A 51,749-nucleotide genomic window follows, 5' to 3' on the forward strand; every position below is an offset into this window, starting at 1 on the left:
GCCACCGCCGCGGCGGAATAGGGGCTGGCCGCAAATGGGCGTCGGCCCTATCCTGCCCGCGACAACCGACGGCAGGAGGAAACCATGACCGACGCCCCCATGCGCATGACCCGGGCCCCATCCCTGCCCGGCCCGCACGAAGGCTACATGCCCGGTTTCGGCAACGATTTCGAAACCGAGGCCCTGTCTGGCGCCCTGCCGCAGGGGATGAACAGCCCGCAGAAATGCAACTATGGCCTTTACGGCGAACAGCTTTCGGGCACTGCCTTCACCGCGCCCAGCCACCAGAACGAACGCACCTGGTGCTATCGCATCCGCCCCTCGGTGAAACATTCCGCCCGCTATCAGAAAATCGACCTGCCGCACTGGAAAACCGCGCCCCACATTCCGCAGGACGTGACCAGCCTCGGCCAGTACCGCTGGAGCCCGCTGCCGCACGCCGATCAGCCGCTGACCTGGGTCACGGGCATGCGCACCATGACGACGGCGGGCGATGTGAACACCCAGGTGGGCATGGCCAGCCATGTCTACCTGGTGACGCAAAGCATGGTGGACGAGTATTTCTATTCGGCCGACAGCGAATTGCTTGTCGTGCCGCAGGAAGGGCGGCTGCGGTTCCTGACCGAACTGGGCATCATCGACCTTGCGCCCCAGGAAATCGCCATCCTGCCCCGTGGCCTGGTCTACCGTGTCGAGGTGGTCGAGGGGCCGTGCCGCGGTTTCGTCTGCGAAAACTACGGACAGAAATTCGCGCTGCCCGGGCGCGGGCCCATCGGCGCCAACTGCCTGGCGAACCGGCGCGATTTCAAATCCCCCGTCGCGGCGTTTGAAGACCGCGAGGCCGACAGCACCGTGACGATCAAATGGTGCGGCCAGTTCCACCGGACCCGCATCGGCCACTCACCGCTGGATGTGGTGGCCTGGCACGGCAATTATGCTCCGGTGAAATACGATCTGAACACCTATTGCCCGGTGGGGGCGGTTCTGTTCGATCATCCCGATCCGTCGATCTTTACCGTGCTGACCGCGCCTTCGGGGGTGGAGGGGACGGCCAACATCGACTTCGTGCTGTTCCGCGACCGCTGGATGGTGGCCGAGGATACCTTCCGCCCGCCCTGGTATCACAAGAACGTTATGTCCGAGCTGATGGGCAACATTCATGGCCAATACGATGCGAAACCCAAGGGCTTCGTGCCCGGCGGGATGAGCCTGCACAACATGATGCTGCCCCATGGCCCCGATCGCACCGCCTTTGAAGGGGCGTCGAACGCCGAACTGAAACCCCACAAGCTGGAGGATACCATGTCGTTCATGTTCGAAACCCGCTTCCCCCAACACCTCACCCGCTTTGCCGCGCAAGAGGCACCGCTTCAGGACGATTACATTGATTGCTGGGAGAGCCTGGAAAAGAAGTTCGACGGCACGCCGGGGAAGAAGTGAGGGGCGGCGTGCCGCGTTTCTTCAGGCGCCTGGGTTGTCCGATGCCAGCGCCGCGAGATTGGCAAGCGAGGCCGACCAGCCGTTGGAAAAGTCCTTGAACATCTCGGGCCCGACCAGGCTGGTGATCTGCAAGGTCAGTCGCAGCAGGCTCCCTGTCGCCGTCGCCGATATCTCGTGACTGCACAGCGAGATCGACATTGTCTCTCCGCCGACGGCAAGTGTTTCGGTCAAACAGAAGAATTCGGGCGTGACCACGTGGAACTGACCCAAGGTGTTGAAGTCGGGTGAGTCCTTTGGGCCACACCGGATTTTCTCGTGACCGCCGGGGCGAAGGTCGTATTCGTCGATGATGAGAACGCTGTCGTTGTCGGGGGCGCTCCATTTCTGCCGGGTGTCGCGGTCGGTGATCAGGTGGAACAGGCGTTCGGGAGAACAGGGAATTTCCCGTTCCAGCGTCAGGGTTTCGAAATCAGCCATCTTTGGGTTCCTTTTCAAGGTGTTCAGCAAGAGCGGAAAGGCGGTCGAGGCGGCCCTCCCAGAGGGTGCGGTGGTGGGTAAGCCAATCCACCGCCCGGGCGATGGGCGCCGCCTCCAGGTGGACCGTCCGAACCCGGCCCGCCTTTGCCGTATGGATCAGCCCGGCGGATTCGAGCTTTCCGAGATGCTTCAGGAACGATGGCATGGCCATGTCGTGCCCCAGGTGCAGCTCGGACACCGGGGCGGGGCCGGTCGTGAGACGTTCGATCACCGCACGGCGGGTCGGATCGGCAAGGGCCGAGAAGATGTCGTTCAGATTGTTATCCATATGGCTAAGTAATCAGGTGCGCGAACGCGGGTCAAGAGATACTTAGCCTTTGGGGAAAGTTTTCGGGGTGCGGCAGGCAACAGCGACCACCGAACGGCCAAGCGGCGCTTCGGTGGTCGGGCCGTTTTACACAGGGATCAGGCCAGCCGCCCTTGCCGCGCCTCGGGCATCAGGCCCCGCGCCATTTCCGGGCCAAGGGGAGCGGGGCGGTTGCAACTGGTGGTCATGGCCACGAAGGCGCCGGTTTCGCCCGATTGCAGGATGCCGGTCATCACCTCGGTCACGTGCACCGCCATGTCCAGCGCACAGCGGTGGGGCCGGTCGGCGGCGATGGCGGCGGCCATGTCGGCCAGCCCGGCGGTGCGGTAATTGGCCTGCGGATTGGTGTCGAGTTCGAAGTTGGGGGTCAGGAAGAGGTGATCCCACATCGTCACCTCATGCAGGTCGCAGTCGACGCCCGCACGCGACAGGGTGCCACCAAAGAAGTTGGGGTCGGGCAGGAACAGCGACCCCTCGGTGCCGTAGATCTCCATCGGTGAGTGTTCATGGGCCATCACGTCCCAACTGGCCGAAAAGGTGATGGTGGCGCCCTGTTCGAACTCCAGCAGGGCGTGGATGGTGGTGGGGGTTTCCACTGGGATCGTTTCGCCCCGGCGCGGTTCCGACAGGATGGTGCGCCGATCATGGGCGGCGCTGGTCAGGGCGGCCACGCGGGTGACGGGGCCCAGAAGCTGCACCAGGTTGGTGATGTAGTAGGGCCCGAGATCCAGCACCGGCCCGGCGCCGGGCAGGAAGAAGAAATCGGGGTTGGGGTGCCAATGCTCCATGCCCCGGCTCATCACATGGGCGGTGCCCGAAACGACGCGCCCGATGGCGCCCGCGTCGATCAGGGCGCGGGCCTGCTGGTGGGTGCCCCCCAGGAAGGTGTCGGGCGCCGATCCGATGCGCAGCCCGGTTCGTTCGGACAGCGCCACCAGCGACCGGGCCTGCTCAAGGGTCAGCGCCAGGGGCTTTTCGCTATAGGCGTGCTTGCCCGCCGACAGGATGGCATGGGTGACGTCATAATGGGCGGCAGGCACCGTCAGGTTCACGATCACGTCGATATCGTCGCTGGTCAGCAGGGTTTCGACGCTGCGCGCCTCCACGCTGTACTCCTGCGCCCGCTTGCGCGCGGCGGCGGGGGCCAGGTCGGCCACTGCGACGATCCTCAGCCCGGGAAACAGCGGGGCGAAGCCCAGGTAGGTGGTCGAGATATTGCCACAGCCGATCAGGCCGACGTTTACGGGTCTGTCACTCATGGCCCCGGCCCCCCTGCACGAAGGCAAGCGAACGGCGGGCGAAGCGGGCGTCGTCGGCGGGGCGGTCATGCTCCATCACCAGGTTGGTGCAGCCCGCCGCGCGCAGATCGCCCAAAAGCGCCGGCCAGTCCAGTGTGCCATGCCCCACGTCGGTCCAGCCGTCCTCGTCCGTGTTCTCGCCCTCGGGGGCGCGGTCCTTGACATGGGCGGCGGCCAGGCGGGGGCCGTGGCGGGCGATCAGCGCCCTCGGGTCCTGCCCGGCGACGACGGCCCAGGCCACGTCAAGCTCAAGCGTCAGGTCGGGGGCCTTGTCCAGCAGGATGTCCATGGGCAGGGTGCCGTCGGGCAGGGGGTGAAATTCGAAGTCGTGGTTGTGCCAGCCAAAGGTCAGCCCGGCGTCGCGCAGGGGCGCACCCATTTGCACCAGCCGGGCGGCAAGCGCGGCCCAGCCCTCGGCGTCTGCCGGCCGGTCGGCGGGCTGGATGTAGGGCGCGAAGACCTGAGAAACCCCAAGGGCACGCGCCATGGCGATCACGCCGGACGGGTCGCTGGCAAGCCGCTCCAGCCCCATGTGGGTCGAGCGCATGGCAAGCCCGGCCGCATCCAGCCTGTCGCGCAGGGGCGCCGGATCGTCGAGATCGTCAAAAAGCGCGCCATAGCCTTCGACGGAGTCATACCCCAGATCGCCCAGCATGGTGAGCGTGTCGGACAGCGGCCCGAAATCGCGCGAACTGTAGAGCTGGTAGGAAAAGCCGGTCATGGTCAGTCTCTCGTCATGGTTGTGTTGCCGCCATCCCGCCCGACGGAAGGCGAAAACGCAAGGCCCCCGGCCCCCGATCGGCGGAAAACGGGCGCAGCTTTCCCCGCGGCAAGGCGCAAGACGTGTTGTCACGGCCCGCCGATCTTTCTAGGTTGCCCAGCAATCGCAGTTGCAGGAGGGCAGGATGGCGGAGCGTAAGGAAATTCACGGACTTCAGGTCGCAACCGAACTGGCCGACTTCATCGACACCCGGGCGCTGCCGGAAACCGGTGTCGACAGGGATGCCTTCTGGTCCGCCTTTTCGGCGCTGCTGCACGATCTTGCCCCTGAAAACCGCGCCCTTCTGGAAAAGCGCGAAGAGATCCAGAAGCAGATCGACGACTGGCACATCGCCCGGCGCAACCAGCCCCACGATCACGGCGCCTATGTCGATTTCCTGCGCCAGATCGGCTATCTCCTGCCCGAGGGCGGCGATTTCCAGATCGAGACCGCCAATACCGACCCCGAGATCGCATCGGTCCCCGGCCCGCAACTTGTGGTGCCGATCACCAACGCCCGCTATGCGCTGAACGCCGCCAATGCCCGCTGGGGCAGCCTTTACGACGGGCTTTATGGCACCGACGCCATGGGCAGCGCGCCGCCCAAGGGCCCCTTCGACCGTGGCCGCGGCGCGCGTGTCGTGGCCCGCGCACGGGTCTTCCTGGACGAGGCATTTCCGATCAAGGGGGCCAGCCATGTCGATGCCCGCCGCTATCATGTGCAGGATGGCGCGCTTCTGGTCGATGACATGCCCCTGGCCAACCCCGAGAAATTCGCCGGCTATCGCGGCCACCCCCGCGCGCCCGAGGCGGTTCTGCTGGTCAACAACGGCCTGCACGTCGAACTGGTGTTCGACCGCACCCACATGATCGGTGCGCGCGATCAGGCCGGTCTGGCCGACGTGAAACTGGAAAGCGCGATTTCGGCGATCATGGATTGCGAGGATTCGGTTGCCTGCGTCGATGCCGAGGACAAGGTGACGGCCTATGCCAACTGGCTGGGCCTGATGAAGGGCGATCTGACCGACACCTTCGAGAAGGGCGGCAAGACGGTGACGCGCCGCCTGGCCGAAGACCGCACCTATACCGGCCCCGATGGCAGTGACGTGACGGTGAAGGGCCGCGCCCTGATGCTGGTGCGCAATGTCGGCCACCTGATGACCAACCCCGCCATCCTTGACCGTGACGGAAACGAGGTGTTCGAGGGCCTGATGGACGCCATGATCACCACCCTGATCGCCAAGCACGACCTGCAACGCGAGGGCGGCAATTCGGTGCACGGGTCGATGTATGTCGTGAAGCCCAAGATGCACGGCCCCGAAGAGGTGGCCTTTGCGGTCAAGACCTTCGATATCGTCGAAAAGGCTTTGGGCCTGCCCGCCAATACCGTGAAGATCGGCATCATGGACGAGGAACGGCGCACCACGGTCAACCTCAAGGAATGCATCCGCGCCGCCAGGTCGCGGGTGGCCTTCATCAACACCGGTTTCCTTGACCGCACGGGTGACGAGATTCACACCTCGATGGAGGCAGGGGCCTTTTCGCGCAAGGATTTCATCAAGCGCAAGGCCTGGATCGGCGCCTATGAAAACCAGAACGTCGATATCGGGCTGGAATGCGGGCTTTCGGGCAAGGCGCAGATCGGCAAGGGCATGTGGGCCATGCCCGACCAGATGGCGGCGATGCTGGATCAGAAGATCGAACACCCCCGTTCCGGCGCGAACTGTGCCTGGGTGCCGTCGCCCACCGCCGCCACCCTGCATGCGTTGCACTATCACAAGGTGGATGTCTTTGCCGTGCAGGAAAAGCTGATGAAGGGCGGGCGGCGGGCCTATGTCGATACCGTGCTGGATATCCCGCTGGCCACCTACCAGAAATGGACCGAGGCGCAGAAGATGCGCGAGGTGGAGAACAACGCCCAGGGCATCCTTGGCTATGTCGTGCGCTGGATCGACCAGGGGGTCGGCTGCTCCAAGGTGCCCGACCTGAACGATGTCGGCCTGATGGAAGACCGCGCCACCTGCCGCATTTCGGCCCAGCATATCGCCAACTGGATGCACCACGGCATCGTGTCGCGCGACCAGGTGCAGGCCGCCATGGAGAAGATGGCCGCCGTTGTCGACAAGCAGAACGCCGACGATCCGGCCTATCGGCCCATGGCCCCGGATTTCGACGGCATCGCATGGCAGGCCGCCCATGACCTGGTGTTCAAGGGGCGCGAACAGCCCTCGGGATACACCGAGCCGGTGCTGCACGCCCGGCGGCTTGAACTGAAGGCACAGTGACATGGCGGCCGATGTGCTGAAACTGTGCATGGCGCAGATGACATCGGCCGACAGTCACGGCCCGAACATCGCCTTCCTGCGCGATGCCGCCGCCCGCGCGGCCGACGCGGGGTGCCACATGCTGGCCCTGCCCGAGGTGGCAGGCCTGTGCAACCGCAACGCCGAAAAGGCGCGCGCCCAGGTCGTGGCCGCCAAGGACGACCCCTTCATCGCCGCCGCGTGCGAGGCGGCCGCGCGGCAGGGGCTGTGGATCAACACCGGTTCCACCCCCGTCGCCGGGCCGGAGGGCAAGTTCCTGAACCACGGCAGCCTGATCGACAGCCAGGGCGAAATCGTGGCGGACTATGACAAGATCCACATGTTCGACGTGCACCTTGATGGGCAGGACAGGATCGGTGAATCCGATACCTACGCCGGCGGCACGCGCGCGGTGCTGACCGATACCCCCTGGGGGCGCGTGGGCCTGTCGATCTGTTACGATCTGCGTTTTCCCGCGCTGTTCCGGGGCCTTGCCCAGCGGGGGGCGGGGATCCTGTTCATCCCGGCGGCCTTTACCGTGCCCACCGGGCAGGCGCACTGGCATGTCCTGTTGCGGGCGCGGGCCATCGAGACGGGCAGTTTCGTGGTGGCCCCGGCCCAGGTGGGCAAGCACGATGACGGGCGGCGCACCTATGGCCATTCGCTGGTGGTGTCGCCCTGGGGCGAGGTGATCTGCGATATGGGTGGCGAAGACCCCGGCCTTGCCATGGTCGAGCTCGAGCTTGAGCAGATCGCGCGCGCCCGCCGCCAGATCCCGTCGCTGACGCTGGAGCGGTCCTTCGATTTCGTGACACCCGCCGATGATTGAAAGCCGCCCTCTTTGGGTGGCCCTGGGCGCGCTGGTGCTGGTGTTTCACCTGGGCCTCGTGGCCTGGGGGCTGGTGCCCAACCTTGTCGCGCGGCCGCTGCACATGGCGGTGATCCTGCCCTTTGTCTTCGTTGCGGGCGCGGCGGGCTGGCGGCTGTGGTCGGGGCTGGTGCTGGCCGGTCTGGGCATCGCGCTTTGCGGCTGGATCGCGCTGTCCCATGGCGATCTGCGCGACCAGTACGGGTTTCTTGAAGGGCCGGGGCAGGTGGCCATGGCCCTTGCCCTGCTGGTGATCGCCATGGAGGGCGCGCGCCGCGCCATTGGCTGGCCGCTGCCGCTGGTGGCGCTGGCGGCGCTGCTTTACGGGCTGTTCGGGCAGTATATCCCGGGCGAATTCGGCCACTCCGGCACGCCGCTCCCCAGCTTCCTTGGCACGTTGACCATCGCCGAGGGCGGGCTTTGGGGCAGCCTGACAGGCGTTTCGGTCGGCGTGGTGGCGATTTTCGTGATTTTCGGCGCGGTGCTGAACGCGGGCGAGGCGGGGCAGGGGTTCATGAACGTGGCTGCCGCCGCTGCCGGGCGGCTGAACGGCGGGGCGGCCAAGGTTTCGGTCCTGTCCTCGGCGCTGTTCGGGTCGATCTCGGGCAGTGCATCGGCAAACGTCGCCAGCACCGGTGCCATCACCCTGCCTGCGATGACCAAGCTGGGATACCCCCGGCGCCTTTCGGGCGCGGTCGAGGCGGTGGCATCGTCCGGCGGGCAGATCATGCCGCCGTTGATGGGGGCCGGGGCCTTCGTGATGGTGGAACTGACGGGCGTTCCATACACCCAGATCATGCTGGCCGCGATCCTGCCCGCCGTGCTTTATTTCCTGGCGGTCTGGGTGGGCATCAACGCCTATGCCCAACGATACGAGCTGAAGGGCGTGCCAGAGGATCAGCGCCCGAGCCGGCGCGCCGTCTGGATCACCTCGGCCTTTTTCGCGGTGCCCTTCACCGTTCTGTTGGGGGCGATGTTCGGCGCCGGCTTCACGCCGCAATATGCCGCCTGTCTGGCCATCCTCACCGGCATGGCGGCGTTGTTCTTCGATGTGCGCCCGGGGATGAACCTGCGCCAGGGGCTGGTGCGGCTGGGGGATGCCTGCATCGCGGTGGGCCGCCAGGTGGCGATGATCGGGGCGATCATCATCTGCGCCTCGATCGTGATCGGGGTGCTGGGGATCACGGGGCTGGGGGTCAAGCTGACCTCGGTGATCCTGTCGGGCGCGGGCGGGATGCTTTGGCCGGCCTTGTTGCTGACAGCGCTGGCCTGTCTGCTGCTGGGCATGGAGGTGCCGACAACCGCCGCCTATGTGATCTGCGTGTCGGTCGCCGGGCCGGCCCTGACGCAACTGGGGCTGGAGCCGTTGCAGGCGCATCTCTTCGTCTTCTGGTTCGCGCTTCTGTCGACCATCACGCCGCCGGTCTGCGGCGCAGTGTTCATCGCCGCCGGGATGGTGGGCGAGAACTGGCTGAAGGTGGCCATGACGGCCATGGCGCTGGGGGTCGGGCTGTACCTGATTCCGCTGGGTATGATCGCGAATGAGAACCTGATCCGCCTTGGCACCTCGCCCTTCTGGGCGCTTTGGGCCTTCGTGCGGGTCGGGGTCGGGCTTTCGCTCATCTCCTACGGGCTCATCGGTCGCGGCGGCGCGCTGCGCCGCGTCTCCCTCATCGCGGCGGGGCTGGTGGCGGTCTTCGTGAAGGGTGTGATTTAGCGCCCCACGGCATAGGCCTGCATCAGGCGCGGGGTGGCGGCGCCCTTCATCATCCCGTCGGGGCGGTGGGACACTGCGGTCAGTCGCCCCACGGTCCAGGGGTCGGCCACATCCAGGCGGTGGCCACGGGCGCGCAGATCGTCCAGCACCCCGGCCCCCACGCCCGGTTCGATCATCAGATGCCCCGGATCGGCATTGCGCGGATAGAAGGACGCGGTGGCATGGACGGTGTGGAACAGCGGCGCATCGATGGCCTGTTGCAGGTTTTGCCCGCCGTGGATCAGGCGCAGCAGGAAGATCAGCTGCCACTGGTCCTGCTGATCGCCGCCGGGGGTGCCAAAGGCCAGGCGCGTTCCATCGGGGTGACGCGCGAACGATGGCGAAAGCGTGGTGCGCGGACGCTGCCCCGGGGCAAGCGAGGTGGCAAGCCCGGCATCGAGCCAGAACATCTGCGCCCGCGAATTCAACGGCATCCCGAGGCCGGGAATGCAGGGCGAGGATTGCAGCCAGCCGCCCGAAGGCGTGGCCGACACCATGTTGCCCCAACGATCGGCCACATCGACATGCACGGTATCGCCGCGCTTTTCGGTCAGGTGGGCCATGGTGGGTTCGCCCGCGCCGACGCCCGGGGCATCGTGGTGGCGGGCGGCGCGGGCCACCACCGCTTCGGCCCAGTGTTCAAGGCCCGCAATGGCGCCGGGGCGTTGTTCAAGCGACGCGGTGTCACCGATCTGCGCCCGGCGTGCGGCGGCGTAGTCGCCCGACAGCAGGGTATCGGCGGGAATGGCGTGATGGGCCGGGTCGCCATAATAGGCCTCGCGGTCGGCAAAGCCCAGTTTCAGGGTTTCCGTCACCGCATGGACGAAAGCGGCACTGCCGGGATCGGGCGTGATGCCCGAGAGGACATTCAGGTTCTGCAGAAGCGTCGGCCCCTGCGTCCAGAATCCGGGCTTGAACACCTGTGTGCCGTGGTGATCGACCGACAGGGCGGGTTCGTATGTGGCCTGCCAGCGGGCCATGTCCTCACCGCTCAGCACGCCCTTGCGACGGCTGCCTTCGGCATCCATCACGCAGGCCTCGCGCAGGTAGCTGTCGATGGCTTCGGCGATGAACCCCTGGGAAAAGGCGCGGCGGGCGGCGTCGATGCGGGCGGTGCGGCTGGCGCCCTTCGCCTCGACCAGAAGGCGCTCCCATGTGTCGGCCAGCGCGGGGTTCTTCATCAGGCCGCCCGCCTTCGGCCCGCCATCGCGCAACCAGACCTCGGCCGAGGTGGGCCATTCGTCGCGGAAGAACCCGGACAGATCCTGAATGGTCGCGGCGACACGGGGCAGCACCGGGTGGCCGTGGCGGGCATAGTGGATGGCGGGCGCCAGCACATCGGCCAGGCCCATCGTGCCGTGATCGCGCAGCATCAGCATCCAGGCATCGAAGGCGCCGGGAATGACAGTGGCCAGCAGGCCGGACCCGGGGATCATCGCCAGCCCTTCGGCCCGGTAGTGGGCGATGGTGGCCCCGGCCGGTGCGGTGCCCTGGCCGCAGATCACGCTGGGGGCGTCGGCGCCGGCGGGCCAGATCATCGCGGGCATGTCGCCCAGGGGGCCGTTCAGGTGCGGTTCGATCACATGCAGGGTGAACCCCATGGCGACGGCGGCATCAAAGGCATTGCCTCCCGCCTCAAGCATCTTCATGCCCACGGCGGATGCGATCCAGTGGGTGCTGGCGACCATGCCGAAGGTGCCCGAAAGCTCGGGGCGGGTGGTGAATGTCATGCCGTGTCTTTCGCGATCAGGTCTTTGTAGAGCTTCTGGATGCGTGCGGTGACGGGGCGGGTGCCGTCGCCCACCGGCTTGCCGTCGATCTCGGCCACCGGGGTCTGGGCGCCGAAGCTTCCCGTCAGGAATGCCTCGGAGGCGCCATGCGCCTCGAAGAGGGAAAAATTCTTTTCGAACACCGGGATGCCGTCGGCGCGGCAGAGGTCGATCACCTTCTGCCGGGTCACGCCGTTCATGCAGTAATCGCCCGTGCTGGTCCAAACCTCGCCCCGGCGCACGATGAAGAAGTTGCAGGCGTTGGTGGTGTTCACGAAACCATGGGGATCAAGCATCAGCGCCTCGTCCGCGCCGGCCTGTTCGGCCTGAAGGCAGGCGATGACGCAGTTCAGCTTGGAATGGCTGTTCAGCTTGGCATCCTGCGAGTGGGGCAGGCCGCGCACCTGGGGCACGGTGGCCAGGCGGATGCCGGCGGATTGCAACCGGTCGACCGGTTTGGAATGTTCCATGATGATCACCAGCGTCGGCCCCGAGCGCGACAGCGAAGGGTGCTGGAACGGCTTGGCCTTGACGCCGCGTGTCAGCATCAGGCGGCAATGCACATCGTTGTGCATGTCGTTGGCCCGGGCCGTGGCGGTGAGCGCGTCGAGGATGCCCGCGCGGTCCATGCCGGGGTCGAGGCTGACCGTCTTGCAGGCATCGAAGAAGCGATCCATGTGATCGTCGAAGAAGGCCCATTTGCCGTTGTAAAGGCGCATCCCCTCCCACATGCCGTCGCCCAGCATGAAGCCGCTGTCATAGACCGACACCTTGGCATCGTCGCGGTGCACGATATCGCCGTTCACATAGATGCGGATGTCGCGGTTGCGGGTGTCTTCGTCGGCGTCGTGGGTCGTGGTGGCCATGGTGTGTCCTGTTCAGTCTGAGCGTTTGAGGAGGGGGCGGACCGGGGCTCTGCCCCGGACCCCGGGATATTTCGGGACCAAAGATGGGTTACGGCGTTTCCCGCGCGGGGCGGATGCGGCCGCTGCATTCACCGAACCCGATGCCGTAGCCATCGCCATGGGCGGCGCCGGTCAGGGTGATGGTATCGCCGTCGTGCAGGAAGCTGCGGCGGGTGCCGTCCCGGAAGGCCAGAGGTTCGGCGCCGTTCCAGGTGCGTTCCAGAAGGCAGCCGCGCTGGTGCGGTTCAGCGCCGGAGACGGCGCCGGACCCCAGCAGGTCGCCCGGCGTCATCGCGCAGCCCGAGCTGGAGTGATGGGCCAGCATCTGCGCTGGGGACCAGTACATTTCGGCAAAGTTGGTTTCGCAGATCGTTTCGGTTGTCCCGTTCTCGGGGGTCAGGCTGGCACAGAGAGTGATGTCGAAAAGCGCCGGTCCGGTGTCGGCCAGGTGCGGCAGAAGCGGCACCGCGCGCGGTGGCGTGGGGCAGCGGAACGGCGCGAGGGCGGCGGCGGTGACGATCCAGGGGCTGATCGTGGTGGCAAAGGCCTTGGCCTGGAAGGGGCCGAGGGGTTGGTATTCCCAGGCCTGGATGTCACGGGCGGACCAGTCGTTCAGAAGGACATAGCCAAAGATCATCGCATCGGCCTGGTCGACGGTGACACCTTGCCCCATGGAAGAGCCGGTTCCGACCACGGCGCCCAGCTCGAGTTCGTAATCCAGTTTCCGCGATGCCCCGAAGGCGGGGGCGGTCGCGCCGGGGGGCATCAGTTGCCCGCGCGGGCGGATCACCTCGGTGCCGCTGACCACCACCGTGCTGGCGCGGCCGTTATAGCCGATGGGCATGTGCGGCCAGTTGGGCGGCAGGGCATTTTCGGCGCCGCGGAACATGGTGCCCACGTTGGTGGCATGGTGGCGCGAGGCGTAGAAATCGGTGAATTCGCTGATGGTGAAGGGCAGGTGAAGCCGCGCATCGGCCATGGGAACGAGGCAGGGTTCCAGGATGGCGCGGTCTTCGGCATCTTCGGCCAGAAGCGCCGTCAGCAGCCGCCGCAGGCTGTGCCAGGCATCGGGGCCAAGGGCCATGACCCCGTTCCAGCGCGGCTGATCGAAAAGGCCCTCGCCCAGCCCGATCATCCCGGCGGCATCGGCGGCTGCAAGATCGAGGATCATGTCGCCGATCGCAACCCCGCAGCGGGGCGGGCTGTCGGCGGTGGAAAACACCCCGTAGGGCAGGTTGTTGAGCGGAAAGGGCGTGTCGGGCCGATTGGCCGAGGCGACCCAGCTGGGCAAAAGGGGCATGTCGCGGCTCAGACCGGGGGGCGGGTTTCGCCGACCCCGAGGGGGACGGGACGACCGCTTGCCATGGGCGACTCTGTCGTTCGCGCCTGGAACAGGGCCGACATTCCGGCGCATTCGGTCCTGCGGGCGGGGCCGGGCGGCGCGACCATGGGTTCGATGGGCATCGGCGTTCTCCTGCTGGTGATGGCGCGAGGTTCGGCGGATGGGGCGCCAGCGTCAAACCCTTTCTGGCGGCACTGCGGGGCGATCAATCCTTGTAGCGGCGCAGGGTATCGCCCGGTTGCAGTTTTGGGGTCAGCTCGATCCGCTGACCGCCTTCGCTGACCCGCCCCGAGGCCCGGTCGGCGATGATGCGGGCCGCGGCGCGCCCGATCTCGGCCCGGCCAGCATCCATGGTCGCCAGTTGCTTGGGCAGCCCCTGCAGGAATTCGACCCCGTTGAAACCGGCCATGCCCAGCCTGCCCGGCACGTCGATCCCGGCTTCGAGACAGTAGAGAAGCCCCCCCGCGCCGATCATGTCGTTCGAGAAATAGAGGAAATCGAGGTCGGGATCGCGGGCAAGGATGGCCTGGGTCATCTCGCGCCCCTTCACCAGCGCCGAGCCGCCATCGTAGAACTCCTGCTCGATCACTTCGAGCCCGGTCTTGGCCAGCGCCTCGGTAAAGCCTTCAAAGCGTTTGCGGGCGCGGAAATCCAGCGGCATCTTGGTGCCGAGAAAGCCGATCCTCTCGAACCCCTGCTTGACGATGGCCTTGGCCATTTCGCGCCCGGCCCGGCGATGCGAGATGCCGACAACGGCATCCACCGCCTCGCCGTCCACGTCCATGATCTCGACCACGGGAATGCCGCTGGCACGCAGCATCGCCATGCTGGCCTCGGAATGCTCCAGCCCGGCGATGATGACGCCGGAAGGCCGCCAGGACAGCATCTCGTAAAGGACCTGTTCTTCCCGTTCGGGGCGATAGTTCGTGACCCCCACGACCGGCTGAAGCTCGGTATCGTCCAGAACCTCGGAAATCCCGGTCATCACCTCGGGAAAGACCATGTTGCTGAGGCTGGGGATGATGACCGCGACCAGGTTGACCTGGGACGAGGCCAGGGCGCCCGCGATCTTGTTGGGCACGTATCCCATGCGCTTGGCGGTCTCCAGAACCTTGGTGCGTGTCGCTGCGCTCACGTCGCCGCGATTGCGCAGGACCCGGCTGACCGTCATCTCGCTGACCCCGGATTCCTCGGACACGTCCCGCAGGGTCAGTTGACGGCGGGGGGGTGGCAGGTCAGATGGCACGGGCGCGGTCCTTTGTGGTTCGGGCTAGGTTAACTGGTATCCGTTCCTTACGCCAAGCGCTTTGGTGTATGAAGCCTGCAAAGAGGATGGGGGTGCCATGAATATCCTGATGATCGGTCACGGCGCCTTGGCGGCGCATGTCGCGGCGCATCTGCCCGCGCCCTGGCGGATCACCCATGTCCTGTGCCGCCCGGGGCGCGAGGATGCCGCGCGGGTGGTTCTTGGCCCGGTGAAGGTGCTGACTTCGGCCGAGGGGCTGGTCCAGGGTGTCGATCTGGCGGTGGAACTGGCCGGGCAGGGGGCGCTGGCCCGGCATGGTCCGCGCCTTCTGGCGCGGGGGCTGGATGTGCTGGCGGTCTCTACCGGTGCCCTGGCCGATCCGGCGGTCGAGGCGGCGCTGACGGCGCCCGCGCCGGGGCGGCTTGAACTGGCCTCGGGGGCCATCGGCGCGCTGGACGCCCTCGCGGCGGCCCGCTGCGGTGGTCTGGACGAGGTGACCTACCGCGGGCGCAAACCGCCCCGCGGCTGGGCCGGGTCGCCGGCCGAGCAGGTGCTGGACCTGGCCGCGCTGCGCGGCCCGACGCCCCATTTCAGTGGAACCGCACGCGAGGCGGCGCGGCTTTACCCGAAGAACGCCAATGTCGCCGCCTCGGTCGCGCTGGCCGGAATCGGGTTCGACCGCACCACGGTTGAACTGATCGCCGACCCGGACATCGCCGAGAACATCCACGAACTGACGTTTTCGGGGGGCTTCGGAACGGCCAGCTTCCGCATCGCGGCGCGCGGCCTGCCCGACAACCCGCGATCCTCGGCCCTGACGGCGATGAGCGTGCTTGCCGCCCTCACCCGCATCGCAGCCCACAAAGACGCGGTTTCGGGATGACAGGCGGAACGCGCAACTGTAAGAAACCCCCACCGCAGGTCACAAGACCCGGCCCCGTGGCTCAACTGGATAGAGCAGCCCCCTCCTAAGGGGCAGGTTGCAGGTTCGAATCCTGCCGGGGTCGCCATCTTTATCAAAGTAAATCAACATCATGGCTTTCCGTCTAGGGTTTTCTCTTTGGTTCGTTGGACCGAACAGGCGGGAACAACTCAAGCGCGTTCGCCGCCTTCCGAAGGTGATCCGGCGAGAATTTAGCATAGGTTGACCGGGTAATGTTCGGGTTAGTGTGGCCCAGGTACTGTGCGATTTCCTCAATCGGCACTCCCGCCTCTGCCATGAAACGGCCAGCGGTTCGGCGCAGGTCGTGCGGTGTGCAGTGGTCTATCCCGGCACGGGTGACAGCGGCATTGAACCCGGTCTTTATTGAGCCAACCTTGCGCCCGCCCCATTCCACGACAAAATTGGACAGCGCGGCAGCCTTCGCTGTTTGCAAGGCCCCGATCAGGCTGTCGTTGATCGGCACAGTGGCGCGTCCTTTGCGCGGGCCAATGTCGTTCGCTGCCAGCCGGATCACGCGGCGTTCAAGGTCAACCCGGTCCCATGTCAGTTCAAGGATGGCCCCGGTGCGCCCTGCCGTGGTCACCATCAACAGCATGGCCAGCTTGATATGCGGTTCACTGGCGGCATCCAACAGCACTGCCAATTCGGCTCTGGTCAGGTAGCGTTCGCGGGGCGGTGGCGTGGACGGCATATCAATCGCTGGAACGGTGTGTACCAGTTTCGCCTTGCGCGCCCAGATCATTGCCGACCGAAGGCACCCCAACTCCGTGCGGATCGTGGCATCCTTACGCCCATGCTTGCGGCGGGTGGCAATGTACCCACGGCAATCGTCTGCCGTGATGCTTTCGGCGGTCATGTGGCCAAAGACAGGAAGAACATTTCTGCCAACCTGCGCCAACTTCGCGGCCTGCCTGCGCTCCCCCATTTCCACCTGATAAGCCTCCCATATCTGCTTGACCGTCACCCCGCTGGCCGGGGCGGAAACCTGGATGATCAGGTCGCGGGCTTCGCGCTCTGCCTCTTTGACCGTGTGTGCCGCAAGACGATAGCGCCGCCGGGTTCCGGCCTCGTCCCACATGACGACAAATCGGCCCTTGAGCCTTCCGATCCTGTAGTCCCGCATTCGTATGCCTCCACTGCCTGCGATGTAATCCGCATCATGCGCCCGACGCGAAAGGCAGGCAATCGCCGTTCCCTGACCATCTGCCGAACAGTCTCGGCACTGCACCCCCAGCGGTCAGCAAGCATTTCAGCGGTGTAAACCGGCGCGGCCATGGTCACTCTCCCCCTTGATAGGCATCAACAACAGCGCGGGCCGTTTTCCCCAAAGCGGATGGGTCAAGGGCAAGCACGATGATGATAACCATCAAGATAAGCGCAATGGTTTCCCCCAAATACTTCATGGTCACCCCTCCTCCCCACGCAGGCCGAATGCAGCCATGATGGTTGCGCGGTGGTGGGCATCGGCGGCGGCTTTGGCGGCTTCAAAACCAAGCCACATGGATATGTCGCTAAATCCGGCGCCCTCAAGTTTGTAGGGCATGGCCATCCCTGAATACTTGGTTATTCTATATGGCCCGGACACCCAGAAGGTGCTGTGCCTCTCGCTCCACACCAGCGGCTTGATCGCCCCAGGCAGCGCCCGCACGATGGCATCGGCCATATCGGCGTCGTCAAGCCATTTGCGGCGGTGGAGCACGTCAATGATCGTTTCGCGAAGGTCAGTCATGGTATCCCCAATTCACCTTCTTCCGCATGGCTTTCATTTCTCGCCTGTTGCGGGCCGATTTTTTTATCCATTGATCCGCTTGCCCTATCTCGGCTGCGTCTCCGGCTGATTTCACGGCATTTCTGACCACGCCCTGAATGCTGCGCTTCGCGCTAGACCACGCAACAGCCCTCGCTGCGTCTGGATACATCGCCTCGATATGATCGCTGACCAACGCCGCAACTTCTTTTGCGATCCTGTCGGTTATGTCGTCAGACATGGCCGGTATGGGAAGGTCGGCAGTCATGGTCACTCCCCCCTCTGCTGCGCCAGGTAGCGCCGGTAATCGGGGTCGTGGTGCGCGGGCAGCAAAGCGGCGCTGGCGATCCTCTGGCACTCGGCAAGGCTCTGGTTTAGCCTGATCCTTTCCAGCGCGTCCCGCATCTCGTCACGCTCGGCAGCGATAGCCCCGCACACGGTTTTCACCGCCTCATTGCGCTGCGCCCGAAGGCGCGAAACCTCGGCCATAGCCGCATTGCAGCAATCGTTCGCGTGGTTCCGTTCCGCGATCAGATCAGCAACCATATCATCACGGTAGTCTTTCTTTGCGTCACTCATGGCGGGCCTCCGCTTCCATGGACTTGAGAATGGCTCGACTCTTGATTTCGGATATTTTTCTTTTAGGCCCGCATCCGTGGGGGCATTTCATAAGGGGATGATCCGTTGCGCCGAAAAGTCGGCAAACGGTTGGGCGGGTTTCATATATTGAGCATTTCCCTTGGCGAAGAAAAGGGCAGTCTCCGGTCTCAAGCGCGCGGCGGGCCACCCAATTCTTACCCCCGAATCGCTCCCATTGCTCCAAGGGCCAAACTTTCATAGCGTCTTGCTTTTCAACATCAGAAAACGGGACGATACCGCAGCAGTCATGACAATCGGTTTTGCATGAAAAGGACGGTATCAGCGCCCTGATGGCGGCGGGGTCTGGTGTCGTGGTCATGCTGTATCTCCGAATAAATCACGCTGTGCGGGGTGGGTGTCGATACCGGCGGCTTCACGGCGGGCCTTCGCCGCGACAGAGAGAAGCCAAAAGGCAAAACCCCTCTGACGCGACCTTCCCCGACAAGCACGGGCTTGTTGAAGGTTCACCCGAGCGTAGTGGATCAGGAACGCGCGGCGGGCTTCGGGCGTTTCAGTCATTTCACCCCCTTCACAGTCAGCAACCCGGCCTCGAACACGCGGATTTGCGTCAGCACCATGGCCCGGAGAATGTCGTCGTCGCCTGCCGTGCCCTCGTTGGCGTGGCAGTACGCGCAGCCGTGGTAGGCGTGGAAGTCGTGCGGCTTCTGCCCCATGCCAGCGGCGGTGAACCGGCGAACATGGCAAAGCACGGTGGTTTCGCCGCCACCATCGCAGCCGGGCAGTTGCATCGTGCATCGTTGGCCGCGCGCGAACTGGCGCAGCGGGGCGGATACCGCGCGGGGCGTTTTCAGGCCGGGGGCGGGGCGGTTCATGAGGTTCATGCATCGGCCCTTTCCGGTTCCATCCATTGCACCCCGTGTCGGTCGCCATACTCGGCAATGACCGTGATAAGGTCCGCCATCTGGCGCACTGTCAGGCGAGATGATCGAAACCCGATAGGGAACGGCCCGCTGCCGTCCAGCCCTTCGCAGAACTGCACCTGGTGGCCGAGAGATTGCATGAACGCGCACTTCCAGACCTCTGGCACCCACTTCCGGCCTTCGGGCTTGGCGCGGGAAATGTCCGAGAGCATGGCCCACATGCGGGCGTTCTGGTCTGCGTTGCGTGTGGCTTCGGATATCCTGACCACAGCATCAACCGGCGCGCGGTCGATAAGGCCCTTCGCGAACCTGCGCTGCGTGTCGCCCCGAAGAATGACGGTCTGTGCCATCAGAACGCTTCCTTGGTCGTCCAGACTTTCACCCCGGCCATGCCCTGCGAACGGTGATTGCGACGGGCGTAGTCATCAAGGAATGCCACCATCGCAGGCCGATCATTGGCGATGATCCAGTTGAGCAATTCCTTTTGGCTCTCCACCTCGTAATGGTGGACGGTGCGCATTCCCTTGACCTGGTCCTTGCTGCCGGCGCTGGCCGCTTTCTGGGCATCCATGGCGGCTTGTTTCGCGGCGGCGGCTTCGCGTTGCGCCTCAAGGTCAGCGGCATTCGCGGCGGCTGCTTTTGCCTCGGCTTCCCGGCGGGCCTTGTCTGCGGCCTCCCATGCGGCACGTTCCTCTGCCCTCTTTTCCTCGGCCAGCTTGGCCTTGTACGGGGCGACACATGCCACCAGAGCCGATTGCATCCGCTCGGCGTCGTCGGTGTAAACCTTGACCGCTGCAACCTCGGCCTTCCAAGCCTTGTGGAGGGGTTCGGTGCGTTCCTTTCCGGCCTTGGTCAGTTCGGCCTTGTAGGTCTTGAACTGTTTCAGAAGATCAGCAACGGCGTCGTGCTGGGCCTCGTTCTCGACAACTGCGCCGTCCGTCCAGTTCGCCACTTCCATGAGAAGATCGTCATAGGCGCTGGTGACAGCTTCGATAGGGTCGGGTGCGCCGTTGTGTCCGATGCCAGCGGGGGTCATATCGTTCATGGTGCTTCTCCTTAGAAGGGGATTTTGTCGCCGCCCAGATCGTCGGCGGGCTGTTCCAGCGCATCCTTGCGGGTGTCCTTCTCTGCCTCGACGTGGGCGGCTTGTTCGGGGTCGAACCTGCGGACGGTCGCCAGATCGGACTTGAAGCGTTCATCCGTCCAGATCGCTTTGAGTTCGGTCAGCGTTTTCGCCCGTTGGACGGCCTGCATAAGCTGGCGCGACAGTTGGGCCGCGTTCGACTTTGGAAGCTGTTGAACTCCATCGCGGTTTTCGCGATGGTCCTGGACCTGTGGCGCTGCGCCCTGCGCATCGTCGTCAACCTCGGCGGACAGGCCAAGCGCAGCCTTGAGGGTGTACCGCTGCAAATAGGTGACGGCGCTTCCCACGGCCTGAAAGTTGTTCTTGTTGCCAGACTGATCGGGCGCCCCGGCAAGCGTTGTTTCCTCGCTATGCCCCAGGCGGTGCGAAATGATGCACGTCACCATGACACCGCCCTGTTGGCTGGTGCGGTAGCGGTACGAAAGCCCGTGCTTGGAAAGGATCGGGTCGATCACCTTGGCGATGCCCGAAAGCGTTTCGTGCTTGTAGTGGGTCCGCCCTTTCTGGGTGGTGAAGTCCACCTCGGCATCCTTGATGATCGGCGGGATTTCCGAACGGGCCTCGGCAAGCGCTTGGGAAAAGGCTACCATGGCGCTGTGAGCGTCCATTCGCTCTTTCATCGCCAGCATCCGTTCCAGCTTGTCGAGGTCAGACGCCGGGTCGGTGACCATGCGTTCGATCATCGAAACCATCGGATCGGCGGGCAGGTGGTTTTCCGGGTGTTCGATCTTGGCGAGATTGCTCATGGTGCTTCCCTCAAAAGCAGGCTGCGCCGTTTGCGCAGGCGGTGGCGTAGTCGATTGCGGCGGTCTGGTAGGCGCGGTAAATCAGCCATCCGATGTACAGGATCACGCCATTCACAGCGGCACCGGCGATGGCCCAGCCCAGAAGGCACAGGCCGAAGGGCAGGCGCGGGGGTTCGTCGCCAAGCGGCTTGGCGCTGTCCCAGACGTGGAAAGCCTCAAGCGCGGCATCGGGGCGGGGCGGGTGGTCGGTCATGACGCCACCGGGGGCTTGGGAAGCGGCATCCAGTGGGTAGGCGGGTTGTCCCGGTCATGCAGGACGCCAAGCCCGCCGTAATACGACTTCCAAAACGGGCGCGGATTCTTGGCAAATTCATCCCTGTCGAATTTAGAGATGGTTCGACGTGATCCGCGACCAATTCTGTCTGGTCGGTGCAGCCATACCGGCGTCCCGTCCTTCGGGGCTGTCTCAATCGGTTGCCACTGCGGCTGGCACAGGTCTGCGCGGACGTATTCGGTGGTTTCACCATTTGGGTCGTCATGGTTCCGCCACACGCCTCCCTCCCGTCCGCCCCAACCGGTCACCTGCTGCGCACAAATCCGTTCCGGGGCGCTCATGACGCCACCTGTTGTGCCGGATAGCCGTCAACAAGCGCGTCGGTGCGGCTGGCAATCTGCGCCAGCACATCACGCGGCACGGCGGCATCGCGCTTGCTGGCCTTGAGCGCGTCATAGGCGGCTTCGTTCAGCCGTTTCAGAGCGTCGAGCGTGGTCATGTGTTCATCCTCTCGGCTTTCGCGATTTCAGCGCGGTTGATAGGCTGGCCCCAGGTCGTTCCGTGAGCGGAGAGCAGGGCGGCGTCTTTCTTGGCGGGGGCATGATCGGGGAGGATGCAACCGCCCCCGCCTGTTGCCCGGTCGAGCCGGGAATGGTTGAGGCTGGCGATATACGCCTGCTGCGTCGGGGTGAGGTTGGCGAGGCCGATCATTGCTCGGCATCCGCAGCGGCGGCGGCTATGGCCGCGTTAAAGGCGTCGGCAGCGGCAATAAGCGCTGCGCCATTCTCAGAGTAGATGCTGATGTATGCCCCATCAGCGTCGTAAATCGTCATGGTGCCTGCCTTCATGCCGCTAGCAGTGGGAAAGCTCATGGCATTCATGGCAGTGGCACTGTGCATGGATATGTTGACGCTCATTGCGCGGCCCCCGCTGCACGTTCCGCCACCATGAGGGGATGCGGCTTGTAAACCAGACCGTCGGTCACATCGTCGTATTCCCACGATCCAACCCGCATGTCGGCCCACTCCTGTGCTGCGGCTTCGCGCTTCTGCGAGGCTTCGCGGGCGGCGATTTCAGCGCGGGCGCGGTCACGGCCATACTGGCAATCGCAGTAGCCAGTGACGCGCGGGGCGGCTTCGTAAACGCGCTGTGTGCGCTCGCTGTACCAGCCGGTGTCGTTGCAGGTGGGGCAGGTCATGGCTTGGCCTCGCTCTTGGCGTTATCCCAGATATTCCGGGCGTCGAGGGTCTGGCGGATAGCGATCTCCATTGCGCGTTTGGTCAGTGCCGTGGTGCCCGAAGCCACCAACATCCGAGCGTTGGTGGACTTTGCTAGTTCTTCGCCCACCTCGATAGCCGCAACGAGTTTTAGACGGGTGACGTCTACACGGACGTATTCAGCGCCTCGGGTCACCGCAGCATCAACATGCCAATCCCCTTGCCTGTTCTCAGTGTGGTGCGCGTCAGAAGCGGCCCATATCCAGTCAGGCATACTCACGATCCCAAACCCATCGTCACCTGCACGGGCAGGGCCGGGGCTGCGGGCGGGGGCATGTCGTCGTCACTGCGCGGCATCTTGAGCGTGACGGATTTGCGCTGAAAGGCGGCGATGGCAGCGGCGCGGTACAGATCGTCAGTCGCCGTGCCCTTGCGGGTGATGTAAATGGTCATGGTGTTTCTCCTTGGTCCATGGTGCAGACGCCCGCGCGGGGCGGCTGGCGATGGATCAGGTGGTGGTTGCCGGGTTGGCGTCGATGATCTGCAAAACAAGCGCTAGGTTACGGTCAGCCCAAGACAAGGCGTCGCTGTCCATCTGCGCCACCCACTTGAGGCCCGCTTCGGAATTCCACTTTCGCCACTTGTCTATGGCGTGGCGCTGGCACCCGATTTGCAGATCGCTGGCAGTGTAGCCGATAGGCCACTTGTCGATCTGCATGGTGCGGACTTCCCGCATGTTGCCCATGCAAAGCAGGTCGGCATCGCAAAGGTCGGCACCGCGAAGGTTGGCACCGCGCAGGTTGGCATCGCAAAGGTCGGCACCGCGAAGGTTGGCACCGCGCAGGTTGGCATCGCACAGGTCGGCATCATTTCTCAAAGCCCATTTGACGGCGAGGCCGCGCTTCACGCTATCCGGCGCAGAGGGGGCGCAGTCGATTACTGCCGCGAACTGCACAGCGCCGGTCCACCGGTTGCGGATTTCGTACTGCATTCTCGTCTCCCTCTCTGACGCTGTGCGCCGTTGGTCCAAACCGCCCCGTCCTTGCGCTGGAACAAACTCGGTCCAGATTTTCGCGCTATCGTCTGATACGCTGCGGTGGCCGGGGTGGCCGTCTGATGATGAAGTTATCCACCAATGGTGGACACGTCAAGCATGAATCCACGTTTGGTGGAAGATAATTCTCAGCCAGCGAGAACGCGCTTGCGCCATCAGGCCGAGGTTCTATCTTTGTGCCGGGCGATTAGGGGAATGAAATGAAGGAAGTTGACGAACGATTAGACCGCATGATCGAGGTAGCCGAACAGGAAGGGCTAACCCTGGATCATGTCATCAAGCACATGGGTAGGTGCAGTCAGAGCGCCTTCAAGGCTTTCTCGGACAAGCCGTCAACCCTGCCACGATAGATAAAGTCGAGCGTTAGCCCGTACCTGTCCATCAGCACTTCTGCGGCATCCACGGTGATACGTCGAACGCCGGTTTCCCAGTTGTTGTACTGGGTGGGGTTGAAGCCGTTCTTCTCGGCCCAAGCCTTTTGGCTTAGGTCTGAAAATGCCATGCGGATTGCCGCAAGGCGCTGGCCGATCTCGGAATAATTAGGGCGGTCTGTCATGCCCTGATAATCCACCATCGGTCGGTATCGCGGCAAACCACCAATTGTGGTATTGACTGTGTCCACCATTGGTGGATATGGTGATTGCATGGTCACAACTCAGAATATCGCGGACGCCGTGGGGCGGTCCAAAATGGCAGAGGCCCTGAATGTCGGTCCGACTGCCATCAGCAATGCTGTCGTCGGGAAGAGGTTCCCGCCGTCTTGGTTCGTCGTAATGCAGCGTCTCTGCGCTGAGGCGTCCATTGACTGCCCTCCTGAATTGTTCGGCATGAAATCCACCGATGGTGTAAGACATGCGAACACTGCGGCGCGGGTTCAAGGGCAAGCCTCTGAAAAGGTTAACGCCCAATGACCGCCACAGCCCTATACCGCCACTATGACGCCGATGGGGCGCTTCTGTATGTGGGGGTGACATGTGACCCCTGCCGCAGGATCGCTCAACACGAGTCGGGGTCGAGTTGGTACACGCAGGTCGCATCTGTCGAGGTGCAGTGGTTCGACGCCCGCGAAATCGCCATAGCCGCAGAGCGGTATTGGATCAGCGAACATAACCCGGTCCACAACAAGAACCACAAAACGGCGCCGGTCTCTGACCATGGTTTCTTGTGCGCCGAAATCGCGGCATTCGCTGCCGAGGTTGTGGACTTCGGGAAAAGGCACGGCCTCAAGCCTTCCACCATCATGCAGAACGCCTGTCTTAACGGCAAATCTTGGAACGCCATAGTGTCGGGGAAAGACCTGACAATGGGCACTGCAAGCCGGGCAAGGTCTTGGATGAGAGAGCGTGACCGCGAAGAGCGCGCCGCCGGAAAGGCAGGCGCAGCATGACCCCGGCCCGCGAAGCCCTCGCATTCCGCGTCTGGCAGCACTGCGACCCTATCGGGTTGGATTGCACCATGACCGAGGCCGCAACAGCCATCGGCGCAAGCTGGCAATCCGTGCGCGGCGTCTGCGCGTCCAAAAACTGGACCCACCGCTTTCGCAGCACCAAGCGCAGTTCATCCCCGCTGATATCGTCCGCCGGGTTTGGCCTGTGCGGGCTGGAAGGGTTGGGGGCGGGGGCATGAGCAAAATTTCACTTTTAACAAAGGAGACGACCAAATGAATGAAGGAAACAGCCATTTTCTAATGGCAGTTGGCAGGATCGACGGCGGCTTGCCTGTCGAGATTGCGGATCAACAATTGCGCGACGTGATCGCAGCAGTTCAGCGCACGGGAAAAAAAGGAACTGTGACGGTCACGCTGGAAGTCGCGCCGAACGGAGAACTTGGTTTTGCAGCGTCGGCCAAGGTGACGGCGAAAGCGCCGCAAATCAGCTTTGGGCAATCCTTCTTCTTCATGGGGCGCGATGGCGATCTGACACGCCAGGCGCCGGAAATGACGCAACTCGGTCTGATGGGAGAGAAAACGAATGGTTGATTTGACAGAATTCCAAGCCGCGCTGGCGGCTCACACGGCGAATGGCATCGCCTTCACGCCTGCTGGCCAAGGCCAGTTCGCGGCGATCCCAGAGGGCTACAGCGTCGAGTCCTTGGAGAAATACCAAGAGACGCCAGACCGCCACCGGGCGAATCACAAGTTCGTCGCCGTGGCGGCGCTGGCAGAATATCTGAACCGATTTTCAACTGAATGGACAATGGTTTCGGCGGACTACGCGGGCGCGAAGATCGCGGCGGTGATCGACGGCGACGCGCCGGGGGTGCCGTCTCATAAGGAGCATCTGGCCCGCTTCGAGGCCCAGCTTTCCGACAAGGTAAAAGCGTGGATGAGCATTTGCGGAAAGCCTCTGGCACAGGTGCAGTTCGGCCTGTTTCTCGAAGATCGCGCCGTCGATGTTGTGTTTCCTGACGCCGCCGACGTGATGGAAATGGTCATGAAATTTGATGCCACCAAAAAGGTGTCGTTCAAATCTAGCACCCGCCTACACGATGGTTCCCGGCAATTCCAATATGTCGAGGACAACGACGTTCGCGGGGGTGTGACCCTGCCGGATCATTTCGTCATATTCGCGCCGGTCTATCGGGGCATGGAGCCGCAAAAGATCAAATTCATGATCCGATACCGGATCGAGGATGGTTCGCTGCGGTTTCAGGTCGAGATGCACGACAAGGATGAAGTGCTTCGTGAGGCTTTCGAGCGGTGCGTTGACGTGCTGAAAGCCGATCTCAAGATCAATTTGCCGATCTACGTGGTGGGGTGAATCTGTGACACACACCCATTCGCGGCATTGGTTCGCTTCTTCTCCACTCCCGGCCTGTACGGGTCAGGCTTGCCGCGATGCAACCCCCGAAAACTCGGGCGGCGGTAAGTCCCGTCGCCCGCTTTTCGGGGGTGGTGCATGACTGACCCACACGCAGAGGCAAAGGCCGCGACACTCATGACCCCCGAGGAATGCGACGGCTGGATCAACGCATGTCGTGAGCGTGGCGATGAAGAAAAGGCTCAACTTGGGCTGACGCGAAAGATGGAAATTCTGCGCGCCAAGAGGGCGGTGCCGGGGCGGAACGGGAAGCGCCGAGAATTGCCGCATGGCTAGGTGGAAGCCACCCCAGAAGGCAAAGCGCGATGCCAATGAGCCTGACGTGTTCGCCACGTTGCGCGCCTTCGGTCTGGACGTGGAAGCGACCGACAAGCCGCTTGATGCGCTGGTCGGGTTCCAGGGCCGCACATACTGCATCGAAGTCAAGGACGGCCCGAAAGCCCCGCTCACGGATTTTCAGGTGGCGTTCTTTGGCCGGTGGCGCGGTCACGCTGCGATTATCCGCGATGTGGCCGAGGCCGAGGCATTCGCGAAAGCGGTTCGCGGGGGAGCGATATGACCACCAAACCCTTGCAAAACAAGGCGAATTGTGCCAAAAACGAAGCGGGGCCGAAGGCGCTACCAACGCCGACGACCCCTGATCGCAATCCAAGCTACTACCCAAGGATCACGACTTTGAATCAACATAATGACCGCGCGGAGTCCGCGCAACGGGAACAACCCGAGAACTGGCAATCGCTTGGCGACCTCGCCCGCAAGCTGGCTGAAAATGCCGGGGGTGTGGCATGAGTGCCGCCGCCGTCAAATGGGCCATTGCTCAAAATCTGCCCCAGACCGAGAAGGCCGTTTTACTTTCGCTCGCCCGCGCCCATTCCCCTCGCTGGGGGCGCAGCGACATTTCCCAGCAGAAGATCGCGGATGAGGTCGGAGTAACTCGCGAAACGGTGAACCGGCGTATCGTTTCGCTGGCCAGCAAGGGCCTTATTTCGGTCGTCACCGAGCCTCGTAAGAAGGGCCAGTGGGATCGCAGATTGTACATTCTCGCCCCTCTGGAAGGCGGGATAAAGGCCCCCCAAAAGAGCCGCAACCGTGTGACGCAGGATCACACGGCACCGTGTGACTCTCACCAAACACGGCACCGTGTGACGCAGGATCACACTTCGCGCGCGGATAAGAGATCGCGCGCGCGCGGTTTAACCTTCTCCGACCTGAAACTTGTTTCTGGCGGTGCGTCATGAATGATCTGTTCCACCAGTTCGAAGCCGAAGCAGCCCTGTCCAAGAAGAAGGACTTGAGAGGGTATCAGGCCGCTGGCATCCAAGGCATCCGTCAATCTCTTGGAAAGGGCAATAAGCGGGTAGTTTTCCAACTGGCGACCGGTGGCGGTAAGACGCTGTGCGCCGCGCATATGGTTGAAGGCGCCCTGGCCAAAGGCAACCGGGTTATCTTCGCGGTCCCTGCGATCAGCCTTGTTGACCAGACCGTTTCGGCGTTCGAGCGCGAGGGCATTCGTGACATTGGCGTGATCCAGGCGGACCACGCCCGTACTGACCCGCTGGCAAGGGTACAGGTGGCATCCATCCAGACCCTTATCCGGCGTGACGTACCCGAAGCCGCGCTGGTGATCGTGGACGAGGCGCATATCCAGTACAAGGCGATGGTGGACCTGATCAGGGACACCCCCGACGCCGTGTTCATCGGGCTTTCGGCAACGCCTTGGACAAAGGGCATGGGTCTTGTTTGGGATGATCTGGTGATCGGTGCGACGACCGCCGATCTGATCAAGGCAGGTTTTCTATCACAGTTCACCGCGTATGCCCCGCATGTGCCGGACCTTTCGGGCGTTAAGATCGCCCGTGGCGAGTACGTTGAAGCCGCGCTGGCCGAGGCGATGGGCGATGCGAAGATCATGGCCGGGGTTGTCGAGACATGGCTTGAAAAGGGTCAGGACCGCCCGACGCTGGCCTTCGGGGTGAACTGTGCGCATGCGCAGGCGATGATGGGCGACTTCCAGCGGGCCGGTATCTCCGCCGCCTATGTGGATGCCTACACCGACGCCATCGAACGCAGGCTGATCAACCGTCGCTTCATTGAAGGCGAAATTCGGGTGATCTGTTCCGTTCGCACCATGACGACCGGCGTTGACCTGCCTGTGTCCTGTGTGATCGACGCCGCCCCGACGCAATCGGAAATGCTTCATGTCCAGCGGTGGGGGCGCGGCCTGCGGGTGAACCCCGGAACGGAGGATTGCCTGTTTCTGGATCATGCCGGGAATGCCCTGCGCCTCGGTCTGCCAACCGACATTCACCATGAGAAGTTGGACCGGACGAAGCCGGGGGACAAGAAGCCCGTCGAGCGGGCCGAAAAGCTGCCGAAGGAATGCACCGCCTGCGCCACGCTGTTCACTGGAAAGGTCTGCCCGTGCTGCGGTGAAGAACGGAAAGCACCGCCGGGCATTGAGCATGCCGAAGGCGAACTTGCGATGATTGAAGGCAAGGTGAAGGTCGCCACCAAAGAGGAAAAGCAGCGGTTCTATTCCATGGCGATTTGGCTGGCGGGTGATCGCGGTTACAAGATCGGCTGGGCGGCGAACAAGTACCGCGAACGGTTCGGGGTGTGGCCGAGGGGCCTTGAGGACGTGGCGATGCCCGCTGACCGAGCCTTCCTGAACTATGAGAAATCCCGCCGCATTGCATGGGTGAAAGCCAAGCAGAAGGCCGAAGAAAGCGGGGTGACGGCATGACGTACCATCGCCCGACGAACGAGGCCGCGAATGGCAAGTGGCGCGGCATCCTTTTGGAACTCGGTGTGCCTGAAACCTTCCTGCATGATCGCCTCGGGCCTTGCCCGTTTTGCGGTGGGAAAGACCGGTTCCGGTTCGATAACAAGGATGGCAGCGGATCGTTCTATTGCAACCAGTGCGAGCCGGGCAGGGGAATGACCTTTGTTGAGCGGTTCCTTGGCCTTGATTTCCGGGATGCCGCCGCGCGGGTTGATGCGATCCTGGGCAACCACAAGGTCGGCACGGATGCGCCGCCCAAGCCTGCGCTGACCGACGAGGACCGCCGGGCCATGTTGAACAACCTCTGGCGGGCAAGCAGCGTGGTGCAGCCTGACGATTTGGCGGGCCGGTATCTTGCGGCGCGGGGGCTTGGCGAATTGGCCTATCCCAAGGCGCTGCGGTTCGGTGCGGCGGTGCGCGACGGGGAGGGCGGTGTTCGCCCCTGCATGCTGGCTATGGTCACGGGGCCTGACGGCAAGCCTGTGACGGTTCACCGGACGTTCATTCGCCCTGATGGCAAGGCAAAGGCTGAAATGGCGTCGGCAAGGAAGCTGATGCCGGGGGCAATCCCTGACGGTTCGGCGGTTCGGCTTTCCGAATTCACCACGGGAACGCTTGGCATCGCCGAGGGGATCGAAACGGCGCTGGCCGCGTCGGTGATCTTCTGCGTTCCGGTTTGGGCCGCGATCAACAGCGCCATGCTTGCCAAGTGGCAACCGCCCGAAGGCTGCGACGAAGTGGCGATTTTTGGGGACAACGACCCGAAGCACGGCGGGCATGCGGCGGCTTACGCGCTGTCGCACCGCCTGCGGGTCAAGGGGATTTCAACGACGATCAGCATTCCACCCGTGGAGGGGGAAGACTGGCTGGATGATTACACAAAGGGAAAATCGAATGGTTAAGCGACTGATGGCGAAGACGGGCCAATACCAGAAAGACGGCGAAACGAAGAACCGGTACACCGAGGTCGGTGTAATCATGAGCAACCAGAACGGTGAATATGCCCTTCTTGACCCCTCGGTGAACCTTGCGGGGGTTCTGTTGCAGCAGCAGGCCCTTGCCGCTGAAACCGGTGGTCGGTCGGGTGATCGGGTCATGGTTTCCATCTTCGAAAATGACCGTTCGGGCGGTGGGCAGCAGCGCCAACAGCGGCCCGCGCAATCGTCCTACGGCAGCGGCGGGCGCCCGTCTGACGATATGGGGGATGACATACCTTTCGCTTTCGAGGCACGGATATGACCCCGCACATGGAGGAAGCCCTCGCAAAGGCCATGGCGGTATCGGCTGGGCAGACCCTCGCCCGGTTCGAACAGGAGTTCCCCGGCATGTTCAATCAGGCGACGGTTGACGCATCCAAGCGGCGCGGCGGGCGCAAGCCGACTGGCCTGACGGTCGCGGTGGCGAAGGCGCTGACGGGGCAATGGTCCGGCTCGGTGAAAATCGGCCGGCGGGCGGGCGTGGACCCGCAAGCGGTCAACAAGTGCCTCCTCAACATGGTTGGCACTGGCGCGGCTGAGCGTCTGTCTATCGACGGCAGGCAGGCATCGCTGTTTCGCCGTGGCCCGAGGTGGGCGGAGAAGATGGCGGAGTGGACGGCATGACACAGAACACCAGCAGCGCGGTGATGCAGCAGCGCAGTGAGCCGCACGACAGCCTAGATGATTTTCCGACGCCCCCGTGGGCCACCCGCGCGCTGTGCGAGTGGATCGTAGATCAAGGATACCGGACCGGGGAAATGACATGCCGCGAACCCGCCGCAAACCGTGGTCACATGGTAAAGCCGCTTCGTGGATATTTCCGGGAGGTGGTGGGGTCGGATATCCACGATTACGGCGCGGGGTTCCCGGTGCAGGATTACCTTTCCGAACCCTCTGACGTTGTCCATTGGACCATCACGAACCCGCCTTTCCGTCTGGCGAAGGAGTTTATTGTTCAGGCCCGCGACTCTAGCCGCCACGGGGTTGCAATGATTGTTCGCAGCGCGTTTCTTGAGGGGATCGGGCGTTACCGCGATTTGTTCAGCGTCACGCCGCCCACCGACATTCTGCAGTTTTCCGAACGCGTGGTGATGCACAGGGGGTGCCTGTCTGCGAAGGGTAGCACAGCCACGGCCTATTGCTGGCTGATCTGGCAAAAAAATAACCGCACCGGGCAGACGCGTTTCGACTGGATACCGCCATGCCGCAAGCGGCTGGAACGCCCGGAGGATTACGCATGACGTACCGCGAGCGCATAGCGGACTGGATCAGTGGGGGCGCGCTGAGCCGGGCGCGGGCTGAGCGCAACAGCTTCGCCCTCTTGGCAGTATCGAAGGAGCGCAGCGAGGCCCGTTCGTTCATCCTCGGAGACAAGCTTCGCCAGATCGCCGCCATGGAAACAGCGAGCGCAAACGGAACCGTTCGACGCATGGCTAAGGCCGCAAGGGAGGCGCTGAAATGACCTCATACGACGAACTATCCTTCCGCTTGGTCCGGGCCATCATGCGGGGCAAGTACAGCATCGTGAGCCTTGAGTGCGCGGCGAAGGCGCTTGGCGTCCTGCCGCCTGACATGCGCAACACCACCCCAGAAGAGAACCCCAAAGATGAGGGCCAAGATTATGTTTCGTGAAGAGAACGCCGTTATCGCGTGGATGGTGATCTTCGGGTTGGCATTTTTCGCAATGCTCTTCGGCGGAATTTCATTGTCGGAAAAGCGAGCAAGCGCGGCGCGGTCTGAGTGCATTGCGTCCGGCGCATCGTGGGTGTCGGGCGACTGCCTGCGGCTTCAGGCGCCGGTCAACCAGGAGTGAGCATGACCACCACCAACGACGACTGGAAGGGCGAGGCCGCTATCCGTGGCATGAAGCCCGCAGAGCGCAAGGCGTGGGCGTTTGTGACGGTGCGCAGGGGTAGGGGCGACGACACCCCCGAGACGGCCCCAGAGGCCACCACAGGGCAGCACAGAGGGGATGCGGGGCATGACTGACACTTACGCGATCAACACGACGCGAGGCAGGGAGTTCGAGGTTGAAGCCGAGATCATCGCCATGGGCCTCAAGCCGTGGGTGCCGAGGTTGCTGGCCAGCCGCTACATCAAGGAGAAGCGGGAAGCCGTATGGTATGACCGTGCCTATGTTCCCAAGCTGATGTTCTGCGTCATTCCCGCGATCTACTGGCGCGACGTGTTCAATCTCAAGCACGTTATTGGCAAGCCGCTCGCCTTGCGCCAGCGCGATATTGACGGTGTGCCAGCCTACCAGCGCAACCATGGCGACATGGCCAAGGTGCCAGCGGTTCCGGGTCTGCGGCAGTTCAAGGAAGCGGTAGAGGCCGAGTATGCCGACGCCGCCCGACGCAGGGACAACAGCGAATACCAGTGCCAGTATCTGCCGGGGCAGGCGTTGCAGCTTCTGGATGGACCGTTTGCAGGGTTCGACGCGACGTTCCAGGCGGCGGTCAAGAAAGCCCACGACGACTACGCCAAGTTGCGGGTTGAGGTTCATGTTTTCGGGCGCCCGACCACGCTCAACGTCGACCCGGATAAGGTTGCAATCAGGTAGTTGCGCGGTTTTGAAAGGGGTGCTACGATGCAGGCATCGCTGGTTCCCGGAAGTTCGGCTTCTGGCGGCGGTCGTAACCCCGCAGTCGGGATGGCTCAAGGCCTCCGATTTACACAGCGGGGTGCTTTTGCAATTCCATTATCCCGTACATCGGGCATTGTCTGACAGGCGGGGAAAGACCCGCACCAAATTCCGCCCCGCCATTTGTCGTTGCATCTGGACCGGGGCAGATAGGCCAGCAGCCCGCCGATCCTAACCCGATCACACAGCGGGCGCTGGCTGCATTCATACCAAGCGGCACTCCTTGGCGGGCGTCCTGACAGGCCCGTAAAATCCACATGCGCGAAAGCGTCAACCTCGGGCCGCGTGGCATTTCCTACGGGGAATGTGGGTGCCTGTCGGGGAAACGAAAAAAATCAAAGGATATCAATATGGCGACTGGACGCGGCGGAAAGCGCCCCGGTGCCGGTCGCCCGAAGGGTAGCCGGTCAGCGGCGACGAAGCAGGAGCAGGCAACGATCAGCGAACTGGCAAAGGCTTATGGTGAGAAGGCCATTAAGAGCTTAGCGCAGATCGCTATGAGCGGGGAAAGCGAAGCGGCGCGCGTCAGTGCCGCCAACGCCCTTCTGGATCGTGGGTATGGGAAGCCGGTGCAGGGCATGGACCTGACCAGCAGCGACGGCAGCATGACGCCGCAGATTATCACACGGCGCGTTATCGATCCGAAGGATGGAGATTGAGATTGCGACCCCCCGATGGGCGCTGCCGTTGCAGGCAGACAAGACGCCATCGGGGGGAATTGTCCGGTACAAGGGTGTATGGGGTGGCCGGGCGAGCGGTAAGTCCCACGAAATGGCGGGTATGGTGGTTGAGGCTATGGTGGCCGATCCCGATTGCAGCGTCGTTTGCATCCGAGAAATCCAGAAAAGCCTTGCTCTATCCGCAAAGAAGCTGATCGAAGCCAAAATCCGGGAATTCGGCGTCGGCCATCTGTTCGATGTGCTGAAAACCGAAATCCGCCGGATCGGCGGGAACGGCATGTGCATCTTTGTCGGGATGCAGGACCACACCGCCGATAGCGTGAAGTCGCTGGAAGGTTTCAACATTGCATGGGTTGAGGAAGCGCAAAGCCTTTCGCAGCGCAGCCTTGATCTGCTGATACCTACAATCCGGGCCGAGGGGTCGCAAATCTGGGCGAGCTGGAACCCCCGCAGGCGCTCCGATCCGATTGAGCGTCTGTTGCGCAGCGCCAAGGGGCCGCGCGCCGATGCCATCGTGGTGCGGGCGAACTACACCGATAACCCGTTTTTACCGGGGCCGATGAAGCGTACGGCAGAGGACGCCAAGGAAAACGACCCGGAAGGCTACCCGCACACATGGCTGGGCGAGTACGAAAGTGTAGGGTCGAAGGTTGTTATTCCGGCGGCTTGGGTAAAATCGGCCATCGGCATAGCTGCGAAGTTGGACATTGAGGTAACCGGCAGGAAATACGCGGCCCTGGACGTGGCGGGCGGCGAAGATGGAGGCGATGAAAACGCCCTCGCGATCCGCAAGGGTATCTCGCTGTTGAGCGTCACGCCATGGAACGGGCTGGACACCGCGATAACGACACAGAAGGCAACCCGCTTGGCGGCTGCGCAGGGGGTCAGGGAGGCCTATTACGATAGTGTGGGGGTGGGTGAAGGCGTCACGGGCGAATGGGCATCCATGGGGCGCCGTAGCGAGCAGCCGGATGGCTTCAAATGGCACCCGTGGTCGGGCGGCGCTTCAGTTCTTGACCCTGATGGACGCATTGAGCCGAACAACCCGCAAAGCCCGCTGAACAAGGATCAGTACCAGAACCTCAAGGCACAGGCGTGGTTTTCGCTGCGAAAGCGGTTTGAGAACAGCCACAAGGCCGCGCGGGGAAAGCCTTATGATCCTGAAATGATGATCGACTTGCCCGCCGATTTGCCGAACCTAGCGCAGATCGAAGAAGAACTGACGCAGCCGCAGCACAAGACCAGCGGCACCGGAAAAACGATGGTGGATAAGCAGCCTGACGGCGCGCGATCCCCCAACCTGGCCGATGCGATCAACATGGCGTTTTTCCCGTGCATGGCCGCGACCCTAACGTATACAGGCGCTATCTGATGGCAAAACCGCACTTTCGCCTCACAACTGACGGCCTCACCAACCTTGTTTCAGGCATGGGAACGTCCCGTGACAAGGGGTGGCAGGCGCAATACACGATGCCTCTGGATGACCCGGCGCAGTTTCTTGCCGCCTACAAGGCGTCCCGGATGATCGCGCGGGCCATCGACCTGCCCGCAGAGGACGCTTGCCGGGAGTGGCGGGAGTGGCAAGCGGAAGCGACTGCCATCACCAAGATCGAAGCTGAAGAGTCCCGGCTGGATGTTCGCGGAAAGGTTTTTGAGGCACGGCGACTTGCCCGGTTGTTCGGGGGCGCGGCAATCCTGATCGGGACGGGCGAAAAGAATCTCTTGGCTCCCCTGAACCCCGCGCACCTCGGGGTGGGCGGGGTGAAGTACCTTACCATCCTTGCGCGTCATTCTCTGTCTGCTGGGGCGTATGACGACGATGTAACCTCGCCGGGGTATGGCGGGCCGAGTGTTTGGTCGGTCAATACCAAAACATCGGGAAGTTTGCAGATCCATCCTTCGCGGCTGGTCATCATGCACGGCACAGCGCCGTTGGCCGACAACGCCGGGTACGACGCGCAGAACGGCTGGGGCGGCTCTGTACTGCCCGGTATGCTGGACGCACTGCGCCGGGTGGATGAGGGGGCGGCGAACGTCAATACGCTGCTCTATGAGGCCAAGGTTGACGTGGTCAAGGTCAAAGACCTGATGCAGAACCTGCAACAGCGCGGCCAGGCATACGAGGCAGAGGTTTTGCGCCGTCTCACGTTGGCTGGCGCGGCCAAGGGCATCAACGGGATGCTCCTGCTTGATGCAATGGAGGAATATCAGCAGAAATCTGCCAGCTTCGGCGGGTTGCCGGATGTTCTGGACCGGTTCATGCAGCTTGCCAGCGCTGCTGTCGGTATCCCGATGACCATGTTCTTCATGCAGTCGCCGGGGGGCCTGAACGCGACCGGAGAGAGCGACGTTCGCAATTACTACGACAGGATCAAGGTGCAGCAAACGTTGCACATGCAGCCCGCCATGGCGGTCTTGGACGAATGCCTGATCCGTTCGGCGCTTGGCGACCGCCCCGACGATCTGCATTACACTTGGCGACCGCTTTGGCAGCCCACGGCCAAGGAGCGGGCCGAGGTTGGAAAGATCAGCGCCGATACAATGAAGACCGCGCTGGAAATGGACGCGGTTTCGACCGAGGCGGCTGGTTCAGCGCTGGTCAATGCCCTTACCGAGAGCGGCGCGTTCCCTGGATTGGAAGGCTACGCCGAAGAATTTCCGGCCGATGGCGGGGCTGACGACATGGGGCCTGGCGGTGATGAATTGCCAGTCGCCGACGCTGCGCCGCGCACCCTCTACGTTCATCGCAAAGTACTGAACGCCAAGGAGATCATCCGGTGGGCCAAAGTGCAGGGGTTCAAGACGACGCTGCCCGCGCACGACATGCATGTCACCATCGCGTACAGTCGCGCCGCCGTGGACTGGATGGCAGCCGGTGAAAGCTGGCAGCCCAAGGTTGAGGTCGCGCCCGGTGGTGCGAGGCTGATGGAGAAGTTCGGCGAGGCTCGCGTACTCCTGTTCGCCAGCGATGAACTGCGGTGGCGCCACGAGCGGATCAAGGAGGCCGGGGCGACATGGGATCATCCCGAATATCAGCCTCATATCACGATCAGCTATGACCCTGACGCACCGGATTTGGCGGAAGTCGAGCCATACCAAGGGCCGATCATTTTGGGGCCGGAGGTGTTCCAGGAGGTCAACGAGGATTGGGATGAGGGGATCGAGGAAACATGACCGAAATCAACTTCACCGACAATGCGCCGATTACCGGGATGCGCCAGACCGCCGATGGCTACCTGGTGGGCGAGGTGCGGTGCGCGCGAACGGGGTGCCAGTCGTACCTGGGTAGCGAGTTGGGATTGATGGACCGGGCAACTGTGACCGTCTATCGCCCCGAATCCGCCGTGTTTCATAAGGACAGTCTCGCCACTTTCGCGGGCAAGCCGGTGACCATTGGCCACCCGTCCGAGCAGGTGACCGCCGATAACTGGCGCAACCATGCGGTGGGCGATATCGGCGATGAAATCGCCCGTGATGGCGAATTCGTCAAGGTGCCGTTCCGCCTGATGGACGCAGCGGCGATCACGGCGGTGCAGGACGGCGCCCGAGAGGTTTCGATGGGGTACACCACCCCGATCACCATGCAGGACGGCGTGGCGCCGGACGGGACGCCCTATCAGGCGGTTCAGTCCGGGCCGATCCGCATCAATCACATGGCTATCGTGAGTAAGGCTCGCGGTGGCGATCAGCTTCGCATCGGTGACGGTGCGCATGACGGCGGGAAAGACCGCGCGCGATGGGGCGCTTCCCCGATCACCGACCGAAAGGACGTTATCATGGCAGATGCCATCAACACGCGCACGGTCCTGATCGACGGGCTTTCCGTCGTGACGACTGACGCAGGTGCGCAGGCACTGGAAAAGCTGCAAGGGCAGATCACCGACGCCGCCAAGGCGATGACCGATGCCGAGGCGAAACACGCCAAGGAAATCGCAGCCAAGGACGCCGCCATCGCCAAGGCCGAGGCCGAACGCGATGAGGCGAAGGGCGAGGTCATGTCCGATGCCGATCTTGACAAGCGGGTGGCCGAACGCGCCGACCTGATCGGCAAGGCGAAATCCATCGTGGCTGACGTGAAGACCGATGGCATTGCCGACGCCGCGATCCGCAAGGCCGTTGTCGTGGCCAAGCTGGGCGATACCATGGCCGACAAGTCCGAGGCCTATATCGACGCCCGGTTCGACATCCTGGCCGAGGATGCCGACAAGGCCGACCCCTTCGCGGACGGCATGAAGGGCGGCTTGAAGCCCGCGATTGGCGCGAACGTGGCAGATGAGGCCTACGCCGCGAACCTGACCTACATGCAAGCCGCCTATCGTGGCGCGCTTGCCACCGCAAAGGAGGCCTGATCCATGGCTGTGCAATCCACATATCTCGACAACATGCCGGTGGCTTTTGAAGGCATGATCGCGAACACCGAACCCAACGTGCTGATCAGCCGTGAAGTTCAAACCGCTGCCATTGGCTTTGGCAAGGCCGTGAAGCAGGGAACCGCCGACAAGCAGGTCATTGCCGCCAGCGCTGCCGCCGATGTGGTGCGCGGCATCACCGTGCGCGACCAATCGACCACCGACGATGAATTCGCCGTTGCTGACAGCGCCCTGGTCATGACCAAGGGCGTCATCTGGGTCACGGCGTTTGATACCGTTGTGGCCGGTGCGGCGGTCTACATGCGTGTCGCCGGGGGTTCCGGGAAATTCACCGACACCTCCACCGACAACCTCGCCATTCCCGGCGCAATCTTCGAGACCAGCGGCGCCGCCGACGAACTGGTCGCGATCCGTCTGGGCTAAGGAGGCCCCAAAAGATGACCATGCACACGCAATTCAACGATGCCATGCAGGCGTCGCTGGGGTTTGCCCAGAAGCAGACCTCGCACATCGAGGCGGGCGTTTATGCGCTGCGCTACCCGGAACTCAACTATGCCGAACTGGTCCCGGTGGATACGTCCGCTGGCGAGTGGGCGAAGTCCGTCACCTACTATTCGATGGACGGCGCGGGCAAGGCTGGCTGGATCAACGGCAATGGCAAAGATATTCCCGTCGTCGGCGCCAGCATGAACCAGCACGAGACGGCGGTCTATACTGCCGGGATCGGCTACAGCTACGGCTATGAGGAAATCAACCAGGCCCGGCTGTTGGGTGTGGCCCTCGACAGCACCAAGGCCGGGCTGGCCCGCCGTGCCTATGAGCAGATGGTGTACGAGATTGCGCTGAACGGCGACACCACCAAGGGCTTCGAAGGCCTTTATGCCTATACCGGGGTTCCTGCCGCGTCGGTTGCCGCAGACGGCACCGGATCGGCGACGGCGTGGTCCACCAAAACGCCCGACCAGATCATTCGCGACGTGAACGCGCTGCTGACTGGCATCGTGACCACGACCAAGGAAACCGAACTGGCCGACACGCTGATCTTGCCGACTGAGCGCTTCAACTACATCGCGTCCACCCGGTTGACCGACACCGGCCTGACCATCCTGGAATTCATCCAGAAAGCGAACGTCTACACGGCGCAAACCGGCCAGCCGCTGATGATCCGGGGCAAGCGCGGCCTGCTGACCAAGGGTGCGGGCGGCACCGCCCGGATGATCGCCTATCGCCGTTCGCCCGAGGTGCTGAAGCTGCACCTCCCGATGCCGCACCGCTTCCTGCCGGTGCAGATGGAAGGGCTGCAATTCACCATCCCCGGCGTGTTCCGCCTGGGTGGTGTGGATGTGCGCCTACCCAAGGCGATCAGCTATGGTGATGGCCTGTAAATCATAGCTATAGCATTGATTGTGTGAAAAGAAATGGGGGCCGAATGTGCGTCAACACACCGGTCCCCTAACCAACCTGATCGTGAAAGGATCGAGGAATGGCTGACGTTCGTATTAGACGAAATTTCACACGTGAGGAAGCGGGCAAACTGCTCTCGTACAATCCTGACACCGGCATTCTGCGGTGGCGGATTGAAACCAACGCTCACGGCAGAAAGATTCATCCCGGCGATATAGCTGGTACAGACAAGGATGGGTACAACCAGATTAAGATATTCGGACGCGTTTATCGCGCCCATCATCTGGCGTGGCTATTCATGACCGGGGAATGGCCCGCGGCAGGGATGGACATGGACCATATCAACCGAGATCGCGGTGATAATCGCTGGGCAAACCTTCGCATGGCGACGCGCAGTCAAAACAACATTAACGGCTCTCCGAGCAAAGCAAATAAGTCGGGATGCAAGGGCGTCTCAATGACGAAAGCAACCGGCAAGTGGCACGCTCGCATTGAAAAGGACGGCAAAGTCCACCTTCTCGGAAACTTCACCGATCTGGGCGATGCAATCGCAGCACGTAAAGCGGCTGAACTTAAGATGTTCGCCGATTACTCGACGCACACAAAAGGATAACCATCATGCAACTGACCAACACGACAAAAAGCGATCTTGGCCTTGACCCGGAAACCATCGTCCCGGCCATGGGTACGCTTGAGATCAGCAACGACGCCCTGACCCGCCACAAGGCGAACCCGATCATCAAGCATTGGCTTGTGTCAGGCGATCTGGTCGAGGACGGCGCTGTTGAAGATGACACCGACCGCAACGCCGCCATCCGCGCCGCTGTTGCTGGCCTGTCGAGCGATGATTTCACCAAGGCGGGAAAGCCGAAGGTCGAGGCGGTCAACCTGTTGATGCCCGAGGGCATGGAGAAAGTCACCGCTGACGAGATCGACGCGGCAACGGCGGGCTGATGTACGGCAACATCGACGACTGGCGCGCCTATGCCACGGCGCGGGGGAACAGCGCTCCGGCGGATGCGTCGGGCGCTGACGCTACCGCCGCGCTGACGCGGGCCAGCGACTATATCCGCACCCGGTATGTGCTGCGCATGGGCGATGTTGACGAGGCCGACCCGGCGATTGTCGAGGCAACCTATATCGCAGCCGGTTACGAACTTGCGACTCCGGGCTTTTGGTCCAAGACGTTCACCGGTTCGCAGGCCAAGGTACTCACGAAAGTGGATGCGATCCAGTGGACGCCGGTTGACAGCGGCGTCCGTGGCGTGGATGGAATGCTGCCCATGTCGCCCGCCATCGATGCCTTGCTGATGCCGTTGACCCGTTGGGGTATGCCTGCGGTGTACGTGGTATGAGTGCCGCCGAGATTGCAGCCGATGTTCTGGCCGGGTTGCAAGAGGCCGGTTCGGAGACTGGCGACGGAACCCCCGCGATGGCAGTCATCATCCGGGCGGGTACGCCAACCGGGCCAAGTTACAACCAGTCGCCGGGAACACCTTCGGAGCATTCATGCACTGTGGTCTATAGCCGATGGGATGCCCGCCAGATCGACGGAACGCTGATCAAGGCTGACGATCAGAGGTTGCTTGTGGGGGTGCCTGACCTTGCCATTGTGCCGCAGGTTGGTGACAGGTTTCGCGGGGCGGATGGTGTAGAGCGGGAAATCGTGCCGCCGCTTTCGCATGTTTCGCCCGGCGGTGGTGCAGTGCTCTACGTCTTGAATGTGAGGGGGTGACGGATGCCACGCGACACCCGCCGCGCCTTTGCCGAGGCCGTCAAGAAAATGGAGCCGCAGGTGCGCCGGGCCTTCTTGCAAGCCATCGCTGATGTGCGGTCGGTTTCGCAGTATCGGCTGGTTGAGGCAGCAATCGAGCGCGGCGATATTCAGGGTATCATGGAGGCGCTGCGCCTTGGCCCGGAGTTCTTCGCGCCGCTTGATCAATCCATAGACGAGGCATTCAGGGCGGGGGCAACGTATCAGTTGAGTACGCTCCCAAAGCGCATCCCCACAAGCGGGGGCGGGCCGCTGATCGTGAGGTTTCAAGGCCGCTTGCCGAGGGTCGAGGCATTCCTTCGCCGTCTGGGCGCGGATCTGATAACGGAGATCCTTGACGATCAGCGCACAGTGATTGCCGAGGCGGTTCGCTATGGCGCCGAACGGGGGCAGGGGGCTGACACAACGGCGCGTGACCTGATCGGCAGGCCCGGTTCCACTGGAAAGCGTCGAGGCGGCCTTGTGGGGCTGCACAGCGACCAGGCGAGGGCAGTGAGCAGCGCGCGGGATGAACTGGCGCAGGGCGATCCGAACTACTTCACCCGCAAACGCAGGGACCGGCGCTTTGATGGCACGGTCAAGCGGGCGATCCGAGATGGAAAGCCGCTCACCAAGGCCGACATTGACCGGATCGCGGGGCGGTATTCCGACCGGCTGTTGCAACTGCGCGGCGACCGGATCGCGAGGACCGAGACGGTGAAGGCGATGAACGCGGGACGGCTGGAAGGGATGCAGCAGCTTGTGGACAGCGGGCAGGTGCCAGCGGATGCCATCGTGAAGAAATGGGACGCGACCGGCGATGCCCGCACCCGGAACAGCCATATGGCGATGGAGGGTCAGACGACCGGGATTGACGGCGTGTTCCTCAGCCCGACCGGCGCGCGGATGCGCCACCCTGGCGATACCTCGCTGGGCGCGGGAGGTGCCGACACCATAAATTGCCGCTGCTACATGCCGATCCGCGTTGACTGGCTGAGCATGGCGGTATGACCAAGTATCGCGCCGCCGATATGGCGAAATGGACAGCCAAGGCAAAGAGGAACGTCGCCCTCGTGGTGAAGCAGTCCATTCAGGACGTGAGCGAGATCGCGCAGACGCCTAAAGCCAAGGGCGGCCGCCTTCCCGTCGATAAGGGCTTCCTTCGCAACAGCTATTCGTCGGGCCTGAACGGCAGCACCAGCTTGACCGGTCCTGCCGCCTATGTCGCGACCGTGGCGGGTATGGAGATGGGTGACACCTTCAGCGCGGGCTGGACCGTCGCCTATGCGCGGCGCGTCCACTCCGGTTTCGTCGGCACCGACAGCCGTGGGCGGACCTTCAATCAGCAGGGGGCGTTCTTCATGGAAGAGGCGCTAATGCAGTGGCAGGCGATCAACGACCGGAACGCAGCAAAGATAGCGGGAGATTGACATGAGCAACCCCGCCGTCATGGTTGCCGTTCGCGCCCATATGGCCGCTATCACCGGCCTGCCGTCTATCGTCTGGCCGAACGAGGAAATCCGGGTGCAGCCGCCGTTCCTGATCTGGGATGATGGCCCGACCGTGGGGCGCCCGATCACGATTGACGGCGAAGAGCGGTTCGAGTTTCGCCCGCAGGTTTCGCTGATGGTCCAGCCGGGTTCGTTCACGGCGACTGGCGATGCCATCCTGCGGGATATCGCGCAGGCGTTCAAATGGAACACCAAGATCACCAGCGGCGGGGCATTTGTCGCCTACTGCCTGCAAACCCCGACCGCCGACAACGGGCGCCCTGATGGCGGCTATTTCCGGCGCGACATGACGCTGCGCATAGCGTCTGACCAGCAAATCTAAGGCCCGGACAGGCCGACGATCCACCCGCCCCGGCGGGCCTTTCACCATGCAAAAAAGGAGGCCGATATGGCTGTAACCCACCAGAACGGGAAGTTCTATCTTTGCACGACCCCCCAACCAGACATTCTGGACCAGTCGGAGTTCGAGGGCCTGACATGGGTCGAGGTGCCGAATGTGGTTGAAGCGCCATCGTTCCAGATCACCGACAACATGCTGACGGAAAACTACCTGTCCAGCGACATTGCCGAAAAGCAGAAGGGCTATCGTTCGATTGACGACAGCACCCTCGTGATCGGCCTGAAAACAGGCGTCATGGGCCACACCAACCTTGTCACGGCGGCGCGGACAAGGAGCGTCTATGCTATCAAGTACGTGCTTGACGACGCGCTGAACGAAACCGGCACTGGCACCACGTTCTACGCCCGTGCAGTGATCGGCGGCGGCGGCCCCAACGGCGGCGGCGGCGAGGAATTCGTGCGCAAGACGTTCAACCTGGGCATGACCGAGCAATTCCCAATTGAAGTCGCTGCGACGGCGGGTGCCTGATGGCGATTGCTGATCTGGTCCAGTATGAGCGGGAATTTCCCCTCAAGCTGAAGCGCCCCGATACTCGCAAGGAGATTGGCGTGACCTTCATGGTGCGCCACATCGACTGCCAAGCCGCAACCGAGGTTGGCGACCGTGGCCGCGCAACCGCTGTCCTGGGCGAAAGCGGCGGATCGACGGCGTGGGATCGCCAACTCGAAACCATCGCGGCATGTGTCTGCGGCTGGGATTGGGGCGATCAGGAATTCGAGGAGGGCAAGGGCGCCCCGGAGTATAGCCCCGAAGCCGTCTTGCGCGTCTTGCGTCACCCGAGTGCCAAATGGATCGTCGTCCAGGTTGTCGAAGCGACAGGCAAGATCGGAAATTTTACCAACAACTGACGGCGGACCTATGCGCTGCCGTCAGGCATGAAGTCAGGTATCACACAAGAGACCACAACGGCCACACGAGGGCAGACCGAAACGCCATGGCCGGGCATCCTGTGCCTGATCTGGTTGTCCCGCCTGATGGCGTTGCCCTGTGGTCGATCTTCTGGAAGGTCAGCGCGTATCGTGTCGAGCGAAGCCGGGTTCAGCCGGGCGTGATCCATGAATGGTTGCGGATGCACGGAAAGCGGATCGCAACCATTGAAGTGCCGGTGATCGAGGCCATGGACGCGCAGTTTCTCGCCACCTTGGCCGAGGAAATCGGCTTCAACGAGGAACGCAGGAAGGCCAGCAAGGGGCGCTAGTTATCCCACCGCATCGTGAACACGCTTTCAAGGGCGTGTTTCGTTACCGACAGCAGAGTTCGGTTGTGAAGTTTCCCGATGCCGGTGCACTCATAGAGTGAAAATTCCGCTCTGTAGATGAGGCCCAAACGCCGCTTCTGGCGGTCCTCTATCTCCGAACGCTTTCCGGTGACCCAATTCACGAAGCCCGGAGCCATCCAATCTGCGGATCGGGCGGCAATATCTTCTATCTCGTCAGATCGTTGCGAAGCGCTGCATTTATCGTCTTTGGCAAGAGCCTCGACATATTGCTTGGTGGCGTCGGCATGAAGTTCGGCGGCGTTTCGAAGCTGCGCGCCTGCCGGGGTCACGGTCAGCAGAAAAATGACAACCAATGCGCGCATTCGTTTTCCTTTGCGTCTCAACTTAGCGAGGCATCATGCCAGACATTGTTTCCCTTGGCTATGAGATTGAAACGGCGCAGGTTCTGGCCGGTGAAGCCGCGCTTGATGAACTGACGGAAAGCACCATCAAGGCCGACGCTGCATCGAAGAAACTGAAATCCTCGTCGTCTGATATGGGCGCACAGATGGGGCGCGCCGGGCAGCAGACAGCACAGCTTGGCAAGTCATCCGGCGTGGCCGCTGGGGGTATGCGCAACCTCGGGCTGCAACTGAACCAGGTGGCGCAGCAGGGTTCTGTCACCGGCAACTACATGCAGGCTCTTTCGATCCAGTTGCCTGACCTGTTGCTGGGGTTCGGCGGCATTGGTATCGCCGCTGGTATCGCTGCCGGTGCGCTCGGGCCGCTGGTTCTCGGACTGATCGGCGGGAAAGATGCCGCGATTGACCAGACCGAAGCCTTCGATGACCTGTCTGGCGCCGTTCGGAACTACCGAGATTGGGTGGATCAGGCGCGGTCATCCACCGCCGACTTGCGCGATGAGTTCGCCGGGCAGACCGAGGAAATGCGGGAAACCCTGCGCATCCTGCAAGAGATTGCACTGGTGAAGGCGCTGGACGGCTTGAGGGTGGCGGTCGAGACAATCGACATTGACCGGCTGCGGACAATGACAGGATATCTGCAAGCAGCGTTTGACGACTTCGGGCCTGACAACGTGGAATATCAAGTCATCTTGGGCCAGTTGCAGGAGTCGTTCGGCCTAACGCTAAACCAAGCGAACAACCTGATCGACGGGCTGGACCGGCTAGGATCTGCGACTGGTCCCGAAAAGACCGTGCAAGCCGCGCGCGCTCTAAACCAGGTGCTATTGGCGACCTATGGCACGGTGCAGAATATCCCCCCGGAATTGCAGGCGGTGGCGCAGCGCGTGGCCGAGGCCGAACTGGAAGCCGCACGGTTGCAGAAGGCCATGGAAGATGCCGAAGAGCCTGCAAACCGCCTAGCCGATCTGGACGTGGGTTCTGGCATCCGTGGCGCCGTCGATGACGCCTATAGCCTTGCTGATGCTCTGGGGGTGGCTCTGGGCGTTGCGCGGGCCATCCGGGGCGTGACGGACGATGGCGCGCTGGCGAAGGCTACGAACGGTGGTCCTGACGCTGCCCTTAACGCATCGCGCAATGGGGAGACGGGCCGCGCTTTGAATGAACCGGGCGGCATTCTCGACAGCTTCGGCAGCTTTGGTGGCGTGTATTCAACCCTCAAGCCAGCCCGTGCGCGGGGCGGTCGCGGCGGCGGTGGCGGGGGCGGTGCCGACCCCTATGAGCAGAACCTGCAATCCCTGATCCAGTCCCTGCAAACGGAACAGGAAACGCTGGAAGTCTGGTATGCCGAAAGCGAAGAACTGCTGAACGATCACCGGGCGCGCAAGCTGCTAGGCGAGGAAGAACACAAAGAGGCGATGCTGGCGCTTGAAACCGAGTATCACCGCCGCAAGGGTGAAATCGCGGATCAAGGGGCGCAGGTTGAGATACAGGCCCGGCAGGCGGTTTTCGATGCTGCTGGAGGGCTTTTGAGCGTCCTTGCGAGCAAGTCCAAGGGCGCAGCAATCGCGCAGATCGCACTCAGTAAGGGCATGGCCATCGCGCAGGCGGTCCAGAGCACGGCAGCGGGCGCGATCAAGGCTTTGCAGATCTACGGGCCGACGCCGCAGGGTTATGCGGCAGCGGCATCTGTGAAGGCCTACGGCGCGGCTCAGGTCGGGCTAATCGCTGCCACTGGCCTTGCCCAAGCTGCCAACGTAGCGAGCGGCGGCGGTTCAGCGTCCGGCGGCGCGATCAGCGCGACCACATCGCAAGAGCCGCAGCAGTCGCAGACCATCATCATCGACATGCCCGGCGCCCCGAGATGGATGCGGGAAATGGCCGAGGACTTGTTTAGCGATTTCCAAGAACAGATTGGCCAGGGCCGTGAATTGGTGTTCGCGCGATGATCCATATCGAGGATTTTCCCGCCGCGCTGAACAGGCCCCATGTGCTGTATCGCAACGCCTTTTCCGAGGGGACCGTGACCTATAGCGCGGGGGCGGCGACCGGGCCAAACGCCATCGACGGGAACACCTATGACGCATGGGCGCCCGGCGCGGTCCCTGCCACGGCGAGCGTCACCCTTGGCGCGGCGGAATATATCGACTGCCTTGGCCTTGCGGCGCACACTCTGGCGGCAAACGGGAACACCGTCACAGTCGAATATCTCGACGGTTCGTGGCTTGAGGCGGCGTCTTTCACCCCGGAAAGCGATGAGCCGATCATGGCGGTTTGGCCGGCGGTCAAGGCTGCGCAGTGGCGCGTCAGGTTCAGCGGCGGCACGGCACCCTTGATCGGTGTCATGCAGTTGGGAAAGCGTCTGGTGTTCGACCGGGGGATCGTTGGCGACTACACCCCGACGAACTGGGGCCGAACGGTCGAGGTTCTGGGCGGCGATACCCTTGGCGGGCAATTTCTCGGGCAGCGGATCATTCGGCGCGGGGGCGAAACCAGCGTATCGTTCGGGTCGCTGGAGCGGGAATGGTTCGAGGCGCAGGCGGCTGAATTCGTGCGGCACTATGACGACGCCAAGCCGTTTTTCTTTGCCGGTGCGCCGGGGGCGGTGCCGAATGACCTCGCCTATTGCTGGCGACCGGATCGCAGCGGCGAGTTGCGCCCGCGCTACATCGAGTCCGGGCAGTACGTGAGCCTGCAAATGCCAGTGGCATTCCATGTTGCGTGAGCCTTTCGAATACGTCGAAATCGACATGGACTATTGCGACCTGACCTATGGCGCAGGCGCCTGTAACGCGGTGCTGGGCGATACGGGGGTGCGCAAGTGCTACAACATGTTCAAGCACTGTCAGGACCAGGAGAACTTCGCGAAGGGCGTCAAGACCCTTCGGTTGGCAACGCCGCAATCTTACATCGCGCCGGGGATGGACATGTTTCCCTGCCTCGACAGCGTTTCGGCCACCACATCAACCGTCAATATCGGCGGCACCGACGACAAGCTGTCAGCCCTTGGTCGACGTGGTACAATCACGATCCGCGCGCGTGACTTCGCCTATCACGACCGGTTCTTCGACAAGTATCAGGCTGGCCGGATCGACGGCACCGCGCAGACGGATGAACCGGGCTACAATCCCGAGGATCGCGGCACATTCTGGACCAAGCTGCGCGCGCGCTGGCCCTACTATTCCGGGCGCCCCGTGCGCCATGTGCAGGGCTATGTTGACGGCAGCACCCTGACGATCACGAAAACCCGGCACTTTGTCATCACCGAAATGGCGCTGGATGAACGGGGATCGGCCACCATCAAGGGTGAGGATATCCTGAACCTTGCCAAGAACAAGAAGGCGGTGGCCCCGAGGTCAAGCCAGGGCGTTCTGTTCGAGGCGATCACGGCAGATGCAACGGCGTTGACCTTGGCCCCGGCGGGGATCGGAGACAGTGAGTATCCCGCCACTGGCACGGCGGCAATCGGCTCGGAACTGGTGACCTTTGAGCGCACGGGCGATGCGGTGACGCTGACTGGGCGGGGCGTTCGCGGGACCGAGGCAGCGGCGCATGATTTTGACGATGCATTTCAGCTTTCCTACAGCATCGACCGCAAGCGCATTGACGCCGTGATCCGGGAACTTCTGGTGGACTATGCGGGGATCGACTCGGCGTTCGTGCCAACCGCCAAGTGGACAGCCGAGGCAGACCGATGGGCGGCGAACCTTGTTCTGTCGGTGGACATTCCCAAGCCTGAGGGTGTCTCGGGGCTGATCGGGGAACTGGCAGTGCTGGGGGCGAGCATCTGGTGGGATGATGTGGCGCAGGAAATCGGCTTCAAGATGATCCGCCCAACCGATGGTGACACGGTCTTTACCCTCACTGACGACAGCGCGATCAAGGCCATCGAAATCGAAGACCGCGACGATGACCGCGTGACAGAAGTGCAGTTTTACAGCGTGATCGTTGACCCCATGAGCGACTATAAGAGACCGGAGAACTACGCCCGGCAGCGCTATCTGGTCGATCTGTTGTCAAAGCAGCCCGAAGCCTACGGCGACACCCGAAAACTTGAAATCTTCATGCGCTGGCTGAACCACGGCGATGATCGATCGGTGCGCGTGTTCGGGCGGCGGACGCTGAACCGCATGAAAACACCGCCGCGCCGCTACACGATCCGCCTGGATGCCAAGGACGACGCCATCGGTCTGACTGACGTGTTGCAGGTCGAATCCCGCGTGGCGGCAGATGAAACCGGAAAGGCGGACGTGCAGCTTCTGCAGGTCATTTCCCGACGCGAAACAGTCGGTGGGCATGAATTTGAGATCGTGGCGCAGTCGTACCTCTATGAAGGCCGGTTCGGGTACGCCACGCCGAACGACTGGCCGAATTACAACGCCGCATCGCCAGCGCAACGGTTGGCGGGGAATTGGGCTGTCGATGAAACAACGCTGCGCTTTGACGATGGCACCGGACCATATGAGGCAATCTGATGACTGATTGGGCAAATATCACAGAGGCGCAGACAGACCCCGGCGCGCCCGGTACGTCTGAACTGTGGAAGGCTTGGACGGATCGGCCTGTCGCCATCGCAGAGGGCGCGAACAGCGCCCCGGTGGCTCGCACAGGCTGGCATCCCTATGACCTGACGGCGGTTGGCGGCAGTGAGGACGGGCTGATCTATGACTTCGCCGTTGATGGTGGCGTGGCCACGTTCGACACCCCGACGTTTTCCGATGGCTATGAGTACATGCTGGTTTTCGAAGGGGTCGGCATTCAAACCGCGCCATCCACCACATGGACGTTTCAGGCGCAGAATGCCGATGACGACACCCGCACCACGTTTTTCAGCGGCACCCGGTCAACCGGTTCCGGCAATGTGGGAATGATGATCCACCTGCGTTTCCCGCGTGTGGTCGGTGCGCCCAAGTTGGCGCAGGTATTGGTTCCTGACGTGTTCGCCGATGCTGCCGATGCGGTCTACCAAATCAGTTTTGCGCCCAAGGTCAAATCCCTTCGCGCGGCGTTTTCCGCCAACCTGACCGCCGGGAAAATCCGGCTTCTGCGCCGCAGGGAGTATGTATCCGCATGAAGCATCTGACATGGGAAGGCGGGGCCAAGGTGATCCGCGAGGCCGCGCCGTTCGACGTGGCGGCAGCGCTGGCAGCGTGGCGGGGGCGGGCCTCTTGCAGCCCCGCGCAAATGCGCCTGCACCTGCACCGGATTGGCGAGTTGAGCGCGGTGCAGGCCATCGCGGACGCAGACCCCGAGGCGTCTATCGTCTGGGAATACGCAACCCGGATCGACCGGGCATCGCCATTTATCGAAGCCCTAAAGGGCGACTACACCGACGAGCAGATTGACGACATGTTCCGCGCGGCTGCGGCGATCTGATCCACCGAACAATCAAGCGAAATACCGGCGTTAGCGCCGTCTAAAGGGGTGTCTGCATGACAATTCCAACCGTGACCATCACGGGCCGTTGCCCGCTGCCCAACGATATCGTGCCAGTGACGGCTGACGTGGAATTCCGCCTCTCGGGGTTCGATACGGATGGCGTTGACGTGGTGCTGCCGGTGGTGCGCGCCTATGTCCTTGAGAACGGCGAACTGCCCGCAGAGGCGGAACTGTGGCCGAACACGGAAGGCTTGCGTGGCACTTACTACGTGGTGCGCGCATCCGTTCGCGATCCGCAGACGGGCAGGGTGGTGCAATATCCGCTTGGGAATATCCAGGTTCCTGCCGCCCCTGCATCGCAGACGCTTGTTTCTCTCCTGAACAACCCGGTGCCATCGGTGCCGTCATGGAATGTGAACCTTGAGGGCGACGTATACGAGGCATTGCTTGCCGACATTGCCGGGGCATCGGCGGCGGCAGACGAGGCGGAAGCGGCGGCGGAACGTGCGCGGCTTGCGGCCATCGCGTCGGGCGCGCCGATCTTCCTGAACACCACCGATGGCTTGGCCGGTACATCGGACGGCGATATCTTCATGGTGTTCTCCGGGGCCGACTTGCTGGTCTACCTCAACGATGGCGGGGCGGCTGACCTGCAAGGCTCTCTGGCGTCGACGCTCGGCCTTGCGGCGGCTGGCTACAAGCCCCGCGCCAGTGAGCCGGTGCACAGCCAATTCAAGGTGCAGGCGGGCGGGCAATGGTGGTCACCCGATTGGGTTGTGCAGGTTGGCGCGGGGCAGTCCAACCGCAAGGGGAACGACAACGCCACCAGCGGCAGCAAGACCGGCGCGGGCGAGGTCTGGGCATGGAATGGCACGGCGTGGGTGGAGGCCGCGCTTGGCTCTGAACCGTTCAACACCTCTGTTCCGACCGTCAACAGCATCGACTTTCACCAAGCGCACCGGCTTTCTGTTGCCACTGGCCGACCGGTTGCGATGATCCTGCATGCGGTACCGGGTTCGGGAATCGCCACTTGGCTGCCATCGGTTCCGGGCGCCAACTGGACGGCGCTTGACGACAAGGTGGGCGAGGCGCTGACGGCGGGGTCTGGCATCCTCTGGGGCAAAGACCACGTTGACATGTTCGGGTGGTCGCAGGGTGAAAACGAATACGACCTCGCGCCGCTCTACAGCCTGTCACAGACCCGCTACCCCGACCTGATCACGGGCGCGCAGGGCGCATCTTGGGCCGGTCCCGACATGGTCTTTGTCGCGACGGAAATCCTCGACCAAGCGAGCGGCGGGACCGCCTACCGCGCCAACGAGGAATGGGCCAAGGTGATCGACAGCGGGAAATTCCCGCGCGTCTATCTCGCTTCATCCTGGGGGTTGACCTCGACCGGTATGGACGTGGGGCAGCAGGTGCATTTCAGCGGCGCCAGCTTGCAGGAATTGGGCTATCGCAGCGCCGACATCTACCTTGGCAAATCGGCCGGCGTCACATCGGCATCGATCTACCGTGCTGCCGATGCCACCGGGCAGCTGATCTGGAAGGAGCGCCCCTATACCCGGCTGCTGACCCTCTCGCTTGACGACAGTTCGACTTACACGCAATCGCTGACGGTCCTGACACCTGCCAGTGATCTGCCGGTGGTGTTCGAGGTTAACGGGGTGCTTTCCGAGATCGTTTCGGCAGCGGGGAGCGCCACCCTGTCGCACAGCGCCGCTGATCCGTCCACGGTGGTGATCTGGTATCCAACCGATGCCATGCGGGATCAGTCACCATCGTTTACCTCTGCGCCCGCGTCTGGCGAAGGTACGATCCGGGCCGTGGTGCTGAATCCTCTGGCCGCGCTCAAGGGGCTGTATCTTGCCAACCATCCGCTCAAAGGCCGGGTGGTGGCGGGCGATCTGTCGCGGGCCATGGAAACGCTGCGCATCCAGAACGCGCCGGGCGTCATCTGGACGGATTTCGTTGCCGCTGACCTGCCGCCGAATTTGGCGCTCCTGAACCTTAACGACAGCCTTGTGCCTGCCGATGTGCAGGCCGCGATCACCGCCGAAAACGCGGCGCGGGGCGGGGCGATCGATGTGCAGAGCCTTGGCGTTTCGGCGGGCTTCACGCCGCCCCAGCACTTTGCCACAATCACCACCCTGACGACTGCTGTGACCAAGGGTCTGGCCTTGACGGATGGTGCGCTTGTCACGGTCGGCGATAGCGGCAAGGGCAGCGCGCGAG

The 51,749-nt window shown here is 63.0% G+C and carries 75 protein-coding genes and 1 tRNA gene (2 of these 76 cut by a window edge); 46 read left to right on the forward strand and 30 right to left on the reverse strand.

Features of this window, described 5'->3' with window-relative positions:
* Positions 1-21, forward strand: partial view of an ABC transporter ATP-binding protein gene (locus H7828_RS06980; RefSeq protein WP_226780282.1) — the 3' portion only. Its footprint begins 684 nt before the window's first position; the window shows 21 of its 705 coding nt (coding positions 685-705); its start codon lies beyond the left edge, outside the window; the stop codon is at positions 19-21.
* A 63-nt stretch (positions 22-84) separates the two neighbouring features.
* Complete coding sequence (gene hmgA, locus H7828_RS06985; RefSeq protein ID WP_226780283.1) at positions 85-1,440, forward strand: homogentisate 1,2-dioxygenase; 1,356 nt, start codon at positions 85-87, stop codon at positions 1,438-1,440.
* A gap of 21 nt (positions 1,441-1,461) precedes the next feature.
* Here hmgA and H7828_RS06990 read toward each other — a convergent pair whose 3' ends face one another.
* From H7828_RS06990 to H7828_RS07005, 4 genes are all read right to left on the reverse strand, one after another.
* Positions 1,462-1,917 (reverse strand): SRPBCC domain-containing protein, encoded by a 456-nt coding sequence (locus H7828_RS06990; RefSeq protein WP_226780284.1) that lies wholly within the window; start codon positions 1,915-1,917, stop codon positions 1,462-1,464.
* Entirely contained in the window at positions 1,910-2,245 is a 336-nt protein-coding gene (locus H7828_RS06995) for an ArsR/SmtB family transcription factor (protein WP_226780285.1), read from the reverse strand. Before H7828_RS06995 ends, H7828_RS06990 begins: the two co-directional genes overlap by 8 nt.
* Before the next feature lie 137 nt (positions 2,246-2,382).
* Positions 2,383-3,543 (reverse strand): Gfo/Idh/MocA family protein, encoded by a 1,161-nt coding sequence (locus H7828_RS07000; protein WP_226780286.1) that lies wholly within the window; start codon positions 3,541-3,543, stop codon positions 2,383-2,385.
* On the reverse strand, positions 3,536-4,303 hold the full coding sequence (locus H7828_RS07005) for a sugar phosphate isomerase/epimerase family protein (protein WP_226780287.1): 768 nt from the start codon (positions 4,301-4,303) through the stop codon (positions 3,536-3,538). The genes H7828_RS07000 and H7828_RS07005 overlap by 8 nt, the downstream gene beginning before the upstream one ends.
* A 184-nt stretch (positions 4,304-4,487) precedes the next feature.
* Between H7828_RS07005 and H7828_RS07010 the strand changes: the two genes are divergently transcribed.
* The 3 genes from H7828_RS07010 to H7828_RS07020 are packed head-to-tail and all read left to right on the forward strand — an operon-like array spanning position 4,488 to position 9,229.
* Positions 4,488-6,626: a malate synthase G gene (locus H7828_RS07010; RefSeq protein ID WP_226780288.1), complete on the forward strand. Its 2,139-nt coding sequence runs from the start codon at positions 4,488-4,490 to the stop codon at positions 6,624-6,626.
* A 1-nt stretch (position 6,627) separates the two neighbouring features.
* Positions 6,628-7,473, forward strand: a complete 846-nt coding sequence (locus H7828_RS07015; RefSeq protein WP_226780289.1) for a carbon-nitrogen hydrolase family protein — start codon at positions 6,628-6,630, stop codon at positions 7,471-7,473.
* On the forward strand, positions 7,466-9,229 hold the full coding sequence (locus H7828_RS07020; protein ID WP_226780290.1) for a TRAP transporter permease: 1,764 nt from the start codon (positions 7,466-7,468) through the stop codon (positions 9,227-9,229). The genes H7828_RS07015 and H7828_RS07020 overlap by 8 nt, the downstream gene beginning before the upstream one ends.
* On the opposite strand, the gene H7828_RS07025 is transcribed toward H7828_RS07020, so the two are convergent.
* The 5 genes from H7828_RS07025 to H7828_RS07045 form a co-directional block, all read right to left on the reverse strand.
* A complete protein-coding gene (locus tag H7828_RS07025; RefSeq protein WP_226780291.1) occupies positions 9,226-10,998 on the reverse strand; it encodes a gamma-glutamyltransferase family protein in 1,773 nt (590 codons plus the stop codon). The genes H7828_RS07020 and H7828_RS07025 overlap by 4 nt on opposite strands.
* A complete protein-coding gene (locus H7828_RS07030) occupies positions 10,995-11,903 on the reverse strand; it encodes an aminotransferase class IV (protein ID WP_226780292.1) in 909 nt (302 codons plus the stop codon). The genes H7828_RS07025 and H7828_RS07030 overlap by 4 nt, the downstream gene beginning before the upstream one ends.
* An 88-nt stretch (positions 11,904-11,991) precedes the next feature.
* Complete coding sequence (gene fahA / locus H7828_RS07035) at positions 11,992-13,242, reverse strand: fumarylacetoacetase (protein WP_226780293.1); 1,251 nt, start codon at positions 13,240-13,242, stop codon at positions 11,992-11,994.
* 8 nt (positions 13,243-13,250) lie between these two features.
* Positions 13,251-13,406: a hypothetical protein gene (locus tag H7828_RS07040; RefSeq protein ID WP_226780294.1), complete on the reverse strand. Its 156-nt coding sequence runs from the start codon at positions 13,404-13,406 to the stop codon at positions 13,251-13,253.
* A gap of 83 nt (positions 13,407-13,489) precedes the next feature.
* Entirely contained in the window at positions 13,490-14,530 is a 1,041-nt protein-coding gene (locus H7828_RS07045; protein ID WP_226780295.1) for a LacI family DNA-binding transcriptional regulator, read from the reverse strand.
* A gap of 97 nt (positions 14,531-14,627) precedes the next feature.
* On the opposite strand from H7828_RS07045, the gene H7828_RS07050 reads away from it, so the two are divergent.
* Both H7828_RS07050 and H7828_RS07055 read left to right on the forward strand, forming a co-directional pair.
* The gene (locus H7828_RS07050; RefSeq protein ID WP_226780296.1) at positions 14,628-15,413 is read left to right on the forward strand and encodes an aspartate dehydrogenase; all 786 of its coding nucleotides are present in this window, start codon (positions 14,628-14,630) and stop codon (positions 15,411-15,413) included.
* A 50-nt stretch (positions 15,414-15,463) separates the two neighbouring features.
* Positions 15,464-15,540: transfer RNA gene (locus H7828_RS07055), tRNA-Arg, on the forward strand.
* Between the two features lie 36 nt (positions 15,541-15,576).
* On the opposite strand, the gene H7828_RS07060 is transcribed toward H7828_RS07055, so the two are convergent.
* From H7828_RS07060 to H7828_RS07150, 20 genes are all read right to left on the reverse strand, one after another.
* Positions 15,577-16,551, reverse strand: a complete 975-nt coding sequence (locus H7828_RS07060; protein WP_226780297.1) for a tyrosine-type recombinase/integrase — start codon at positions 16,549-16,551, stop codon at positions 15,577-15,579.
* Positions 16,467-16,748, reverse strand: a complete 282-nt coding sequence (locus H7828_RS22960) for a helix-turn-helix domain-containing protein (RefSeq protein ID WP_226780298.1) — start codon at positions 16,746-16,748, stop codon at positions 16,467-16,469. Before H7828_RS22960 ends, H7828_RS07060 begins: the two co-directional genes overlap by 85 nt.
* 2 nt (positions 16,749-16,750) lie before the next feature.
* A complete protein-coding gene (locus H7828_RS22820; RefSeq protein ID WP_281070698.1) occupies positions 16,751-16,882 on the reverse strand; it encodes a hypothetical protein in 132 nt (43 codons plus the stop codon).
* Entirely contained in the window at positions 16,879-17,202 is a 324-nt protein-coding gene (locus H7828_RS07070; RefSeq protein ID WP_226780299.1) for a hypothetical protein, read from the reverse strand. The genes H7828_RS22820 and H7828_RS07070 overlap by 4 nt, the downstream gene beginning before the upstream one ends.
* Positions 17,195-17,488, reverse strand: a complete 294-nt coding sequence (locus H7828_RS07075; RefSeq protein ID WP_226780300.1) for a hypothetical protein — start codon at positions 17,486-17,488, stop codon at positions 17,195-17,197. Before H7828_RS07075 ends, H7828_RS07070 begins: the two co-directional genes overlap by 8 nt.
* Positions 17,489-17,490: 2 nt before the next feature.
* A complete protein-coding gene (locus H7828_RS07080; RefSeq protein WP_226780301.1) occupies positions 17,491-17,799 on the reverse strand; it encodes a hypothetical protein in 309 nt (102 codons plus the stop codon).
* Complete coding sequence (locus tag H7828_RS22965) at positions 17,792-18,178, reverse strand: YkgJ family cysteine cluster protein (protein ID WP_226780302.1); 387 nt, start codon at positions 18,176-18,178, stop codon at positions 17,792-17,794. The genes H7828_RS07080 and H7828_RS22965 overlap by 8 nt, the downstream gene beginning before the upstream one ends.
* Positions 18,179-18,374: 196 nt before the next feature.
* On the reverse strand, positions 18,375-18,701 hold the full coding sequence (locus H7828_RS07090) for a nuclease domain-containing protein (RefSeq protein WP_226780303.1): 327 nt from the start codon (positions 18,699-18,701) through the stop codon (positions 18,375-18,377).
* Positions 18,698-19,090, reverse strand: coding sequence for a recombination protein NinB (locus tag H7828_RS07095; protein ID WP_226780304.1), 393 nt, complete (start codon positions 19,088-19,090; stop codon positions 18,698-18,700). The genes H7828_RS07090 and H7828_RS07095 overlap by 4 nt, the downstream gene beginning before the upstream one ends.
* Positions 19,090-19,785: a hypothetical protein gene (locus H7828_RS07100; RefSeq protein WP_226780305.1), complete on the reverse strand. Its 696-nt coding sequence runs from the start codon at positions 19,783-19,785 to the stop codon at positions 19,090-19,092. Before H7828_RS07100 ends, H7828_RS07095 begins: the two co-directional genes overlap by 1 nt.
* 11 nt (positions 19,786-19,796) lie before the next feature.
* Positions 19,797-20,630: an ERF family protein gene (locus H7828_RS07105; protein WP_226780306.1), complete on the reverse strand. Its 834-nt coding sequence runs from the start codon at positions 20,628-20,630 to the stop codon at positions 19,797-19,799.
* 10 nt (positions 20,631-20,640) lie between these two features.
* The gene (locus tag H7828_RS07110) at positions 20,641-20,883 is read right to left on the reverse strand and encodes a hypothetical protein (protein ID WP_226780307.1); all 243 of its coding nucleotides are present in this window, start codon (positions 20,881-20,883) and stop codon (positions 20,641-20,643) included.
* Between the two features lie 358 nt (positions 20,884-21,241).
* Complete coding sequence (locus H7828_RS07115) at positions 21,242-21,403, reverse strand: hypothetical protein (RefSeq protein ID WP_226780308.1); 162 nt, start codon at positions 21,401-21,403, stop codon at positions 21,242-21,244.
* A complete protein-coding gene (locus H7828_RS07120) occupies positions 21,400-21,615 on the reverse strand; it encodes a hypothetical protein (protein ID WP_226780309.1) in 216 nt (71 codons plus the stop codon). Before H7828_RS07120 ends, H7828_RS07115 begins: the two co-directional genes overlap by 4 nt.
* Entirely contained in the window at positions 21,612-21,821 is a 210-nt protein-coding gene (locus H7828_RS07125; protein ID WP_226780310.1) for a hypothetical protein, read from the reverse strand. The genes H7828_RS07120 and H7828_RS07125 overlap by 4 nt, the downstream gene beginning before the upstream one ends.
* The gene (locus tag H7828_RS07130; protein ID WP_226780311.1) at positions 21,818-22,102 is read right to left on the reverse strand and encodes a hypothetical protein; all 285 of its coding nucleotides are present in this window, start codon (positions 22,100-22,102) and stop codon (positions 21,818-21,820) included. The genes H7828_RS07125 and H7828_RS07130 overlap by 4 nt, the downstream gene beginning before the upstream one ends.
* Positions 22,099-22,395 (reverse strand): hypothetical protein, encoded by a 297-nt coding sequence (locus H7828_RS07135; RefSeq protein ID WP_226780312.1) that lies wholly within the window; start codon positions 22,393-22,395, stop codon positions 22,099-22,101. Before H7828_RS07135 ends, H7828_RS07130 begins: the two co-directional genes overlap by 4 nt.
* A gap of 2 nt (positions 22,396-22,397) precedes the next feature.
* Positions 22,398-22,574: a hypothetical protein gene (locus H7828_RS07140; protein ID WP_226780313.1), complete on the reverse strand. Its 177-nt coding sequence runs from the start codon at positions 22,572-22,574 to the stop codon at positions 22,398-22,400.
* A 55-nt stretch (positions 22,575-22,629) separates the two neighbouring features.
* Positions 22,630-23,112: a pentapeptide repeat-containing protein gene (locus H7828_RS22825; protein WP_281070699.1), complete on the reverse strand. Its 483-nt coding sequence runs from the start codon at positions 23,110-23,112 to the stop codon at positions 22,630-22,632.
* 361 nt (positions 23,113-23,473) lie between these two features.
* Positions 23,474-23,821, reverse strand: coding sequence for a helix-turn-helix domain-containing protein (locus tag H7828_RS07150; protein ID WP_226780314.1), 348 nt, complete (start codon positions 23,819-23,821; stop codon positions 23,474-23,476).
* A 261-nt stretch (positions 23,822-24,082) separates the two neighbouring features.
* Here H7828_RS07150 and H7828_RS07155 point away from each other — a divergent pair, with 261 nt between their 5' ends.
* The 33 genes from H7828_RS07155 to H7828_RS07315 all read left to right on the forward strand — a co-directional run bounded on the left by H7828_RS07155 (position 24,083) and on the right by H7828_RS07315 (position 43,713).
* A complete protein-coding gene (locus tag H7828_RS07155) occupies positions 24,083-24,562 on the forward strand; it encodes a GIY-YIG nuclease family protein (protein WP_226780315.1) in 480 nt (159 codons plus the stop codon).
* Between the two features lie 68 nt (positions 24,563-24,630).
* Positions 24,631-24,801 carry a hypothetical protein gene (locus tag H7828_RS07160; RefSeq protein ID WP_226780316.1) on the forward strand — a complete coding sequence of 57 codons (171 nt, stop codon included), beginning with the start codon at positions 24,631-24,633 and terminating at the stop codon, positions 24,799-24,801.
* A 34-nt stretch (positions 24,802-24,835) separates the two neighbouring features.
* The gene (locus H7828_RS07165) at positions 24,836-25,153 is read left to right on the forward strand and encodes a hypothetical protein (protein ID WP_226780317.1); all 318 of its coding nucleotides are present in this window, start codon (positions 24,836-24,838) and stop codon (positions 25,151-25,153) included.
* Positions 25,146-25,934, forward strand: a complete 789-nt coding sequence (locus H7828_RS07170) for a DUF2303 family protein (RefSeq protein WP_226780318.1) — start codon at positions 25,146-25,148, stop codon at positions 25,932-25,934. Before H7828_RS07165 ends, H7828_RS07170 begins: the two co-directional genes overlap by 8 nt.
* A 382-nt stretch (positions 25,935-26,316) precedes the next feature.
* Positions 26,317-26,553, forward strand: a complete 237-nt coding sequence (locus tag H7828_RS07175; protein WP_226780319.1) for a hypothetical protein — start codon at positions 26,317-26,319, stop codon at positions 26,551-26,553.
* Positions 26,550-26,783, forward strand: a complete 234-nt coding sequence (locus tag H7828_RS07180) for a hypothetical protein (RefSeq protein WP_226780320.1) — start codon at positions 26,550-26,552, stop codon at positions 26,781-26,783. The genes H7828_RS07175 and H7828_RS07180 overlap by 4 nt, the downstream gene beginning before the upstream one ends.
* Positions 26,780-27,232: a helix-turn-helix domain-containing protein gene (locus H7828_RS07185; RefSeq protein WP_226780321.1), complete on the forward strand. Its 453-nt coding sequence runs from the start codon at positions 26,780-26,782 to the stop codon at positions 27,230-27,232. The genes H7828_RS07180 and H7828_RS07185 overlap by 4 nt, the downstream gene beginning before the upstream one ends.
* Positions 27,229-28,737: a DEAD/DEAH box helicase gene (locus H7828_RS07190; RefSeq protein WP_226780322.1), complete on the forward strand. Its 1,509-nt coding sequence runs from the start codon at positions 27,229-27,231 to the stop codon at positions 28,735-28,737. Before H7828_RS07185 ends, H7828_RS07190 begins: the two co-directional genes overlap by 4 nt.
* A complete protein-coding gene (locus H7828_RS07195) occupies positions 28,734-29,678 on the forward strand; it encodes a DUF7146 domain-containing protein (protein WP_226780323.1) in 945 nt (314 codons plus the stop codon). Before H7828_RS07190 ends, H7828_RS07195 begins: the two co-directional genes overlap by 4 nt.
* Entirely contained in the window at positions 29,671-30,015 is a 345-nt protein-coding gene (locus H7828_RS07200) for a hypothetical protein (protein ID WP_226780324.1), read from the forward strand. Before H7828_RS07195 ends, H7828_RS07200 begins: the two co-directional genes overlap by 8 nt.
* Before the next feature lie 8 nt (positions 30,016-30,023).
* A complete protein-coding gene (locus H7828_RS07205; RefSeq protein ID WP_226780325.1) occupies positions 30,024-30,377 on the forward strand; it encodes a hypothetical protein in 354 nt (117 codons plus the stop codon).
* On the forward strand, positions 30,374-30,994 hold the full coding sequence (locus H7828_RS07210; RefSeq protein WP_226780326.1) for a hypothetical protein: 621 nt from the start codon (positions 30,374-30,376) through the stop codon (positions 30,992-30,994). The genes H7828_RS07205 and H7828_RS07210 overlap by 4 nt, the downstream gene beginning before the upstream one ends.
* Entirely contained in the window at positions 30,991-31,215 is a 225-nt protein-coding gene (locus H7828_RS07215; RefSeq protein ID WP_226780327.1) for a hypothetical protein, read from the forward strand. Before H7828_RS07210 ends, H7828_RS07215 begins: the two co-directional genes overlap by 4 nt.
* The gene (locus H7828_RS07220; RefSeq protein WP_226780328.1) at positions 31,212-31,385 is read left to right on the forward strand and encodes a hypothetical protein; all 174 of its coding nucleotides are present in this window, start codon (positions 31,212-31,214) and stop codon (positions 31,383-31,385) included. The genes H7828_RS07215 and H7828_RS07220 overlap by 4 nt, the downstream gene beginning before the upstream one ends.
* Entirely contained in the window at positions 31,360-31,566 is a 207-nt protein-coding gene (locus tag H7828_RS07225) for a hypothetical protein (protein ID WP_226780329.1), read from the forward strand. Before H7828_RS07220 ends, H7828_RS07225 begins: the two co-directional genes overlap by 26 nt.
* Positions 31,567-31,568: 2 nt before the next feature.
* Positions 31,569-31,742: a hypothetical protein gene (locus tag H7828_RS07230; RefSeq protein ID WP_226780330.1), complete on the forward strand. Its 174-nt coding sequence runs from the start codon at positions 31,569-31,571 to the stop codon at positions 31,740-31,742.
* A complete protein-coding gene (locus H7828_RS07235; RefSeq protein WP_226780331.1) occupies positions 31,735-32,316 on the forward strand; it encodes a KOW domain-containing RNA-binding protein in 582 nt (193 codons plus the stop codon). Before H7828_RS07230 ends, H7828_RS07235 begins: the two co-directional genes overlap by 8 nt.
* A 338-nt stretch (positions 32,317-32,654) precedes the next feature.
* Positions 32,655-33,056, forward strand: coding sequence for a hypothetical protein (locus H7828_RS07240; protein WP_226780332.1), 402 nt, complete (start codon positions 32,655-32,657; stop codon positions 33,054-33,056).
* Entirely contained in the window at positions 33,046-34,449 is a 1,404-nt protein-coding gene (locus H7828_RS07245; protein WP_226780333.1) for a PBSX family phage terminase large subunit, read from the forward strand. Before H7828_RS07240 ends, H7828_RS07245 begins: the two co-directional genes overlap by 11 nt.
* On the forward strand, positions 34,449-36,251 hold the full coding sequence (locus H7828_RS07250; RefSeq protein ID WP_226780334.1) for an anti-CBASS protein Acb1 family protein: 1,803 nt from the start codon (positions 34,449-34,451) through the stop codon (positions 36,249-36,251). Before H7828_RS07245 ends, H7828_RS07250 begins: the two co-directional genes overlap by 1 nt.
* Positions 36,248-37,426, forward strand: coding sequence for a DUF2213 domain-containing protein (locus H7828_RS07255; RefSeq protein ID WP_226780335.1), 1,179 nt, complete (start codon positions 36,248-36,250; stop codon positions 37,424-37,426). The genes H7828_RS07250 and H7828_RS07255 overlap by 4 nt, the downstream gene beginning before the upstream one ends.
* A gap of 3 nt (positions 37,427-37,429) precedes the next feature.
* Positions 37,430-37,870, forward strand: a complete 441-nt coding sequence (locus H7828_RS07260; protein WP_226780336.1) for a structural cement protein Gp24 — start codon at positions 37,430-37,432, stop codon at positions 37,868-37,870.
* Between the two features lie 14 nt (positions 37,871-37,884).
* Positions 37,885-38,832: a DUF2184 domain-containing protein gene (locus tag H7828_RS07265; RefSeq protein WP_226780337.1), complete on the forward strand. Its 948-nt coding sequence runs from the start codon at positions 37,885-37,887 to the stop codon at positions 38,830-38,832.
* A gap of 98 nt (positions 38,833-38,930) precedes the next feature.
* Positions 38,931-39,464: an HNH endonuclease signature motif containing protein gene (locus H7828_RS07270; RefSeq protein ID WP_226780338.1), complete on the forward strand. Its 534-nt coding sequence runs from the start codon at positions 38,931-38,933 to the stop codon at positions 39,462-39,464.
* A gap of 5 nt (positions 39,465-39,469) precedes the next feature.
* Positions 39,470-39,805 (forward strand): hypothetical protein, encoded by a 336-nt coding sequence (locus H7828_RS07275; protein WP_226780339.1) that lies wholly within the window; start codon positions 39,470-39,472, stop codon positions 39,803-39,805.
* A complete protein-coding gene (locus H7828_RS07280; protein WP_226780340.1) occupies positions 39,805-40,206 on the forward strand; it encodes a hypothetical protein in 402 nt (133 codons plus the stop codon). Before H7828_RS07275 ends, H7828_RS07280 begins: the two co-directional genes overlap by 1 nt.
* Positions 40,203-40,586, forward strand: coding sequence for a hypothetical protein (locus tag H7828_RS07285; protein ID WP_226780341.1), 384 nt, complete (start codon positions 40,203-40,205; stop codon positions 40,584-40,586). The genes H7828_RS07280 and H7828_RS07285 overlap by 4 nt, the downstream gene beginning before the upstream one ends.
* A 3-nt stretch (positions 40,587-40,589) precedes the next feature.
* Entirely contained in the window at positions 40,590-41,615 is a 1,026-nt protein-coding gene (locus H7828_RS07290; RefSeq protein ID WP_226780342.1) for a phage minor head protein, read from the forward strand.
* The gene (locus tag H7828_RS07295; RefSeq protein WP_226780343.1) at positions 41,612-42,034 is read left to right on the forward strand and encodes a hypothetical protein; all 423 of its coding nucleotides are present in this window, start codon (positions 41,612-41,614) and stop codon (positions 42,032-42,034) included. The genes H7828_RS07290 and H7828_RS07295 overlap by 4 nt, the downstream gene beginning before the upstream one ends.
* A gap of 1 nt (position 42,035) precedes the next feature.
* The gene (locus tag H7828_RS07300; RefSeq protein ID WP_226780344.1) at positions 42,036-42,437 is read left to right on the forward strand and encodes a DUF4128 domain-containing protein; all 402 of its coding nucleotides are present in this window, start codon (positions 42,036-42,038) and stop codon (positions 42,435-42,437) included.
* 66 nt (positions 42,438-42,503) lie between these two features.
* Entirely contained in the window at positions 42,504-42,983 is a 480-nt protein-coding gene (locus H7828_RS07305; RefSeq protein WP_226780345.1) for a hypothetical protein, read from the forward strand.
* Entirely contained in the window at positions 42,983-43,363 is a 381-nt protein-coding gene (locus H7828_RS07310; RefSeq protein WP_226780346.1) for a hypothetical protein, read from the forward strand. Before H7828_RS07305 ends, H7828_RS07310 begins: the two co-directional genes overlap by 1 nt.
* 86 nt (positions 43,364-43,449) lie before the next feature.
* The gene (locus H7828_RS07315; RefSeq protein ID WP_226780347.1) at positions 43,450-43,713 is read left to right on the forward strand and encodes a hypothetical protein; all 264 of its coding nucleotides are present in this window, start codon (positions 43,450-43,452) and stop codon (positions 43,711-43,713) included.
* Here H7828_RS07315 and H7828_RS07320 read toward each other — a convergent pair.
* Positions 43,710-44,096, reverse strand: a complete 387-nt coding sequence (locus tag H7828_RS07320) for a hypothetical protein (RefSeq protein ID WP_226780348.1) — start codon at positions 44,094-44,096, stop codon at positions 43,710-43,712. The genes H7828_RS07315 and H7828_RS07320 overlap by 4 nt on opposite strands.
* A 35-nt stretch (positions 44,097-44,131) precedes the next feature.
* On the opposite strand from H7828_RS07320, the gene H7828_RS07325 reads away from it, so the two are divergent.
* The 6 genes from H7828_RS07325 to H7828_RS07350 all read left to right on the forward strand — a co-directional run.
* The gene (locus H7828_RS07325) at positions 44,132-46,084 is read left to right on the forward strand and encodes a hypothetical protein (RefSeq protein WP_226780349.1); all 1,953 of its coding nucleotides are present in this window, start codon (positions 44,132-44,134) and stop codon (positions 46,082-46,084) included.
* On the forward strand, positions 46,081-46,860 hold the full coding sequence (locus H7828_RS07330) for a hypothetical protein (protein WP_226780350.1): 780 nt from the start codon (positions 46,081-46,083) through the stop codon (positions 46,858-46,860). The genes H7828_RS07325 and H7828_RS07330 overlap by 4 nt, the downstream gene beginning before the upstream one ends.
* Complete coding sequence (locus tag H7828_RS07335) at positions 46,850-48,610, forward strand: hypothetical protein (protein ID WP_226780351.1); 1,761 nt, start codon at positions 46,850-46,852, stop codon at positions 48,608-48,610. Before H7828_RS07330 ends, H7828_RS07335 begins: the two co-directional genes overlap by 11 nt.
* Positions 48,610-49,209 (forward strand): hypothetical protein, encoded by a 600-nt coding sequence (locus H7828_RS07340; RefSeq protein ID WP_226780352.1) that lies wholly within the window; start codon positions 48,610-48,612, stop codon positions 49,207-49,209. The genes H7828_RS07335 and H7828_RS07340 overlap by 1 nt, the downstream gene beginning before the upstream one ends.
* The gene (locus H7828_RS07345; protein ID WP_226780353.1) at positions 49,206-49,511 is read left to right on the forward strand and encodes a hypothetical protein; all 306 of its coding nucleotides are present in this window, start codon (positions 49,206-49,208) and stop codon (positions 49,509-49,511) included. Before H7828_RS07340 ends, H7828_RS07345 begins: the two co-directional genes overlap by 4 nt.
* A gap of 56 nt (positions 49,512-49,567) precedes the next feature.
* On the forward strand, positions 49,568-51,749 hold part of the coding region annotated (locus tag H7828_RS07350) for a sialate O-acetylesterase (RefSeq protein WP_226780354.1) (this coding region is incomplete at its 3' end). Its footprint extends 204 nt past the window's final position; 2,182 of 2,386 annotated nt are visible.

It is taken from the genome of Oceaniglobus trochenteri, from assembly GCF_020529025.1.
Lineage (GTDB): Bacteria > Pseudomonadota > Alphaproteobacteria > Rhodobacterales > Rhodobacteraceae > Oceaniglobus > Oceaniglobus trochenteri.

Excerpts from the sequence above, each read along its gene's own strand:
- H7828_RS07335 (WP_226780351.1), top strand. The coding sequence starts at position 46,850 with ATGTTGCGTGAGCCTTTCGAATACGTCGAAATCGACATGGACTATTGC.
- H7828_RS06990 (WP_226780284.1), bottom strand. The coding sequence starts at position 1,917 with ATGGCTGATTTCGAAACCCTGACGCTGGAACGGGAAATTCCCTGTTCT.
- H7828_RS07150 (WP_226780314.1), bottom strand. The coding sequence starts at position 23,821 with ATGCAATCACCATATCCACCAATGGTGGACACAGTCAATACCACAATT.
- H7828_RS07080 (WP_226780301.1), bottom strand. The coding sequence starts at position 17,799 with ATGAGTGACGCAAAGAAAGACTACCGTGATGATATGGTTGCTGATCTG.
- H7828_RS07170 (WP_226780318.1), top strand. The coding sequence starts at position 25,146 with ATGGTTGATTTGACAGAATTCCAAGCCGCGCTGGCGGCTCACACGGCG.
- H7828_RS07105 (WP_226780306.1), bottom strand. The coding sequence starts at position 20,630 with ATGAGCAATCTCGCCAAGATCGAACACCCGGAAAACCACCTGCCCGCC.
- H7828_RS07220 (WP_226780328.1), top strand. The coding sequence starts at position 31,212 with ATGACCTCATACGACGAACTATCCTTCCGCTTGGTCCGGGCCATCATG.
- hmgA (WP_226780283.1), top strand. The coding sequence starts at position 85 with ATGACCGACGCCCCCATGCGCATGACCCGGGCCCCATCCCTGCCCGGC.
- H7828_RS07275 (WP_226780339.1), top strand. The coding sequence starts at position 39,470 with ATGCAACTGACCAACACGACAAAAAGCGATCTTGGCCTTGACCCGGAA.
- H7828_RS06995 (WP_226780285.1), bottom strand. The coding sequence starts at position 2,245 with ATGGATAACAATCTGAACGACATCTTCTCGGCCCTTGCCGATCCGACC.
- H7828_RS07305 (WP_226780345.1), top strand. The coding sequence starts at position 42,504 with ATGGCTGTAACCCACCAGAACGGGAAGTTCTATCTTTGCACGACCCCC.
- H7828_RS07325 (WP_226780349.1), top strand. The coding sequence starts at position 44,132 with ATGCCAGACATTGTTTCCCTTGGCTATGAGATTGAAACGGCGCAGGTT.
- H7828_RS07185 (WP_226780321.1), top strand. The coding sequence starts at position 26,780 with ATGAGTGCCGCCGCCGTCAAATGGGCCATTGCTCAAAATCTGCCCCAG.
- H7828_RS07050 (WP_226780296.1), top strand. The coding sequence starts at position 14,628 with ATGAATATCCTGATGATCGGTCACGGCGCCTTGGCGGCGCATGTCGCG.
- H7828_RS07255 (WP_226780335.1), top strand. The coding sequence starts at position 36,248 with ATGACCGAAATCAACTTCACCGACAATGCGCCGATTACCGGGATGCGC.
- H7828_RS07015 (WP_226780289.1), top strand. The coding sequence starts at position 6,628 with ATGGCGGCCGATGTGCTGAAACTGTGCATGGCGCAGATGACATCGGCC.
- H7828_RS07040 (WP_226780294.1), bottom strand. The coding sequence starts at position 13,406 with ATGCCCATCGAACCCATGGTCGCGCCGCCCGGCCCCGCCCGCAGGACC.
- H7828_RS07125 (WP_226780310.1), bottom strand. The coding sequence starts at position 21,821 with ATGAGCGTCAACATATCCATGCACAGTGCCACTGCCATGAATGCCATG.
- H7828_RS07265 (WP_226780337.1), top strand. The coding sequence starts at position 37,885 with ATGACCATGCACACGCAATTCAACGATGCCATGCAGGCGTCGCTGGGG.
- H7828_RS07315 (WP_226780347.1), top strand. The coding sequence starts at position 43,450 with ATGGCCGGGCATCCTGTGCCTGATCTGGTTGTCCCGCCTGATGGCGTT.
- H7828_RS07135 (WP_226780312.1), bottom strand. The coding sequence starts at position 22,395 with ATGCCTGACTGGATATGGGCCGCTTCTGACGCGCACCACACTGAGAAC.
- H7828_RS07240 (WP_226780332.1), top strand. The coding sequence starts at position 32,655 with ATGCGCGAAAGCGTCAACCTCGGGCCGCGTGGCATTTCCTACGGGGAA.
- H7828_RS07195 (WP_226780323.1), top strand. The coding sequence starts at position 28,734 with ATGACGTACCATCGCCCGACGAACGAGGCCGCGAATGGCAAGTGGCGC.
- H7828_RS07130 (WP_226780311.1), bottom strand. The coding sequence starts at position 22,102 with ATGACCTGCCCCACCTGCAACGACACCGGCTGGTACAGCGAGCGCACA.
- H7828_RS07235 (WP_226780331.1), top strand. The coding sequence starts at position 31,735 with ATGACTGACACTTACGCGATCAACACGACGCGAGGCAGGGAGTTCGAG.
- H7828_RS07260 (WP_226780336.1), top strand. The coding sequence starts at position 37,430 with ATGGCTGTGCAATCCACATATCTCGACAACATGCCGGTGGCTTTTGAA.
- H7828_RS07120 (WP_226780309.1), bottom strand. The coding sequence starts at position 21,615 with ATGATCGGCCTCGCCAACCTCACCCCGACGCAGCAGGCGTATATCGCC.
- H7828_RS07285 (WP_226780341.1), top strand. The coding sequence starts at position 40,203 with ATGAGTGCCGCCGAGATTGCAGCCGATGTTCTGGCCGGGTTGCAAGAG.
- H7828_RS07205 (WP_226780325.1), top strand. The coding sequence starts at position 30,024 with ATGGAGGAAGCCCTCGCAAAGGCCATGGCGGTATCGGCTGGGCAGACC.
- H7828_RS07290 (WP_226780342.1), top strand. The coding sequence starts at position 40,590 with ATGCCACGCGACACCCGCCGCGCCTTTGCCGAGGCCGTCAAGAAAATG.
- H7828_RS07165 (WP_226780317.1), top strand. The coding sequence starts at position 24,836 with ATGAATGAAGGAAACAGCCATTTTCTAATGGCAGTTGGCAGGATCGAC.
- fahA (WP_226780293.1), bottom strand. The coding sequence starts at position 13,242 with ATGCCCCTTTTGCCCAGCTGGGTCGCCTCGGCCAATCGGCCCGACACG.
- H7828_RS07310 (WP_226780346.1), top strand. The coding sequence starts at position 42,983 with ATGGCGATTGCTGATCTGGTCCAGTATGAGCGGGAATTTCCCCTCAAG.
- H7828_RS07075 (WP_226780300.1), bottom strand. The coding sequence starts at position 17,488 with ATGACTGCCGACCTTCCCATACCGGCCATGTCTGACGACATAACCGAC.
- H7828_RS22960 (WP_226780298.1), bottom strand. The coding sequence starts at position 16,748 with ATGGCCGCGCCGGTTTACACCGCTGAAATGCTTGCTGACCGCTGGGGG.
- H7828_RS07030 (WP_226780292.1), bottom strand. The coding sequence starts at position 11,903 with ATGGCCACCACGACCCACGACGCCGACGAAGACACCCGCAACCGCGAC.
- H7828_RS07215 (WP_226780327.1), top strand. The coding sequence starts at position 30,991 with ATGACGTACCGCGAGCGCATAGCGGACTGGATCAGTGGGGGCGCGCTG.
- H7828_RS07280 (WP_226780340.1), top strand. The coding sequence starts at position 39,805 with ATGTACGGCAACATCGACGACTGGCGCGCCTATGCCACGGCGCGGGGG.
- H7828_RS22965 (WP_226780302.1), bottom strand. The coding sequence starts at position 18,178 with ATGACCACGACACCAGACCCCGCCGCCATCAGGGCGCTGATACCGTCC.
- H7828_RS07070 (WP_226780299.1), bottom strand. The coding sequence starts at position 17,202 with ATGACTGACCTTCGCGAAACGATCATTGACGTGCTCCACCGCCGCAAA.
- H7828_RS07225 (WP_226780329.1), top strand. The coding sequence starts at position 31,360 with ATGAGGGCCAAGATTATGTTTCGTGAAGAGAACGCCGTTATCGCGTGG.
- H7828_RS07060 (WP_226780297.1), bottom strand. The coding sequence starts at position 16,551 with ATGTGGGACGAGGCCGGAACCCGGCGGCGCTATCGTCTTGCGGCACAC.
- H7828_RS07160 (WP_226780316.1), top strand. The coding sequence starts at position 24,631 with ATGACCGAGGCCGCAACAGCCATCGGCGCAAGCTGGCAATCCGTGCGC.
- H7828_RS07100 (WP_226780305.1), bottom strand. The coding sequence starts at position 19,785 with ATGAACGATATGACCCCCGCTGGCATCGGACACAACGGCGCACCCGAC.
- H7828_RS07190 (WP_226780322.1), top strand. The coding sequence starts at position 27,229 with ATGAATGATCTGTTCCACCAGTTCGAAGCCGAAGCAGCCCTGTCCAAG.
- H7828_RS07005 (WP_226780287.1), bottom strand. The coding sequence starts at position 4,303 with ATGACCGGCTTTTCCTACCAGCTCTACAGTTCGCGCGATTTCGGGCCG.
- H7828_RS07180 (WP_226780320.1), top strand. The coding sequence starts at position 26,550 with ATGACCACCAAACCCTTGCAAAACAAGGCGAATTGTGCCAAAAACGAA.
- H7828_RS07230 (WP_226780330.1), top strand. The coding sequence starts at position 31,569 with ATGACCACCACCAACGACGACTGGAAGGGCGAGGCCGCTATCCGTGGC.
- H7828_RS07020 (WP_226780290.1), top strand. The coding sequence starts at position 7,466 with ATGATTGAAAGCCGCCCTCTTTGGGTGGCCCTGGGCGCGCTGGTGCTG.
- H7828_RS07330 (WP_226780350.1), top strand. The coding sequence starts at position 46,081 with ATGATCCATATCGAGGATTTTCCCGCCGCGCTGAACAGGCCCCATGTG.
- H7828_RS07000 (WP_226780286.1), bottom strand. The coding sequence starts at position 3,543 with ATGAGTGACAGACCCGTAAACGTCGGCCTGATCGGCTGTGGCAATATC.
- H7828_RS07320 (WP_226780348.1), bottom strand. The coding sequence starts at position 44,096 with ATGCGCGCATTGGTTGTCATTTTTCTGCTGACCGTGACCCCGGCAGGC.
- H7828_RS07090 (WP_226780303.1), bottom strand. The coding sequence starts at position 18,701 with ATGAACCTCATGAACCGCCCCGCCCCCGGCCTGAAAACGCCCCGCGCG.
- H7828_RS07340 (WP_226780352.1), top strand. The coding sequence starts at position 48,610 with ATGACTGATTGGGCAAATATCACAGAGGCGCAGACAGACCCCGGCGCG.
- H7828_RS07295 (WP_226780343.1), top strand. The coding sequence starts at position 41,612 with ATGACCAAGTATCGCGCCGCCGATATGGCGAAATGGACAGCCAAGGCA.
- H7828_RS07025 (WP_226780291.1), bottom strand. The coding sequence starts at position 10,998 with ATGACATTCACCACCCGCCCCGAGCTTTCGGGCACCTTCGGCATGGTC.
- H7828_RS07250 (WP_226780334.1), top strand. The coding sequence starts at position 34,449 with ATGGCAAAACCGCACTTTCGCCTCACAACTGACGGCCTCACCAACCTT.
- H7828_RS07010 (WP_226780288.1), top strand. The coding sequence starts at position 4,488 with ATGGCGGAGCGTAAGGAAATTCACGGACTTCAGGTCGCAACCGAACTG.
- H7828_RS07245 (WP_226780333.1), top strand. The coding sequence starts at position 33,046 with ATGGAGATTGAGATTGCGACCCCCCGATGGGCGCTGCCGTTGCAGGCA.
- H7828_RS07270 (WP_226780338.1), top strand. The coding sequence starts at position 38,931 with ATGGCTGACGTTCGTATTAGACGAAATTTCACACGTGAGGAAGCGGGC.
- H7828_RS07345 (WP_226780353.1), top strand. The coding sequence starts at position 49,206 with ATGAAGCATCTGACATGGGAAGGCGGGGCCAAGGTGATCCGCGAGGCC.
- H7828_RS07200 (WP_226780324.1), top strand. The coding sequence starts at position 29,671 with ATGGTTAAGCGACTGATGGCGAAGACGGGCCAATACCAGAAAGACGGC.
- H7828_RS07155 (WP_226780315.1), top strand. The coding sequence starts at position 24,083 with ATGACCGCCACAGCCCTATACCGCCACTATGACGCCGATGGGGCGCTT.
- H7828_RS07110 (WP_226780307.1), bottom strand. The coding sequence starts at position 20,883 with ATGACCGACCACCCGCCCCGCCCCGATGCCGCGCTTGAGGCTTTCCAC.
- H7828_RS22825 (WP_281070699.1), bottom strand. The coding sequence starts at position 23,112 with ATGCAGTACGAAATCCGCAACCGGTGGACCGGCGCTGTGCAGTTCGCG.
- H7828_RS07115 (WP_226780308.1), bottom strand. The coding sequence starts at position 21,403 with ATGACCACGCTCGACGCTCTGAAACGGCTGAACGAAGCCGCCTATGAC.
- H7828_RS07140 (WP_226780313.1), bottom strand. The coding sequence starts at position 22,574 with ATGACCATTTACATCACCCGCAAGGGCACGGCGACTGACGATCTGTAC.
- H7828_RS07095 (WP_226780304.1), bottom strand. The coding sequence starts at position 19,090 with ATGGCACAGACCGTCATTCTTCGGGGCGACACGCAGCGCAGGTTCGCG.
- H7828_RS07300 (WP_226780344.1), top strand. The coding sequence starts at position 42,036 with ATGAGCAACCCCGCCGTCATGGTTGCCGTTCGCGCCCATATGGCCGCT.
- H7828_RS07210 (WP_226780326.1), top strand. The coding sequence starts at position 30,374 with ATGACACAGAACACCAGCAGCGCGGTGATGCAGCAGCGCAGTGAGCCG.